This window comes from Amycolatopsis kentuckyensis (assembly GCF_002155975.1).
In the GTDB taxonomy this organism is placed as follows: Bacteria; Actinomycetota; Actinomycetes; order Mycobacteriales; family Pseudonocardiaceae; genus Amycolatopsis; species Amycolatopsis kentuckyensis.
The window spans coordinates 1-46,654 of record NZ_MUMI01000283.1 but is presented as its reverse complement, the minus strand read 5'-3'; the positions used below and the strand labels follow the sequence as shown (position 1 = coordinate 46,654).

The 46,654-nt window shown below is 71.7% G+C and carries 47 protein-coding genes and 1 tRNA gene; 18 read left to right on the top strand and 30 right to left on the bottom strand.

Annotated elements, in window-relative coordinates; all coding sequences use genetic code 11:
• A partial coding sequence (locus CCN39_RS26790; protein WP_086846501.1) for a UTP--glucose-1-phosphate uridylyltransferase occupies window positions 1-782 on the bottom strand: 782 nt, incomplete at its 3' end.
• Between the two features lie 24 nt (window positions 783-806).
• Here CCN39_RS26790 and CCN39_RS26785 point away from each other — a divergent pair.
• The 4 genes from CCN39_RS26785 (at window position 807) to mscL (ending at window position 3,013) form a co-directional block, all read left to right on the top strand.
• The gene (locus tag CCN39_RS26785) at window positions 807-1,397 is read left to right on the top strand and encodes a 5-formyltetrahydrofolate cyclo-ligase (protein ID WP_086846499.1); all 591 of its coding nucleotides are present in this window, start codon (window positions 807-809) and stop codon (window positions 1,395-1,397) included.
• Between the two features lie 86 nt (window positions 1,398-1,483).
• The gene (locus CCN39_RS26780) at window positions 1,484-1,783 is read left to right on the top strand and encodes an FmdB family zinc ribbon protein (protein ID WP_086846497.1); all 300 of its coding nucleotides are present in this window, start codon (window positions 1,484-1,486) and stop codon (window positions 1,781-1,783) included.
• Between the two features lie 130 nt (window positions 1,784-1,913).
• Window positions 1,914-2,531 carry an SAF domain-containing protein gene (locus CCN39_RS26775; RefSeq protein WP_086846494.1) on the top strand — a complete coding sequence of 206 codons (618 nt, stop codon included), beginning with the start codon at window positions 1,914-1,916 and terminating at the stop codon, window positions 2,529-2,531.
• A gap of 62 nt (window positions 2,532-2,593) precedes the next feature.
• On the top strand, window positions 2,594-3,013 hold the full coding sequence (mscL, locus tag CCN39_RS26770) for a large-conductance mechanosensitive channel protein MscL (RefSeq protein ID WP_086846492.1): 420 nt from the start codon (window positions 2,594-2,596) through the stop codon (window positions 3,011-3,013).
• 5 nt (window positions 3,014-3,018) lie between these two features.
• Here the strand turns inward: mscL and CCN39_RS26765 are convergent, their stop codons facing one another.
• Complete coding sequence (locus CCN39_RS26765; protein WP_086846490.1) at window positions 3,019-3,189, bottom strand: hypothetical protein; 171 nt, start codon at window positions 3,187-3,189, stop codon at window positions 3,019-3,021.
• Between the two features lie 190 nt (window positions 3,190-3,379).
• Window positions 3,380-3,880: a MogA/MoaB family molybdenum cofactor biosynthesis protein gene (locus CCN39_RS26760; protein ID WP_013230045.1), complete on the bottom strand. Its 501-nt coding sequence runs from the start codon at window positions 3,878-3,880 to the stop codon at window positions 3,380-3,382.
• A gap of 123 nt (window positions 3,881-4,003) precedes the next feature.
• Between CCN39_RS26760 and CCN39_RS26755 the strand changes: the two genes are divergently transcribed.
• Window positions 4,004-5,062 (top strand): NAD-dependent epimerase/dehydratase family protein, encoded by a 1,059-nt coding sequence (locus CCN39_RS26755; protein WP_167455187.1) that lies wholly within the window; start codon window positions 4,004-4,006, stop codon window positions 5,060-5,062.
• A gap of 24 nt (window positions 5,063-5,086) precedes the next feature.
• On the opposite strand, the gene CCN39_RS26750 is transcribed toward CCN39_RS26755, so the two are convergent.
• The 3 genes from CCN39_RS26750 to CCN39_RS26740 are packed head-to-tail and all read right to left on the bottom strand — an operon-like array spanning window position 5,087 to window position 8,239.
• Window positions 5,087-6,136, bottom strand: coding sequence for a sensor histidine kinase (locus CCN39_RS26750; RefSeq protein ID WP_086846487.1), 1,050 nt, complete (start codon window positions 6,134-6,136; stop codon window positions 5,087-5,089).
• On the bottom strand, window positions 6,133-6,834 hold the full coding sequence (locus CCN39_RS26745) for a response regulator transcription factor (RefSeq protein WP_086846485.1): 702 nt from the start codon (window positions 6,832-6,834) through the stop codon (window positions 6,133-6,135). The genes CCN39_RS26750 and CCN39_RS26745 overlap by 4 nt, the downstream gene beginning before the upstream one ends.
• A gap of 10 nt (window positions 6,835-6,844) precedes the next feature.
• Window positions 6,845-8,239: a hypothetical protein gene (locus CCN39_RS26740; RefSeq protein WP_086846483.1), complete on the bottom strand. Its 1,395-nt coding sequence runs from the start codon at window positions 8,237-8,239 to the stop codon at window positions 6,845-6,847.
• A gap of 159 nt (window positions 8,240-8,398) precedes the next feature.
• Between CCN39_RS26740 and CCN39_RS26735 the strand changes: the two genes are divergently transcribed.
• Genes CCN39_RS26735 through CCN39_RS26715 form a run of 5 tightly spaced genes read left to right on the top strand, consistent with a single transcriptional unit; the run spans window position 8,399 to window position 12,009 of the window.
• Entirely contained in the window at window positions 8,399-9,043 is a 645-nt protein-coding gene (locus tag CCN39_RS26735; RefSeq protein WP_086846481.1) for a glycosyltransferase family 2 protein, read from the top strand.
• Complete coding sequence (locus tag CCN39_RS26730) at window positions 9,040-9,723, top strand: TIGR04282 family arsenosugar biosynthesis glycosyltransferase (protein WP_086846479.1); 684 nt, start codon at window positions 9,040-9,042, stop codon at window positions 9,721-9,723. Before CCN39_RS26735 ends, CCN39_RS26730 begins: the two co-directional genes overlap by 4 nt.
• Window positions 9,723-10,355 carry a methyltransferase domain-containing protein gene (locus tag CCN39_RS26725; protein ID WP_086846477.1) on the top strand — a complete coding sequence of 211 codons (633 nt, stop codon included), beginning with the start codon at window positions 9,723-9,725 and terminating at the stop codon, window positions 10,353-10,355. Before CCN39_RS26730 ends, CCN39_RS26725 begins: the two co-directional genes overlap by 1 nt.
• Window positions 10,352-11,467: a molybdopterin-dependent oxidoreductase gene (locus CCN39_RS26720; RefSeq protein WP_086846475.1), complete on the top strand. Its 1,116-nt coding sequence runs from the start codon at window positions 10,352-10,354 to the stop codon at window positions 11,465-11,467. Before CCN39_RS26725 ends, CCN39_RS26720 begins: the two co-directional genes overlap by 4 nt.
• Window positions 11,464-12,009: a hypothetical protein gene (locus CCN39_RS26715; RefSeq protein WP_086846473.1), complete on the top strand. Its 546-nt coding sequence runs from the start codon at window positions 11,464-11,466 to the stop codon at window positions 12,007-12,009. Before CCN39_RS26720 ends, CCN39_RS26715 begins: the two co-directional genes overlap by 4 nt.
• 133 nt (window positions 12,010-12,142) lie before the next feature.
• Here the strand turns inward: CCN39_RS26715 and CCN39_RS26710 are convergent, their stop codons facing one another.
• From CCN39_RS26710 to CCN39_RS26675, 8 genes are all read right to left on the bottom strand, one after another.
• The gene (locus CCN39_RS26710) at window positions 12,143-13,561 is read right to left on the bottom strand and encodes a S1C family serine protease (RefSeq protein ID WP_086846471.1); all 1,419 of its coding nucleotides are present in this window, start codon (window positions 13,559-13,561) and stop codon (window positions 12,143-12,145) included.
• Between the two features lie 72 nt (window positions 13,562-13,633).
• Window positions 13,634-14,716, bottom strand: a complete 1,083-nt coding sequence (gene galT, locus CCN39_RS26705) for a galactose-1-phosphate uridylyltransferase (protein ID WP_086846469.1) — start codon at window positions 14,714-14,716, stop codon at window positions 13,634-13,636.
• The gene (locus CCN39_RS26700; protein ID WP_086846467.1) at window positions 14,713-15,513 is read right to left on the bottom strand and encodes a DeoR/GlpR family DNA-binding transcription regulator; all 801 of its coding nucleotides are present in this window, start codon (window positions 15,511-15,513) and stop codon (window positions 14,713-14,715) included. Before CCN39_RS26700 ends, galT begins: the two co-directional genes overlap by 4 nt.
• 97 nt (window positions 15,514-15,610) lie before the next feature.
• Window positions 15,611-16,042, bottom strand: a complete 432-nt coding sequence (locus CCN39_RS26695; RefSeq protein WP_086846465.1) for a hypothetical protein — start codon at window positions 16,040-16,042, stop codon at window positions 15,611-15,613.
• A gap of 44 nt (window positions 16,043-16,086) precedes the next feature.
• Window positions 16,087-17,496 carry a sensor histidine kinase gene (locus CCN39_RS26690; RefSeq protein ID WP_086846463.1) on the bottom strand — a complete coding sequence of 470 codons (1,410 nt, stop codon included), beginning with the start codon at window positions 17,494-17,496 and terminating at the stop codon, window positions 16,087-16,089.
• Window positions 17,493-18,185, bottom strand: coding sequence for a response regulator transcription factor (locus tag CCN39_RS26685; RefSeq protein ID WP_086846461.1), 693 nt, complete (start codon window positions 18,183-18,185; stop codon window positions 17,493-17,495). Before CCN39_RS26685 ends, CCN39_RS26690 begins: the two co-directional genes overlap by 4 nt.
• Window positions 18,186-18,251: 66 nt before the next feature.
• On the bottom strand, window positions 18,252-18,860 hold the full coding sequence (locus CCN39_RS26680; RefSeq protein WP_086846459.1) for a trimeric intracellular cation channel family protein: 609 nt from the start codon (window positions 18,858-18,860) through the stop codon (window positions 18,252-18,254).
• Complete coding sequence (locus CCN39_RS26675) at window positions 18,861-19,514, bottom strand: response regulator (protein ID WP_003087851.1); 654 nt, start codon at window positions 19,512-19,514, stop codon at window positions 18,861-18,863.
• 272 nt (window positions 19,515-19,786) lie between these two features.
• Here CCN39_RS26675 and CCN39_RS26670 point away from each other — a divergent pair.
• A tRNA-Arg gene (locus tag CCN39_RS26670) sits at window positions 19,787-19,859 on the top strand.
• Window positions 19,860-20,142: 283 nt separating this feature from the next.
• Window positions 20,143-22,242, top strand: coding sequence for an NACHT domain-containing protein (locus CCN39_RS26665; protein ID WP_086846457.1), 2,100 nt, complete (start codon window positions 20,143-20,145; stop codon window positions 22,240-22,242).
• 46 nt (window positions 22,243-22,288) lie between these two features.
• On the opposite strand, the gene CCN39_RS26660 is transcribed toward CCN39_RS26665, so the two are convergent.
• On the bottom strand, window positions 22,289-23,218 hold the full coding sequence (locus CCN39_RS26660) for a hypothetical protein (protein WP_086846455.1): 930 nt from the start codon (window positions 23,216-23,218) through the stop codon (window positions 22,289-22,291).
• A complete protein-coding gene (locus CCN39_RS26655; RefSeq protein WP_086846452.1) occupies window positions 23,205-23,855 on the bottom strand; it encodes a vWA domain-containing protein in 651 nt (216 codons plus the stop codon). Before CCN39_RS26655 ends, CCN39_RS26660 begins: the two co-directional genes overlap by 14 nt.
• 146 nt (window positions 23,856-24,001) lie before the next feature.
• Between CCN39_RS26655 and CCN39_RS26650 the strand changes: the two genes are divergently transcribed.
• The gene (locus CCN39_RS26650; protein ID WP_244211023.1) at window positions 24,002-26,914 is read left to right on the top strand and encodes an AfsR/SARP family transcriptional regulator; all 2,913 of its coding nucleotides are present in this window, start codon (window positions 24,002-24,004) and stop codon (window positions 26,912-26,914) included.
• A gap of 36 nt (window positions 26,915-26,950) precedes the next feature.
• Here CCN39_RS26650 and CCN39_RS50240 read toward each other — a convergent pair whose 3' ends face one another.
• Both CCN39_RS50240 and CCN39_RS26645 read right to left on the bottom strand, forming a co-directional pair.
• The gene (locus CCN39_RS50240) at window positions 26,951-27,124 is read right to left on the bottom strand and encodes a hypothetical protein (RefSeq protein WP_158104546.1); all 174 of its coding nucleotides are present in this window, start codon (window positions 27,122-27,124) and stop codon (window positions 26,951-26,953) included.
• An 85-nt stretch (window positions 27,125-27,209) separates the two neighbouring features.
• The gene (locus CCN39_RS26645) at window positions 27,210-28,484 is read right to left on the bottom strand and encodes an MFS transporter (protein ID WP_086846448.1); all 1,275 of its coding nucleotides are present in this window, start codon (window positions 28,482-28,484) and stop codon (window positions 27,210-27,212) included.
• A gap of 82 nt (window positions 28,485-28,566) precedes the next feature.
• Between CCN39_RS26645 and CCN39_RS26640 the strand changes: the two genes are divergently transcribed.
• Window positions 28,567-29,469 carry a LysR family transcriptional regulator gene (locus CCN39_RS26640; protein WP_086846446.1) on the top strand — a complete coding sequence of 301 codons (903 nt, stop codon included), beginning with the start codon at window positions 28,567-28,569 and terminating at the stop codon, window positions 29,467-29,469.
• Here the strand turns inward: CCN39_RS26640 and CCN39_RS26635 are convergent.
• Window positions 29,397-30,389 carry an aldo/keto reductase gene (locus tag CCN39_RS26635; RefSeq protein ID WP_244211022.1) on the bottom strand — a complete coding sequence of 331 codons (993 nt, stop codon included), beginning with the start codon at window positions 30,387-30,389 and terminating at the stop codon, window positions 29,397-29,399. The two genes, CCN39_RS26640 and CCN39_RS26635, sit on opposite strands and share 73 nt — an antisense overlap.
• Window positions 30,390-30,436: 47 nt before the next feature.
• Between CCN39_RS26635 and pdxR the strand changes: the two genes are divergently transcribed.
• Window positions 30,437-31,759: a MocR-like pyridoxine biosynthesis transcription factor PdxR gene (gene pdxR / locus CCN39_RS26630; RefSeq protein ID WP_244211021.1), complete on the top strand. Its 1,323-nt coding sequence runs from the start codon at window positions 30,437-30,439 to the stop codon at window positions 31,757-31,759.
• 92 nt (window positions 31,760-31,851) lie between these two features.
• Entirely contained in the window at window positions 31,852-35,082 is a 3,231-nt protein-coding gene (locus CCN39_RS26625) for a GH92 family glycosyl hydrolase (RefSeq protein WP_086846440.1), read from the top strand.
• Window positions 35,083-35,221: 139 nt separating this feature from the next.
• On the opposite strand, the gene CCN39_RS26620 is transcribed toward CCN39_RS26625, so the two are convergent.
• The 3 genes from CCN39_RS26620 to CCN39_RS26610 form a co-directional block, all read right to left on the bottom strand.
• Window positions 35,222-36,280, bottom strand: a complete 1,059-nt coding sequence (locus CCN39_RS26620) for a glycosyltransferase family 4 protein (RefSeq protein WP_086846438.1) — start codon at window positions 36,278-36,280, stop codon at window positions 35,222-35,224.
• 124 nt (window positions 36,281-36,404) lie between these two features.
• Window positions 36,405-37,880, bottom strand: a complete 1,476-nt coding sequence (locus CCN39_RS26615; protein ID WP_086846436.1) for a serine/threonine-protein kinase — start codon at window positions 37,878-37,880, stop codon at window positions 36,405-36,407.
• 138 nt (window positions 37,881-38,018) lie between these two features.
• Window positions 38,019-38,819, bottom strand: a complete 801-nt coding sequence (locus tag CCN39_RS26610; RefSeq protein ID WP_086846434.1) for an inositol monophosphatase family protein — start codon at window positions 38,817-38,819, stop codon at window positions 38,019-38,021.
• Between the two features lie 28 nt (window positions 38,820-38,847).
• Between CCN39_RS26610 and CCN39_RS26605 the strand changes: the two genes are divergently transcribed.
• Window positions 38,848-39,546, top strand: coding sequence for a creatininase family protein (locus CCN39_RS26605; RefSeq protein ID WP_086846432.1), 699 nt, complete (start codon window positions 38,848-38,850; stop codon window positions 39,544-39,546).
• Here the strand turns inward: CCN39_RS26605 and ribA are convergent.
• From ribA to CCN39_RS26575, 6 genes are read right to left on the bottom strand one after another with little or no spacing between them, the layout of a single operon-like run.
• Window positions 39,535-40,188 carry a GTP cyclohydrolase II gene (ribA, locus tag CCN39_RS26600; protein WP_167455186.1) on the bottom strand — a complete coding sequence of 218 codons (654 nt, stop codon included), beginning with the start codon at window positions 40,186-40,188 and terminating at the stop codon, window positions 39,535-39,537. The genes CCN39_RS26605 and ribA overlap by 12 nt on opposite strands.
• The gene (locus tag CCN39_RS26595) at window positions 40,185-41,201 is read right to left on the bottom strand and encodes a lysylphosphatidylglycerol synthase transmembrane domain-containing protein (RefSeq protein ID WP_086846430.1); all 1,017 of its coding nucleotides are present in this window, start codon (window positions 41,199-41,201) and stop codon (window positions 40,185-40,187) included. The genes ribA and CCN39_RS26595 overlap by 4 nt, the downstream gene beginning before the upstream one ends.
• Window positions 41,198-42,031 (bottom strand): methyltransferase domain-containing protein, encoded by an 834-nt coding sequence (locus tag CCN39_RS26590; RefSeq protein ID WP_086846428.1) that lies wholly within the window; start codon window positions 42,029-42,031, stop codon window positions 41,198-41,200. The genes CCN39_RS26595 and CCN39_RS26590 overlap by 4 nt, the downstream gene beginning before the upstream one ends.
• Window positions 42,028-43,095: a glycosyltransferase family 4 protein gene (locus CCN39_RS26585; protein WP_086846426.1), complete on the bottom strand. Its 1,068-nt coding sequence runs from the start codon at window positions 43,093-43,095 to the stop codon at window positions 42,028-42,030. Before CCN39_RS26585 ends, CCN39_RS26590 begins: the two co-directional genes overlap by 4 nt.
• Window positions 43,092-43,490, bottom strand: a complete 399-nt coding sequence (locus CCN39_RS26580) for a 6-pyruvoyl trahydropterin synthase family protein (RefSeq protein WP_086846503.1) — start codon at window positions 43,488-43,490, stop codon at window positions 43,092-43,094. The genes CCN39_RS26585 and CCN39_RS26580 overlap by 4 nt, the downstream gene beginning before the upstream one ends.
• Window positions 43,491-43,521: 31 nt before the next feature.
• Window positions 43,522-44,484 (bottom strand): zinc-dependent alcohol dehydrogenase, encoded by a 963-nt coding sequence (locus CCN39_RS26575; protein WP_086846424.1) that lies wholly within the window; start codon window positions 44,482-44,484, stop codon window positions 43,522-43,524.
• Window positions 44,485-44,551: 67 nt separating this feature from the next.
• Between CCN39_RS26575 and CCN39_RS26570 the strand changes: the two genes are divergently transcribed.
• Window positions 44,552-45,307 (top strand): CDP-alcohol phosphatidyltransferase family protein, encoded by a 756-nt coding sequence (locus tag CCN39_RS26570; RefSeq protein WP_086846422.1) that lies wholly within the window; start codon window positions 44,552-44,554, stop codon window positions 45,305-45,307.
• A gap of 30 nt (window positions 45,308-45,337) precedes the next feature.
• Here the strand turns inward: CCN39_RS26570 and CCN39_RS26565 are convergent, their stop codons facing one another.
• Window positions 45,338-46,297, bottom strand: a complete 960-nt coding sequence (locus CCN39_RS26565; protein WP_086846420.1) for a DNA polymerase domain-containing protein — start codon at window positions 46,295-46,297, stop codon at window positions 45,338-45,340.
• Window positions 46,298-46,328: 31 nt separating this feature from the next.
• A partial coding sequence (locus CCN39_RS26560) for an oxygenase MpaB family protein (protein ID WP_143264151.1) occupies window positions 46,329-46,654 on the bottom strand: 326 nt, incomplete at its 5' end.

Below are 46,654 nucleotides of genomic sequence, written 5' to 3'. Positions count from 1 at the left end.
CGTCCACCGCGGTGGACGACGACGTGCACCGGGTGTCCTTCGCTGATCAGCAGCGCGACCGCGTCGGTCAGCTGCAGCTCGCCGCCGCTGCCCGGGGTGATCCGCTTGAGTGCGTCGAAGATCGCCCGGTCGAGCAGGTACCGCCCGGCCGCGGCGTAGGTCGACGGCGCGTCCTCCGGCTTCGGCTTCTCCACCATCCCGTGCACGCGCTTGACGTCGTCGTCATCGGTGTCGGTGACGTCGAAGACGCCGTACGGGGAGATCTCGGCCTTCGGGATGTCGAACGCGCAGAGCACGCTGCCGCCGAACTGGGCGCGGACCGCGCTCATCCGCCCGAGCACGCCGGTGGGCAGCACCAGGTCGTCGGGCAGCAGCACGGCGACGGCCTCGTCGTCCGGGCGCAGGTTCGGCTCGGCCTGCGCGACGGCGTGGCCGAGGCCCAGGGCCTGCTCCTGGATGGCGGTTTCGACGGCGAGGAGGTCCGAGCCCCGGCGCACCTTCTCGAGCAGCTCGGTCTTGCCCTTGCTCTCGAGGTTCTGCTCGAGCTCGGGCTGCTTTTCGAAGTACCGGACCACGGCGTCCTTGCCCGGCGAGGTCACGATGACCAGGCGTTCCGCGCCGGCGGCGGCGGCCTCCGCGGCGACCAGCTCGATGCCGGGGGTGTCCACCACCGGCAGGAGCTCCTTGGGCACGGCCTTCGTCGCCGGGAGGAACCGTGTCCCGAGGCCGGCGGCAGGCACGATGGCGGTTCTGAACGTCTGGGTGGTTGCGGCGCCCGTCATGGGCGCAGAGCCTAACGTGAGGTCATGCACGCGCTGGGCAATGAGCACCTGAGCAAGACGGAGTGGCGTGACCGGGTGACACGGGCCCGGGCGGGGCAGGCAGCCGAATCGCACGCCAGGGAGGCGTCGGCGCTGGTCAGTGCGGTGTCGAAGGTCACAGCGGGCACCGTGTGCGCGTACCTGCCGTTCGGCACCGAGCCGGGCACGACGGCGTTCGTCGACGTGCTGGTGGCCGGCGGTGCGCGGGTGCTGCTGCCGGTCATCCGGTCGCGGGCGGAGCCGCTCGACTGGGCCGAGTACACGGGCGAGGCCGACCTGGTGCCCAGCCGGTTCCGCGGCATCCGCGAGCCGGGCGGGAAACGCCTGGGTACCGAGGCCGTGGGGGCGGCGGAGCTGGTGCTGGTGCCCGCGCTGGCCGTGGATCGGCAGGGTGTCCGGCTCGGGCGCGGAGCCGGACACTACGACCGCACGCTGGGTTTCGCCGCGGCCGGCGCCGCCTTGCTGGCCGTCGTCCGGGACGAGGAGCTGGTCGAACGGCTGCCCGGGGAGCCCCACGACATCCGCATGACCGGGGCCTTGACGCCGGGTCGAGGCGTGGTCGAGCTGCCGGTGTGAGCAACCTGGAATTGCTTTCGGGGAATGTTTTCCAGCACAATCGGGTTGGCACTCTGGTCGGATGAGTGCCAGCAAAGGAGCCGTCAGTGCCTACGTACCAGTACGCCTGCAAAGAATGCGACCACCGGTTCGAAGCCGTGCAGTCGTTCTCGGACCCCAGCCTGACCGTCTGCCCGCAGTGCTCCGGGGCGCTGCGCAAGGTCTTCAGCTCGGTCGGCGTCGTCTTCAAGGGGAGCGGGTTCTACCGCACGGACTCGCGTGACTCGAGCAAGTCGAGCACCGCGGCCGCCCCGGCGAAGACCGAGACCAAGACGGAGTCGAAGTCCGACACGAGCTCGGCATCCTCCTCTTCGACCACGACGAAGACGGCCGCCGCGGCGTCCTGACCGCGGAGTTATCCACAACACCCCGGTTGTCCACAGACGCCGGACGTGGCCCTTCCGGCGGCCCGTCCGGCTTCCCTAACGTCGATCTCGTGCGGCACACCGCCGCACCCGATCAGGCCGAGGGGGCCCCGTGGACGTCCTGCCGAAGCTCCGCGCACTTCATCCGATCCGGCTGCAGAGCCGGCGGACCCGGCTCATCCGCCGCTGGCTCGCCGTCGGCCTGCTCGTCCTGGGCGGGCTGTCGCTCGTCCACCCCGGTTCCGCGCGAGGCGCACCGACCGTCCTCGCGGCACACGACCTCCCTTCCGGCGCGGCGCTGACGGCTGCCGACGTCCGGCTGGCCGACCTGCCCGGCGAAGCACGCCCGATGGGCGTGTTGAGCACCTTCGAGGCCGTCGACGGACGCCTGCTGGCGGGCGCCGTCCGGGCCGGTGAGCCGCTGACCGACGTCCGGCTGGCCACGGTCCCCGCCCCAGGCGTCCCCGGCACGGCGACCGTGCCGGTCCGGCTGGCCGACGAGGCGGTCGCCGAACTGCTCCAGCCCGGCCAACGCGTCGACGTCGTCGCGGCGCCTGAGCAGGGAGCGCCCGCTTCCGTACTGACCGCCGGGGCGACGGTCGTGACGGTCGGGAGCGGGAAGCCGGCCACGCCGAAGGGGCCGCTGGTGCTGCTTCGGCTCCCGGAAGCAGCCGCGACGAGAGTGGCGGCGATTTCACTGGAGCGTCCGGTAACGGTTACTCTCCGCTAGCCCACGCCCGCCGACGCGGGCGGGGCGTCCCCTTCCGGTTCGTGGCTCGTGAGGAGAGCAAGGTGTTCAAAGGCTTCAAGGACTTCCTGATGCGCGGAAACGTCGTCGACCTCGCCGTGGCGGTGGTCATCGGCTCGGCGTTCACGGCGATCGTCACGGCGTTCACCAACGGCCTGATCAAACCCCTGATCAGCACGATCGGCGGCACCGACGCCGCCAACGGCCTCGGATACCAGATCTTCGACAACAACAAGGCGACGTTCCTGGACTTCGGCGGCGTGATCAACGCGGCGATCAACTTCGTGCTGGTCGCGGCGGTGGTCTACTTCGTCATCGTGATGCCGGTCAAGAAGGTGCAGGAGCGCCGCAAGCGCGGCCAGGAGCCGGGTCCCTCGGAGCCGACGGACGTGGAGCTGCTGACCGAGATCCGCGACCTGCTGCGCGCCCAGCAGACCCACCAGCGCGGCACCGACCGCGACTGACGAGGTCAGCGGTCGTGGTGCGGTGGCCGGTTCTCCCGGTACCAGTCATCCGGGAGGCCGGTGCGCCGCTCGGGGTCGCGCTCGTCCGAGGTCGTCTCGGGCAGAACGTCCCCGAAGATCTCATCGACCCGGCGGCGCTGCTCGCCGGTCCGCGGCTTCCGCTGTTCACCCGCCATCCACCCAGTCTCCCACGACGCGGTGTTTGACAACTCCAGAGTGCAAAGCCCGGCCGCCGCCCAGCCCGGCGCCGTCGGAGAGCCGCCCGCTCGGCACTACCCGACGAGAAGCCCAGCCGCGATCACGCCCGTCAGCCCCGGTTTCGGCCAGCAGATCCCATCACCCCGCCACCGATCCGGAAACCGGCAATCACACCTCTTCGAGCCCCGAGAGCTCGTCGATCACGTGCGGAACGAGCGAGGTCAACGTCGCCATCCCATCCCGCACCGCGGACCGCGACCCGGCCAGGTTGACCACGAGCGTGCTGCCGGAAACCCCGGCGAGCCCGCGCGAGATCCCGGCGTCGACCGCACCGGCGGCCAGCCCGGACGCGCGGATGGCCTCGCTGATGCCCGGGATCGGCCGGTCGAGCACACCGGCGGTGGCGTCCGGGGTCCGGTCACGCGGCAGCACACCGGTGCCGCCGACGGTGATCACCAGGTCGGCGCCACCGATCACGGCGGTGTTGAGCGCGTTGCGGATACCCGCGGTCTCGGCCTCCACGACCACGACACCGTCGACGATGAAGCCGGCTTCTTCGAGCAGCTCCGTGACCAGCGGGCCAGTGGTGTCCTCGTGCTCGCCGTGCGCCACGCGATCGTCCACGATGACCACGAGGGCCCGGCCCAGCCGTTGTGCACTCCGTTCCATGGCGCCCACCGTAGCCGGTTTCGGCGGCCGGGCGCCGGGAGGTTCCGGGTGAGTTCTGACGATTCGGTGACGTGCCGCGGTGAGCGTCGGCGGGCTCCGCCGAAGACCCCTAGCGTGGCCGGTGTGCGCGTACTGGTCACCGGCGGAGCCGGGTTCATCGGGTCCCACATCGCCGACCTCCTGGCCGAAGACGGCGACGAGGTCGTGGTGCTGGACAACCTCCTCCCCACGGCCCACGGTTCCCGCACCCCACCGCCGTACACGGGCAGGCACCGGTTCCTGCGCGGCGACGTCACGGACGCGGAGATCGTCGCGGAGCTGCTGGACGGCGTCGACGCGGTCTGCCACCAGGCGGCGGTGGTGGGCCACGGCATCGACCCGTCCGACGCGCCGTCGTACGCCCTGCACAACGACTACGGCACGGCGGTGCTCCTGGCCGGCATGCACGCCGCCGGCGTCCGGAAGCTGGTCCTGGCCTCGTCGATGGTCGTCTACGGCGAAGGCCGCTACGCCTGCCCAGACCACGGCGTGGTGGCACCCTCGCCCCGCCGCCGGTCCGATGTGGACGCGAGCCGGTTCGAGCCGCGCTGCCCGTCGTGCGGAACGGAGCTGAGCTGGCAACTGGTCCCCGAGGACGCGCCGTTGAACCCCCGCAGCACGTACGCGGCGACGAAGCTGGCCCAGGAACACCTGGCGGGCGCGTGGGCCCGCCAGACGGGCGGCACGGTGTGGGCCATGCGCTACCACAACGTCTACGGCCCTCGAATGCCCCAGAACACGCCGTACGCGGGAGTCGCGTCCCTCTTCCGGTCGGCGCTGGCCCGCGGCGAGGCCCCCGAGGTCCTGGAGGACGGCCGCCAGCAGCGCGACTTCGTTCACGTCCACGACGTGGCCAGGGCGAACGTCCTGGCCCTCAGGACAGCTGGCCCAGGCGACCTGACGCCGGTCAACGTCTGCTCTGGCACCCCGCACACGGTGGGCGAACTGGCGGAGGAGCTGGCCCGCGCCTGCAACGGCCCGGCACCGAAGATCGTCGGCGGCGCCCGTCCGGCCGACGTCCGCCACGTGGTGGCCGACCCGGCCCGCGCCCGCGAGCTGCTCGGCTTCACCGCGGAAGTCGGCTTCGCGGAGGGCATCGCCGACTTTGCCACGGCCGAACTCCGGGAACCGGTTTCCCCTTGATCGCGGGAAGACGCCCCAAGCCGCCTAAGGCATCGCGAGCGGCAGGCGCACCTCGAACCGGCACCCCGGCCCGTGGTTCTGCACCCCGATCCGCCCGCGATGAGCCTCGACCAGCCCCTTGGCGATGGCCAGGCCGAGCCCGCCCCCGCTGGTCGTCCCCCCGCGCTCGGGCGTCCGCGCCTGCGTCCCGCGGAAGGCCACGTCGAACACCCGGGTGATCTCGTCGTCCGGGATGCCGCCGCAGGAGTCGTCGACCGCGAGCAGCGCCTCGTTGCCGTCGACGCCGATCTGCACCGCCACCGTCCCGTCGGGCGGGGTGTGCCGGATCGCGTTGGAGACCAGGTTCCGCACGATCCGGGCCAGTTCCGGGTCGCTGCCGGTCACCACCGGCCAGGTCGAGGCGTTCGCGAGCACCCGCACCCGCTTCCGCTGGGCGACTGGCGACTGGGCGGCGACAGCGTCGCTCACGACGTCCCGCAGCGGCACCGCGGACATCGTGAGCTCCAGGGCGCCCGCAGTGATCCGCGAGAGCTCGAACAGGTCGCCGACCATCGCGGAGAGCCGCCGGGTTTCGCCGCCGATCCGCTGGGCGTAGTCGGCGACCTCGTTGCGTTCGGACACCACGCCGTCCGCCAGCGCTTCGGCCATCGCCTGGATGCCGGCCAGCGGGCTGCGCAGGTCGTGGCTGATCCAGGCGACCAGTTCGCGCCGCGACGCCTCGGCGGCGCGTTCCCGCTCGCGCGCCTCGCGTTCCCACACACTGCGGCGCGCGATCGCCCGGCCGAGGATGATCGCCGCGGGCACGGTGACCAGCGCGACGAGCAGGCAAACCAGGAGCATCGTGGTCAGGGCCGGGGTGAACATGAACCCGCTGATCCCCAGGACGCCGACCAGCGTGGCGAGCACCGGGATCAGCACCAGCACCGAGAGCGTGGTGGTCAGCGAACCGCGGCGCAGGACGTACAGCGCCACCCCGCCCAGCGCCGCGACCGGCAGCGAGAACAGCAGCGCGAACGGCAGGATGTGCCAGAGGTGCGTCAGCATCTCCGGGAAGGATTCGCCCGAGCCGATCACGGCTGCTCCCGGTCGTAGCGGTAGCCGACGCCCCACACGGTCGCCACCCGGGTCGGCTTGGCCGGGTCGCGCTCGATCTTCTCGCGCAACCGTCGCACGTGGACGGTCACTGTGGACTGATCGCCGAAGTCCCAGCTCCACACCTTCTCGAGCAGGTCCGCGCGCGAGTAGGCGACACCCGGGTGGGCGAGGAAGAACGCCAGCAGGTCGAACTCGCGGGTGGTGAGCGGCAGTTCGCGGCCGCCGCGGGTCGCGGTCCGTGCCTTCATCTGCAGGCGCAGGTCGCCGTCCACGAGCTCGGCGGCGGCCGGCTCCGGGCGTGGCATCCGGGCGCGGCGCAGCACCGAGGCGACGCGGAGGGCGAGTTCCTTGGGGCTGAACGGTTTGGTCACGTAGTCGTCGGCGCCGAGCTGGAGCCCGGCAATGCGGTTCTCCTCCTCGCCGAGGGCGGTGAGCATGACGATCGGCACCTGGCTCACCTGACGCAGCCGCCGGCACACCTCGAGGCCGTTGATCCCGGGCATCATGACGTCGAGGACGACCAGGTCGGGCTCGTGGGCGGCGAACCGGGCCAGGCCCTCGGCGCCGTCGCCGGCCATGTCGACGGTGAACCCGGCCACCTCGAGGTAGCGGCGGACGACGTCGCGGACCGTCTCGTCGTCGTCGACCACGAGCACGTGCCCGGTCTGATCGCTCATCACGTCTCCCTCACCAGCCCGTCAGCAGCAGGTGGTTGAGCGCCAGCGCCGTCGCCGCCTGGGCGGCCAGCCACCACTGGCGGCCCGGCCGCGGCAGCAACGCCGTCATCGGCAGCAACCACACCCCGAACGGTAGCCAGATCCGCTCGGTCTCGGCTTTCGACAGGCCCGAGACGTCGGCGAAGAGGATGGCGGTCAGGGCGGCGAGGCCGAGCAGGAGCACCGGATCGGTGAGCAGGGTCCGGCGCGGGGACGCGAGACCGCGCCGGACGGCGGCCACGACCGCGGGCCCGAGCGCGACCACGACCGCGGCGAGGTCGGCCCACACCCAGTACGAATAGGGCCGGACCAGCGCAACGCCCTGGTAGTAGCGCTCGACGACCAGGTGGTAGCCGTCGAGCCACCAGAAGCCGGCCCACGCGAAGACGCCCACGACGGCGAGGGCCGCGACGATGGCCAGTGCCGCCGCCCGCCACTGCCGGCCGAGAACGGCGACCGCCACCGCGAGCACGCCGAGCAGCACCAGGCCGTACGACAGGAAGATCCCGAAGCCGAGCAGAACGCCGGCGGCGAGCCCGGCCGGCACGGCGTACCGGCGGCCGTGGGTGAACCCCGTCGCGGACAGCGCGAGCAGCGCGAGGCCGGTGGCGGTCACCCCGGCGAACAGGCCGTCCGCCGACACGCCGATCCACACCGCGCCGGGGGTGAGGACGGCGAACGGCAGCACCGTGCGGGCCGCCTCGGGCCGGCCGAGCAGGGCGACCGTGGCCGGCACGGCCACCGCGACCAGGCTGCCGGCGAGCACCACGGCCGTGGCCGCCCACACGCCGCCGTGCAGGCCGAGCCGGTCCAGCCAGACGAAGACGAGCGTCGCGCCCGGCGGGTGCCCGGAGACGTGCGTCGTCCACGAGTGCGGCTGGAAATCGAGGATGCGTGAGGAGAACTCGCGCAGCATCCGCGGGATGTCGGTGATCCCCGGCACCTCGTGGAGGTACTCCTGCGGGATGGTGAGGTGCCCGGCGAACCCGCGGGACCAGCCGTCGACCATGGCCAGCGAGAAGATCCAGGCGAGCGAGGCGAGGTAGCCGGCGGCGAGGGCGCGACGCCACGGCAGGCGAGCGGCCAGCGCCGGGCCGTGGAGCACCACCGCGACCGCGACGAGCACGGCGAACACCGAACCCGGGCCGACGTGCGGCAGCCAGTCGGCGAACAACGGTGGCGCCGACACGAAGATGATCACACCGGAGTGCGGCCGGTTGTAGTACAGGCCGACCGCGGTGGCCGCGGCGACGAGCACCACCGCCGCGGCGACGGCGAGGAGGTCGGCGCGGCGGCCGGTGACCGGGGCTTCGGGTTCGCGGGCAGGCGGCTCGGCGAGCCGGGCTGCCGGGTTCGGCTCGCTCATCGCCGCCCACCCTAGGGCCGCGGCGGACGATCCGCGCTCCCGGAACGGGAGCCGTAACGACGCGGTAAGAACTCGCCGGACGTCATGATTCGGTAAGCGCCACAAGGGTTCTACCCCACTCGGGACGGACTTACGGTCGGGCCCGTGACTGACTTGGAAGTGGACGTCGTCCTCCCCTGCCTCGACGAAGCGGCCGCGCTGCCCGGCGTGCTGGCCGGCCTGCCGCCGGGCTACCGCGCGATCGTGGTCGACAACGGTTCGTCCGACGGCTCACCCGAAGTGGCGGCCTCGCTCGGCGCGAAGGTCGTCCACGAACCGCGGCGTGGCTACGGCGCGGCCGTGCACGCGGGCCTGGAAGCCGCCACCGCGGACATCGTGTGCTTCGCCGACGCCGACGGGTCCCTGGACCTCGCCGACTTGCCGCACCTGGTGAGCGCGGTCGAGCACGGCACGGACCTGGCTGTCGGACGCCGGGTGCCGACCGGTCCCGGGGTGTGGCCGTGGCATGCGCGGGCGGGCAACGTCGTGCTGGCGTCGCTGTTGCGCAGCCGGGGGCTGCCGGTGCGGGACATCGCGCCCCTGCGCGCCGCGGACCGGCGGGCGCTGCTCGGCCTGGGCGTGGCCGACCGGGCGTTCGGCTATCCCCTGGAGCTGCTGATCAAGGCCGGGCGTGCCGGGTGGCGGGTCCGCGAGTTCGACGTCCGGTACGGCGAGCGCGCCAAGGGCACGAAGTCGAAGGTGTCCGGGTCGGCGCGGGGCACGCTGCGCGCGGTCCGCGACTTCGGGCGGGTGCTGGCCCGATGACGCGTCCGTTCGTCCTGCTGGTCGTGGCGAAGGCGCCGGTGCCCGGCCTCGCGAAGACCCGGCTCTGCCCGCCCGCGACGCCGGCGCAGGCGGCCGAGATCGCCGCGGCCGCGCTGCTCGACACGCTCGACGCCGTCTGCGCGGTGCCCGGCGCCTTGCCCGTCGTCGCGATGACCGGCGACCTCGGCGCCGCGGCCCGGTCCGCCGAGATCGGTGGGGCGCTGCGGCGCTCGACCGTCATCCCGCAGCGTGGCCGGGATTTCGGTATCCGGCTGGCGAACGCCCACGCCGACGCCGCGGCGGTGCACGCCGGACTGCCCGTTCTCCAGATCGGCATGGACACGCCGCAGGTCACGCCGGAGTCCCTCGCCGCGGCGGCCGCACCGGTCCGGCACGGCAGCCACGACTCGGTGCTCGGGCCGGCCGCGGACGGTGGCTGGTGGGCGCTGGGACTCGCCGACCCACGGCATGCGCAGGTCCTCGCGGACGTCCCGATGTCCCGCGACGACACCGGCGAGCGCACGCTACGCGCCCTCGCCGCGCGCGGGCTGCAGACACGGCAGGCGTTCCAACTGTCCGATGTGGACACCATGGTGGACGCCCGGTCGGTGGCGGCGGCGTGTCCGCACGGCCGGTTCGCCCGAGCCGTGGCGGCCGTCGGCGGACAGGCGGTGGCGTGATGACGGCCCCGGCAAGCGCCGGCCACGAGTTCGACCTCGGCCTGCTCGGCCACCGGTGCTGGCTCGAGCTGGCCAGTGGCGAGCGGATCGAGCTGGCGGTGGAACGCTGGGCGGAACCGTCCGAGGGCGACGACGTCCTGCTCGACGCGTGTTCCGGTCCCACCATCGATCTCGGGTGCGGGCCCGGCAGGCTGACCGCGGCGCTGGCCGCGCGCGGGGTCGTCGTGCTGGGCGTGGACAGCTCGCGCACGGCCGTCGGGCTGACCCGGCGACGCGGCGGAAGTGCGTTGCAGCGCAACCTCTTCGACCGCCTGCCCGGCGAGGGGCGGTGGCGGCACGCCTTGCTCGCGGACGGCAACATCGGCATCGGCGGCGACCCGGCCACCCTCCTGCGGCGCACGGCGCGGCTGATCGCTCCCGACGGCGACATCCTCGTCGAGCTCGAGCCGCCCGGCCGGGGGCTGCGGCACGAGCGCGTCCGGCTCCGGCCCGGCCACGCCGACGTCGCCTGGTTCACCTGGGCCTGGGTCGGGGTCGACGCAATCGCCGAAGTCGCCGCGCGCGCCGGGTTGCGCGTCGACCGGACCACCCGGCGCGGGCACCGCTGGTTCGCACGATTGGAGCGATCGTGAAACTCCCGATCCCGGCGGAAGAGCAGTTCCGGGCCGCGGCGCACCACGAGCGCGTGACGTCGAAGATCGGCTTGGCCCTCGCCATCACGTTCACGACGTGCTTCGTGACGGGCTTGCTCAGCCACCTCATCCAGCACCCGCCGAGCTGGTTCTTCTGGCCCAGCCGGCCGGTCGGCCTCTACCGCGTCACGCAGGGGCTGCACGTGGTCTCGGGCGTCGCGTCGATCCCGTTGCTGCTGGCGAAGCTGTGGAGCGTCTACCCGAAACTGTTCGGCCGGCCGCTCGTCCGCTCGCTGCCGCACGCCCTGGAGCGGCTGTCGATCCTGGTGCTGTCCGGCGCGGCGTTCTTCGAGCTGACCACCGGGCTGCTGAACGTGGCGCAGAACTACCCGTGGGGCTTCTACTTCCCGCAAGTGCACTACGCGGTCGCGTGGCTGGCCATCGGCTCGATCCTGGTGCACGTCGCGGTGAAGCTGCCGATCATCCGCCGCGGCCTGAGCCGGGCCACCGTCGAGGAGCCGCCGGCCGAAGGGCTGTCGCGACGGGAGTTCCTGGTGACCACCGGGCTGGCGACCGGCGTCGCGGTCGTGGCCACCGCGGGCGCGACGGTTCCGTTCCTGCGCGGTGTCTCCGCCCTCTCCTGGAAGACCGGCAACGGCACGCAGGGCCTCCCGGTGAACCGCACGGCGGCGGCCGCGGGCATCACGTGGTCGCCGGCCTGGCGCCTCTCGGTGGTGACCCCGCGCGGCACGACGAAGTTCTCGCTCGACGAGCTGCGCGCCCTGCCGCAGACGACGGCCGAGCTCCCGATCGCGTGCGTGGAGGGCTGGAGCCAGTCGGCCACCTGGCGCGGGATTTCCCTGCCCGCGCTGCTGAAAGCCGTCGGCGCGGCACCGGGCACGGCGGTCCGGGTGTCCTCTTTGGAGCGCTCCGGGCTGTACGGCGTCAGCGTCCTGCCCGGCGAGCACACGGCCGACGAACTGACGTTGCTGGCTTTGGAGTTGAACGGCGAGGTCCTCGCCCCCGACCACGGCTTCCCCTGCCGGATCATCGCCCCGAACCGGCCCGGCGTGCTGCAGACGAAGTGGGTCACGAAACTGGAGGTGCTGTGAAGACCGCCCGCGCGCTCCTCGCGCTGCCCGGCCTCGCCGCACTGGTGTGGGGCGTGGTGCTGTTCGCCGAGTACGCGCTCCCCCTGCGTCCCGACGTCTTCGGCACCCTGGCCTGGGTCGTCGGTGGCCCGATCCTCAACGACGCGGTCATCGCCCCGCTGACGGCACTGCTCGGCTTCGCCCTGTCCCGACTCCTCCCGCCCCGCTGGCGAACCCCCGTCATCGCGGGCGCGGTCATCACCGCCGCGCTGGCCATCCTGGCGTTCCCGCTGCTCTGGCGCCCGTACGGAACCCCACCCATGCCAGGCCTCCACGACACCAACCCGGTCCCGGCCCTGGCCGTCACCCTGGCAGCAGTCTGGCTCACGGTGGTCCTGACCGCCCTCCGCCGCCGTGTCGTCCCCCCAATCACGCGAGATACACCTCCAATCACGCGAGATACGCCCCCAATCACGCCAGACACGTCCCCAATCACGCGAGATACGCCTCCAGACACGCAAGATTCCGGTTCCCACCCACCAGCCGACCGCCCCCGCACCTGACCCGGGCACAAATGCGGCCACGCGCGACCGGCATCGAGTGCCTGGTCGCGCGTGGCCTTGTGGGTCCGGCCCCGGAAAACGGGGGTCGAGCCGAAGTTGGTCTCGGCCGCGCCAGGGCGGCCGAGCGTCTGGATCAGTTGGGCTGGACGGGCTGGCCGCCGAAGGTCACCTCGACCGTGCGGCCGCCGGCGAGCGTGAAGGTCGCCTTCTCGTCCGGGGCGCGGGTGCGGACCGCCGCGACCAGGGTGTCGGCCGAGTCGATCGGGCGGTCGTCGATCTTGGTGACGACGTCGCCCGCCTTCAGGCCGGCCTTCTCCGCCGGGCTGCCGGCCTTGATCGCGCCGAGCTCGGCGCCGCCCTGCGGGGCGTCCTTGACCTCCGCGCCGATGTAGGTCTGCACCGCCTGGCCGGTCTTGATGATCGTGTCCGCGGTGCGGCGGGCCTGGTCGATCGGGATGGCGAAGCCGATGCCGACGTTGCCGCCTTCGGACGCGCCCTGGCCCTGGCCGCCCGACGCCGACTGCGGGCTGTAGATCGCCGAGTTGATGCCGATGACCTGGCCGGACATGTTCGCCAGCGGGCCACCCGAGTTGCCCGGGTTGATCGCCGCGTCGGTCTGGACCGCGTCCATCACCGTCGTCTGGTCGCCGCTGCTGCCGCCCGCACGCACCGGCCGGTGCAGCGAGCTGACGATGCCGGACGTCACCGTGCCGGCCAGCTCGAACGGCGAGCCGATGGCCACCACCGACTGGCCGACGCGCAGGTCGTCGGACCGGCCGAGCTCCACCGGGGTCAGGTTGCCGACGCCGGTGACCTTGACGACCGCGATGTCGGTCGTCGGGTCGCGGCCGACGACCTTGGCGGCGGCCTTCTTGCCGTCCTGGAACACCGCCTGGATCTGACCGCCGTTCGCGCCGACCTCGACGACGTGGTTGTTCGTCAGGATGTAGCCGTCGGTGCTGATCACGAACCCGGAGCCTTCGCCGGCCCCCTGCTGGCCGCTGACCTGCAGCTCGACCACGCTCGGCGACAGCTTCTGCGCGACGGCCTCGATCGAGCCGGCGGGCGCGTTGCCCGTCTGCTGGGCCGGCTTCGGCGCGTCGAGCGCGTTGCTGGCCGGGCCGGACGACCCGCCGGTGAAGTACCCGACCGTCCCGCCCGCGACGCCGCCGACCAGCAGCGCGACCAGCGCGACGCCGGCGAGCAGCTTCCCGCCGGACCGCTTGGGCTCCGGCGCGGCGGCCACCGGGTAGCCGCCCGTGGGGGGCTGCCCGTACGGGTTCGGCGGCGGGTAGACGCTCTGCTGCGTCTGGCCGGAGGGCAGCTGCGCGCCCGGGGCCGACCACGGGTTCGCGGACTGGCCGCCGTACGCCGGATCGGCCCCGGTCACCGCGTGGTAGGACGGCTCCGAATACTGCGGCGCACCGCCGGACTCGGGCTGGGCCTGCTCACCGTACGGGTTTCCCGCCCAACCGCCCTGGGCCGGCTGCTGGCCGGTCTCGGGGTGCCTCGGCGCCGCGGGTTCGTGTGCGCTGGGGTCGTTCTCGGTCATGTCCTCACCTTGCGCGATGGTCCTGAGAGGTTCCTGAGCCGAACCTGTGCATCGGAGATGAGTATGGCCGCCTCAGCCCGCCGCGCGGAGCCGTTCCGCGATCTGCTCCGGCGTCGCGTCGTTGATCCACACCGCCATCCCCGACTCGGACCCCGCCAGATACTTCAGCTTGTCCTTCGCGCGCAGCACGGAGAACAGTTCCAGGTGGAGCCAGCCGAGCTCGCGGTCCCGGCGCACCGGCGCCTGGTGCCACGCCGCGATGTAGGGCAGCGGCCGGTCGTACAGCGCGTCGCAGCGACGCAGCACGTCGAGGTAGACGTCGGCGAAGTCGTCGCGCTCGGCGTCGGTCAGTGCGGGGATGTCCGGGACCTGCCGGTGCGGCACGATCTGGACCTGGACCGGCCAGCGCGCCGCCGGCGGCACGTACGCCGTCCAGTACTCGCCGGAGGTCACCACGCGCGCGCCGGACTTGCGTTCGGCGGCGAGCACGTCGCCGAGCACGGGGCGGCCGTGTTCGGCCTGGTAGGCGCGGGCGACGTCGAGCATCCGCTCGGTCTTCGGGGTGACGAACGGGTAGCCGTAGATCTGCCCGTGCGGGTGCGACAGCGTGACGCCGATTTCCTCACCGCGGTTCTCGAACGGGAAGACCTGCTCGACGCCGGGCACCGCGGACAGCCCGGCCGTGCGATCAGCCCAGGCGTCCACCACGGCCCGCACCTGCTTCGCGCTCAACTGCGCGAAGGAACCGTCGTGGTTGCTGGTGAAGCAGACGACCTCGCAGCGGCCACGCCCGGGCCGCACCGGCACCAGCCCGAGACCATCCACAGTGGACGGCTCACCGATCACGTCCTCGGCGAAGGACGGGAACCGGTTCTCGAAGACGACGACGTCGTAATCGCTTTCCGGGATCTCGCTCGGCTTGCCGGGCTTGCTCGGGCACAGCGGGCAGAGGTCGGCCGGCGGCTTGTAGGTCCGCGTCTGGCGGTGCGCCGCCATCGCGACCCACTCACCGGTCAGCGGGTCCAGCCGGATCTCCGACGCGGCCGAAACCGGCGGCAGGTCGCGGGTGTCCTCCGCGACGCGGTCGGGCGCCCCGGGCTGGTCGAAGTAGATGATCTCCCGGCCGTCGGCCAGGTGTCGTACAGTGCGCTTCACGCTTCTCGGGCCTCGTCCGTCTCCGCCGTCTCGGCGATCATCAGTTCTCCCGCCCGTTCGGCGAGAATTTCCTTGGCCTCGTCGGGAATCCCATCATCGGTGACGACGACGTCGGCCTCGTCCAGGTCGGCGATCGTCGAGATCCCGACGGTGCCCCACTTCGTGTGGTCGGCGAGCACGACCAGCTTGCGCCCGGCCTCGACCAGCGCGCGGTCGGTCTCGCTCTCGGTGAGGTTCGGGGTCGTGAACCCCGGCCCGTCGGCCATCCCGTGCACGCCGAGGAAGACGGCGTCCAGGTGCAGCGACCGCAGGCTGTGCACGGCGACCGGCCCGACCAGCGCGTCCGACGGCGTCCGCACCCCGCCGGTGAGCACGACGGTGCGGTCCGGCTGCGTCGACCCGCGGAGCACGTCGGCGACCTGGATCGAGTTGGTGACGATGGTGAGCCCGGGGATGGCGTCGAGCGCCCGCGCCAGCGTCCACGTCGTGGTGCCGGCGGAGATGCCGATCGCGGTGCCGGGCCGGACGAGCGTCGCAGCGAGCTCGGCGATGGCTTCCTTCTGCGCCCGCTGGCGCACGGACTTGGCCTCGAAGCCGGGTTCGTCGGTGCTCTTGCCGACGACCGAAGTGGCGCCGCCGTAGACCTTCTCCACGAGCCCGCGCCCGGCGAGGACGTCGAGGTCGCGGCGCACCGTCATGTCGGACACGCCCAGCCTGGTCACGAGGTCGCTCACGCGGACCGCGCCGGTCCGGCGTGCCTCTTCCAGGATCACCGCCTGTCGCTGACGCGCCAGCACCGTTCACTCCGTCCGTCGGGCCCCAACCACACAAAATCCTACACGATTCAACACGAGATCCGCAGAGCCGACGCGGGTGAACTTTCGAACGACCAGGTCACAGCACGATCGGCAGCACCACTCCCCAGCCGAACAACACCACCACGGGCGAGACGAGCGCAATGCGCCACGCGAGCGGCAATGCGTCCGTGGCGACGAGCACCGCGAACGCGTAACAGCCGGCGACCACCACGCAGAACAGCGGGAAGGGGCAAGCCACGACGTCGAGCACGGTGGTGACCAGCGAGAGCACGACGAGCGGCCCGCCCAGCGCGACGGGCCACGCCGGGCGGACGCGGGCCAGCGCCAGCAGGACGTACGCGATCAGCGCCACACCCATCACCGCGAGCGGCACGACGAACATCGCGATGACGAGGCACGCCGGGCCGGTGCACAGCTCCCGGTACGGCAACGCCCACAAGACGAGCGTCGCGACCAGCCCGCTCACCGCCGCGACGAGGCAACGGCGGACCAGCTCACGGCAGGGCATCCGCCGATACTGGCCGATTCCGCCGCCGGCGTCTCGCGAACGGGTCAGCCGGGCGCCCCCGGCAGCCGGATCGTCATCAACGCGCCGCCCTCGGGCGCCTGGGCGGCGTACACCGCCCCGCCGTGCCGCTCGGCCGCGTGCTTCACGATCGCCAGCCCGAGGCCCGAGCCCGGCAGCGTCCGCGCCTCCGACGAGCGGTAGAAGCGGTCGAACACCTTGGGCAGGTCCTCTTCGGCGATGCCCGGCCCGGCGTCGGCGACCTCGACCACGGCGGTGCCGTCGCCGAGCGGGTACAGCCGCACCCAGACCGTCGCGCCGGGCGGCGAGAACTTCACCGCGTTGTCGAGCAGGTTCAGCACCGCCCGCTCGAGCGAGCTGTTGTCGCCGGTGAGCACCCACGGCTGCAGCGAGACGTCGAAGTTGATCTCGCCCGCCCGGCGCCGCGCCCGGTCGAGCGCCCGCTCGACGACCTCCAGCAGCTCGACGCGCTCGAAGCGCTCGCGCGGCTCGTCCTGGCGCGCGAGCTCGACCAGGTCGCCGATCAGCTGCGTCAGCTCGTCGAGCTGGCCGCTGATGTCCGCGACGATTTCGATGCGGTCCTCGTCCGGCAGCGGCGGCGCGCCCGGCTTGCTCGCGGCGAGCAGCAGCTCGAGGTTGGTGCGCAGCGACGTCAGCGGCGTCCGGAGCTCGTGGCCGGCGTCCGCGACCAGCTGGCGCTGGCGTTCCTGCGAGTCCGCCACCGTGCCGAGCATCGTGTTGAACGTCTGGGTGAGGCGCGCGAGCTCGTCGTCGCCGCTGACCGGGATGGGCCGCAGGTCGCCGGTCCTGGCGACGCGTTCCGCGGCCGACGTCAGCCGGTCGACCGGGCGCAGGCCGGTGCGCGCCACCGCGGTGCCCGCCGCGGCGGCGACCAGGATGCCGGCACCGCCGATCAGGAAGAGCACCAGCGCGAGCTCGTTCAGCGTGCGCTTGGTCGGGGCCATCGACTGGGCCAGCACGATGGCCTCGCCGTGCCCGGTCGGCAGGGCGACGACGCGACTGTCGGAGCGGAAGTCCGTCCGCAGCGACTCCGCCGAATCGCCGTTCGCGACGGCCAGCTCGTCCTGCCCGAACGGCGGCGGCGAGCTCGACAGCGGGTAGGTCATCACCGCGTGCTGGACGTCGGGCGCCGCGTTGAGCTGCCCGATCTGGAGGTCGGCGCTGGCCAGGAACGCGCCGGGGACCTGCCGCAGCTCGGTCTGCACCTGCGGCGAGTTGGCGGCCGCCTGCGCGCGGGCCAGCAGGCTGTCGTCGAGCTGCTGGTAGAGGTTGCTGCGCACGACCATGTACGCGCCGATGGACACCAGCGCGACGGCGCCGGCCACACAGGCGGCGGCGAGCAGCGTCACCCGGCCGCGCAGGGAGAACCGGCGGGCTCCCCAGCGCGTGCCGCGGGGATCGCCGGGTTCGGTCACGGCGGGGTTTCCCTCAGGACGTACCCCACCCCCCGCACCGTGTGGATCAGCCTCGGCTCCCCCTCCGCCTCCGTCTTGCGGCGCAAGTAACCGACGTAGACCTCCAGCGCGTTGCCCGACGTCGGGAAGTCGTAACCCCATACTTCCTCCAGGATCCGGCCACGCGTGAGGACGTGCTTCGGGTAGGAAAGGAACAGTTCCAGCAGGGCGAATTCGGTCCGGGTCAGGCTGATCTCGCGGCCACCGCGGCGGACCTCCCGCGTGCCGGGGTCGAGGGTCAGGTCCGCGAAGGACAGGGCCTCCGAAGCCTGGCCGTTCTGCCCCTCCGGCATGGCCCGGCGCAGCAGCGCCCGCAGCCGGGCGAGCAGCTCCTCGAGCGCGAAGGGCTTCGGCAGGTAGTCGTCGGCGCCGGCGTCCAGCCCGGACACCCGGTCGGAGACGGTGTCGCGCGCGGTCAGCACGAGGATCGGCAGGTCGTCACCGGTGCTGCGCAGGCGGCGGGCGACCTCCAGGCCGTCGAGCCGGGGCATCATGACGTCCAGGACCATCGCGTCCGGCCGGTCGGCGATGATCGCCTCCAGGGCCTGCGCACCGTCACTGGCCAGCTGGACCTGGTAGCCGTTGAACTCCAGGGACCGCCGGAGCGACTCACGGACGGCGCGGTCGTCGTCCACCACAAGGATGCGCATGGCGCTAGTTTTACGCAGCGTGCTGAGACCCGCCTAAGAACACACACAGAACTAACAAAGGATTTCTCACTCCGGACCACGCGCGACCGGCGCGTTCCAGTGCCGCCAGAGCGCAACCATCCTGACGGAAACGACGACGGCGGCCGCGACGACGGTCACCGGACCTTCGGGCAGTCGCGCAGCGTGACCGACGGCGACGAGCGCCGAGCCGGCCAGCGCGGCCACGGCGTAGATCTCCTTCCGCAGGACGAGCGGGATTTCCCGGAGCAGCAGATCCCGCACGGCCCCGCCGCCGATGCCGGTGGTCATCCCGATCAGACACGCGGCGTAGACGGTGGCGCCGGCGTTGAGCGCGGTGGTCGTCCCGGCGGTGGCGAAGACGCCGAGCCCGAGCGCGTCCGCCAGGAGAACGCCACGCCGCAGCCGCGCGACCTGCGGGTGGAAGACGAAGACACCCAGGGCGGTCCCGGCACAGACGGCGAGGTAGGGCCAGTTCCGCAGGGTCGTGGGCGGGTGGATGCCGAGCAGGACGTCCCGGATGACCCCACCGCCGAGAGCGGTGGTGAGCCCGACCACGACGACGCCGAAGACATCGAGCCGCGCCCGCACCGCGGCGAGCGCGCCGGACGCGGCGAAGGCGACGAGCCCGACGAACTCCAGCGCCGTGAGCAGCATCTACTGGTCGAGCAGCCCACCGCGGTAGGCCAGCAGAGCGGCCTGCACCCGGTTCGCGGCCCCGATCTTCGAGAGCACGGCGGAGACGTACCCCTTGACGGTGGCCTCGGAGAGGTGCAGCCGCCCCCCGATCTCGGCGTTGGACAGGCCCTGCCCGATGAGCGCGACGACCTCGCGTTCCCGTTCGGACAGAGAGGCGAGCAGCTTCCGGGCGGGCTGAGCGGCGCGTTGTTCGTCCCGGTGCGACTGCACCATCCGCGCGGCGACACCCGGATCCAGCACGGCGCCCCCGCGCGCAAGGTCCCGGACGGCCCTGAGCAGCGCGGCGGGATCGATGTCCTTGAGGAGGAACCCGTTGGCCCCGAGCCGGAGCGCGAGGCTGACGTATTCATCGATGTCGAAGGTGGTCAGCATGGCCACGGTGGGCGGATCGGGCAGGGCGAGGATGGCCCGGAGCGCGCGAATGCCGTCGTCAGGGGCTCGCATCTTGATGTCGAGCAGGGCAACATCGGGGTGGTAGCGCCGGGCAACCTCCACGGCGGATCTGCCATCGCTCGCCTCGCCCACGATCTCGATGTCCTGGGCCCCGGACATCATCGCGCGCAACCCCGAGCGCACCAGTTCCTCGTCGTCGGCGAACATGAGCTTGATCAACGAAGCCCTCCGCAACAGCCGGTGGGAGCGGCTCCCCGCGTCCCGTTAACGAAGGTTACCTACTGTTGTTCAGCAGTTCGAAACCAGACACGACCAGGTGAGGCACTGGTCCGTCCAGGTCAGGTCGGGTGGGCGGCACCGCGGGGTGTATCCACACGGTCAGCGGCGAGCGAGAACCACTCACCTGGGTGACGACGACCGTCGGGTTGCTCCATCCGTGCCCCAGCTGCTGCGAACGGTCCCGGCAGGCTAAGCTGACCCGGCAGTAGCAGGCCCTCGTAGCTCAGGGGATAGAGCACCGCTCTCCTAAAGCGGGTGTCGCAGGTTCGAATCCTGCCGGGGGCACAACACACTCGGCAGCCAGGAGCGGGCGCCGCGCCGAATTCGAGAGGCGTGGGCGTCGCCTTCGGAGGGACCGCTGGGCCGAAGCTCGGTCACCAGGCTCACCATCGTCTCGATCGGCCGGCACCAATGCCGGTTCACGGATCGATGTGCCGGCTAATCACACCGGGCCGGCTCGTTGCCCCAATAGCTCGCCACCGCCTCACGATGTCGACTAGACCTATCGGGTTTCGATGAACCGAATCCTATTCACGATACAGTCGTCTGTGGTAGATACTGAACCGTCATGGCGTCGAGGATCGGCGTTGCGCACGAAGTCAGAGGCGGGGGCCGGGAGTTGCATTCATCCAGTCGAAGGTTTTTGCGAAAAGCGAAGCTCGGCGGCCGGATTCTGGCCATCATCGGCCTCAGCGTCCCTGCGGTCACGATCCCCACCTCCGCGTGGTTGAACAAGAGTGATGAATCTGCGTTCAATCAATATGTCGGCTGGGCGAACATTCTGGCCCTGACCGTCGGCGTGATCGGCGTCGTCGTGGTGATCGCCGAGAAAATGGGCACGTTTCGCAGCTATTCACGCACGGAGCTGGCTGAAATAGCCGAACAATTGGTCGTCGAAGTGCGACGCCAGGAAAACCGGACGCTGGCCCGATTGCTCAGCACGGACAGCCTCGATTCCCGGCCGGCCGATTTCCGGATTTCCCTGCAAGGAAGAGCGGCGAAGTCCAAGAAGTCCGCCACGCGCCGAGTCGATCCGAGCAAGCTCGCAGACTTCTTCCTCGACGAAGCAAAAGGCAGGATGGTCCTGCTCGGCGGGCCCGGCTCGGGCAAAACGGTACTCGCCATTCAATTGCTTCTTCAACTGGTCTCGCGCCGAACCACGGAAAACGTCTCGGTTCCCGTAATATTCGCCCTGGCGTCCTGGAACCCGACTAAAAGCGACCTCGAAGAGTGGCTCACATCGCAGTTGTCGATCAGATTTGCCCTGGAGGAAAAAGTTGCCCGAAAACTAGTGGAACACGGCTTGATAGTACCCATACTCGACGGCCTCGACGAGATGGACCAGCAGGACGCAGCAAAACATCGATCGACGCGCGCCGTGGAGCGCATCAACGACTTCACGGCTTCGACAGCGGACTGTCGGATACTGGTCATATCGAGATCCGGACCGCAGTACTACGAACGCGTTGCCCGCAAAGTGCGAGCAACGCAGACCGTCGTCATCCAGCAGCTCACCGCGACACAGATCATCGATCACATTCGCACCCACTGCGCCGAAGAGCACGAACTGGATGCCTGGCAATGCGTTTTCGAAGGACTACGTGGAGCAGGCTCCAGGACAGTCGTATCGGCACTGGGAACGCCGTGGCGACTGTCGGCCGCCGTGATATTCCACAAATACGGCGGAGAACCAGCCGATCTTCTACCCACCAGCGCAGAGAAGAAGGGCAGGTCGGATGCCTACCTGGAGCGAGTACACACACTTCTGATGGAGTATTTCCTGGAATCCAGGGTCAGGATATTCCAAACAAAAAGACTGCGACCAGCCAAAACCATATCCTGGTTGCATCTCATCGCCAAGCGAATGTCAGCCCACGGGGGTCAGTCGAACGAGATCGTCCTTCACGATTGGTGGCGACTGCTGGACGAACGCAAGGTTCGAGTAGGGCATCTCTTTTTCACCTTCACCGTCCTGCACCTGCCGTTCGCCATCAACGGATCTTTCGGCATTTCCACACCTTCAGGTGAAGAGCACGGCTTTCTTACCTACATAGCCATCATGTCCAACTACTTGACGATCATGTTCATCTCCATGTGGCGGTGCGTTCGAGATCGCGAGCCGACGCGGCTGACGTTCAACCCCTTCAAAGACATAAGAATACTTGCCATGTCAGCACTGTTCACGGCAATCACCGGCGGCATCATCGGAATAACGTACGGCTTGGCTTATGGGCCCGTTTTCGGCGCCCTGTCGGGATTGACCGCCGCCATCACCACCGTGTTTGCGGTAGCCTCGGCCCAACCTCACCCGAGCCAGGCAAGCAGCCCCCTGGAGATGCTGCAGAACGACCGGCGAGTCGCCTTGCTCAGCGGTTTCCTGATCGGCGCGTGCGCCGGGCTGTACTACCTCAAACTGTACGGTATTTCCATCGCGTTGATCTACGCCGAGATGTGCGTCTTGGGACGCTTTTGCTGCTCGGCATACGCTCGGTACTTCATCGCGACCGTGTACGGGTGGGCTCGATATGGATTACCGCTGGTTCTTCCACGCTTCCTGGAATGGGGCCGGCAGTCCGGCGTCTTTCGCACCTCGGGAGCGGGGTTCCAGTTCCGTCACCAGGAGCTGCAGGACTACCTGCAGTCAAGCGGGAGTTCGTCGAGGCAGTGATCGGCGAGGCGCACGGACTTGCGCTGCCTCCGGCACCGACGGGGGCCTACCACTTCCTGGTGTTCGATGAGCTCGAACGATCGTCGGCGTTCCGGTCGACCCACCTGAGTCCATAGGCCAAGCCGGACGTGAGGTGCTGGAACCGCAGGTGCACTTCCCCCGCCGCATCCACTGGCTGTGGCCGGCCGCGGTAGGCCGGGTCCGCGATGTCCTTCTCGAACGCCCCGTCGAGGGTGAGCACCTCCTCCGGTCCCGCCTTGCCGAACCGCACTCTCAGGTCGAACGCCTCGCACCGGTGCTGCGGGACGCACACCAGGTGCGGGCTCACGACCGAGCCCACGTCGAACAGCACCGCGTACTCCCACGACTCGCCGCGGGACAGTGCGCGCGGCAGTTCCATTACGAAGCCGCCGCCGTCGGGCGGGTCCGTCAGCGTCCCCCCGTACAGCACCGACCCGTCAAGCGCGGCGGAAAGGGGAAGCGGGAGTTCCAGCGAACGCAGCCCGTCCTCGTCGGCGACCACCCGGCGTTGCTCGAACACGCGCGACTCCCCGATCACCAGGGCCACTACCAGCGCCGCCGTGTGCCAGTTGCCGGGCAATGCGCCGGCCGACGGGGCCAGCGCCAGCTCCGCCAGCAGATCGATGGCCTCGTCCACGCGACGCCGGACCGTGCGGGGATCGCGGTCGACGCGGAGGGCCGCCCACTTGACCCGGTCCTGGTACAGCGGCAGGCGGGCCTCCGCGGTGATCGCGAAGGCCGCCAAGACCGCCGCCCGCAAGTCGTCCGGGAGGTGGGCGGACAGCTCCGACAGCCGGCCGGACACCTTCGCGCGGATCACCACCATTCCGTCCGACTCCGACACCCCGCACGCCGAACGCAGCGAAGGGCCGACCCGGTCCGAAAGCCTGCTCGCCTGCAGGCCGCGGCCCTTTCGCAACGCCTTCAGCTCCGCTACCAGCTCAGCGCGCTCCACCGGCTTCTCCTTCAGTGAGTCTCCATGGCAACCCCCTTTTGGACAGGGTGCGGTCGGCCGGTGGACGGGAAGTGGACAGAACGTGCATCACCGAGGCGATCAACGCCGTCCCCATGCGGACGCCGTCGCGGCTCAAGTACCTGCGGAACGTTCCGATGCGGCCCAGTGCCTCCTCGTCCGCGTCGCCCAGGCCGAACGTCACCACCCGGGGACAGCGCGGCCACGCGGGGTCCGTCAGCGTCGCGAACGCCGAAGGCCAGGTCACCGGGTCCGTCGGCTGGCCGTCGGACAGGAAGAACACCAGTGGGCGGTGGACCCGCAGGCGGTGGCGCTGCAGGATCGCGACGTCCCGATCGATCACCGCGCGCAGGAACGTGAACAGCGGGCCGAAGTTCGTTCCCGCGCAGGGGCCCGGCTCGGGGAGCTCGGCGAGGTCGTCCATCGGGAGGAGGGACTGGACCTCCTGCGGCCGCTCGCCGAAGCCCACCACGCTGCAGAACACGCGGCCGGCCAGCGAGGCGTCCGCGTGGACGGCGCCGCGGAACTCGCGCAGCCCCCGCTTCAGCTCGTCGATGTGGTCGGTCATCGACAGCGAAACATCGCAGGCCACGTAACACGGCAACACGTCGGTCCCCATACCGGTTTCTCCTTCACCCCTGATCGACCGGCGGAGTGTGCCAACGCCGTGTGCACCGAACGTGGAAGAAATGCGGATTTCCGAAACCCGGACGGCCGATTGCGCGACATCAAAAGAGGACAGCAAGCTGACGCCGGGGAGGCCGCGTGGAGTTTCGGATGCTCGGCCCGCTGGAGGCCTGGCACGACGGCGTGCCGGTGCCGCTGGGCGACCAGCAGCAGCGGTTCGTCCTCGTCGTGCTGCTCCTGCACGCCAACAAGCCGGTGACGCCCGCCCGGCTCGCCGAAATCGTCTGGGCCGACCGCGAAGCCAAGCCCACCCTGGTGCGCAGCTACATCAAGCGGCTGCGGGACGTCGTCGGGGACGCCACCATCGAAACCACCCCGACCGGCTACCTGCTGCGGATCGGCGAGGACCAGCTGGACACCATGCGCTTCACCCGGCTGCGCGCCGAGGCCGCGGACGTCCGCGCCGAGGACCCGCGCCGGGCGATCGCGCTGCTGCGGGAGGCCGCCGGGTTGTGGCGCGGGAAGTTCCTCGAAGACATCGACATCGACCGCGTCGGCGGGCCCGAGGTGATCTCGCCGGACGAGAGCTACCCCGACCTCGTCGGTGACCTGGCCGAACTCGAGCTCGAGACCGGCGACCACCGCTCGGCGCGCGACCGGCTGCGGCCGCTCGTCCAGGCCGACCCGGCCAGCCAGAAGCACGCCGAACTGCTGATCCGCGCGCTGCTCGCCGGCGGCGACCGGGTGGCTGCCCTGCGCGTCTTCCACGGCACCCGCGACGCCCTCGGCGCGCTGCGGATGGCGCCCGGGCCGGTGTTGCGCAAGCTCGCCGCGCGCGCCGAACAGGGCGATCCGCCCAGTTCGCTGCCGTCGCGGCCCGGCGGGTTCACCGGCCGGGCCGGGGAAATCGCCGTGATCGAGGCGGCCGCCGCGGCCGGACGGCGCGCGGTCTGGGTCAGCGGTGCGCCCGGCGTCGGCAAGACCGGACTGGTCGTCGAGGCGGCCCACCGGCTCCGCGGCCGGTTCCCCGACGGCCAGCTGCTCGCCCGGCTGAACGGGTTCACGCCCGGCGTCGAGCCGGCCGACGTCGGCGACGCCCTCACCGAGCTGCTGGTCGAACTCGGCGTGCCCGCCGAGCAGATCCCGGCCACCGTCGGCCGCAAAGTCACGCTCTACCAGGCGACGCTCTGGGGCACGCGCACGCTCGTCGTGCTGGACAACGCCGCCTCGCCGGAGCAGATCCGGCCGCTGCTGCCCGAAGCGGACGGCTGCCTGGCCGTCATCACCAGCCGGCGGATGGGCGACGCCGACACCGGCGAGCCCCTCCGGCTCTCCCCGCTGCCGCCCGAGGAGGCGGCCGAGCTGTTCCGGGTGCTCGCCGGGCCGGCGCGGCTGCGCGGCCGGGCCGCCGACGTCGACGCGGTGGTCCGGCGGTGCGGCCACCTGCCGATGCCGATCCGGGTGGCGGCCGCGCTGTTCCGGCGGCACGACCGGTGGCCGCTGGAGCACCTGCTGCGCCTGCTCGAAGAGAACGGGCCGTGGGGCGAGGACGACGGCGGCGCCGCGGTCCGGGTGTCCTACCGGCAGCTCGGGGAGCCGCAGCGCGCCCTGTTCCGGCTGCTCGGCAGCCTGCCCGGCCCGGACGTCGACGTCGTCGGCGGGGCGGCCCTGGCCGGCTGCGACATCGCCGAGGCCCGGGAGCTGCTCGACGACCTCCACGAGGTGAGCCTGCTGGAGGAGGCCGCGCCCGAGCGGTACCAGATGCTCGACCCGCTCAAGGAGTTCGCCGCGAGCGAGCCGGCGCCCGAACCCGCGCTGGTGCGGCTGCTCGACTACTACCTGGTCACGCTGGCCAACGCGGTCCGCGCCGCGTACCCCTTCGACCGGGCCCAGCTGCCGTCGACGACGGACCGGTCCTGCGCGGTGACGCCGCGCTTCGCCGACGCCGACGCCGGGCTGCGGTGGATCGTCGCCGAACGCGACAACCTCGTGGCCGCCATCCGCTACGCCGCCTCGCACGCGCTGCCCGAGCACACCTGGCGCCTCGCCGTGCTGCTTTGGCGCTACTTCAACACGACCAACCAGTTCGAGGACTGGATCGGCACGCTCGAGCTCGCCTGGCGGATCGTCGCCGCGGACGCGGGCAACGACTACGGCCAGGCACACGTGCTGCTGCGGCTGGCCACCGCGCACGACCGGCGCGGGCAGCTCGCCGAGGCACTGGAACTCGCCGCCCGGGCGCTGCCCAAGTGGCGCCGCCTCGGCGACCCGCGCGGCGAAGCGGCGACGCTGTGCGCGCTCGCCATCCCCACCATGGAACTGGGCCGGCACGACCAGGCGATCGCCCACCTCGAGGCCGCGCTGGCCAAGTACGAGCAGACCGAGGACCGCCGGGGCGAGGCCCACGCGCTGGGCATGCTCGGCTACCTCAACGAACTCCACGGCAACCTCCAGGTCGCGTTGCGGCAGCACGATTCCGCCGCGCGGATGCTGCGGGAGATCGGCCACGTCCAAGGCCTGGCGCACACGCTCAACAACCTCGGCTCCGTGCAGGAGCGGCTCGGCTTGCTCACCGAAGCGCTGGCCAGCTACACGGAGGCGCACGGGCACGCCGCCGAAGTCGGCGATCGCTGCGTCGAGGCCTACGCGCTGAACAACCTCGGGAACGTGCACCGGCAACGCGGCCGGTACGCCGAAGCCGTCCGCTACCACGACAAAGCCCGGGAAGTGGCGGCGAACGTGCCGGACGCGGACCTGCGCACCCAGCTGTACCTCGACCGCGGCGCGACGGCGCTGGCCCGGGGCGCCCGCCAGGAAGCGCTCACCGCCGGCAAGTCCGCCCTGGACCTGGCCGACGGCAGCGGCAACCGCGCCTACCGGGCCCGCGCCCACCTCGGCGTCGCCGAGACGCTGCACGCGATGGGCGACCACAAAAGCGCTGTCCCGCACTGGACCGCGGCCGAGGACGAGTTCACCGAGCTCGAACTGCCGGAAGCCGGCGAAGTGCGCGAAGCACGTTCAGCGCTGAGCTGCGCCTGCGGCCCGCGGTGAGCCGTGAGTGGCGGCGCCACTCACGGCCCGGATCCCTCAACCGTGCCAGGGGTTGCCGTCGGTGGTGGGCGTCGGGGTCGGCGTGACGACCGCGGCGGCCGGCGCCCCGCCGTCGTCCGCGGACGCGGTGGTGGAGCCGATCACCGGCAGCGCGGCCAGCGCGCAGATCGCGAACACCGGACCACCGATTTTGGCCAGCTTCTTGAACATGGCGAATCCCTCCTCGGGAATGGTGATTTGATCCAGGCGCTTCGGATAATTCGGCGCCCACCACCGAGGATTCGCGTCACTGCATTCAGCGACAAGGGGTTTCCTGTTTCATAAACGAATAGGAAACAGTCAGCGCTCCGGCCAGGAGCACGCCCGCGGCCGTGCCCAGCGCGATCGAGGTCGTCGTCGCGGTCAGCAGGGCACCCAGGATGGCCACCCCGAGGGCCGCACCCGCCTGGCGGGACGCGTTCAACGCGCCGCCCGCGACGCCGGTCAGCTCCGGGGGAGCCGCGGCGACCACCATCGCCAGCAGCGACGGGATGGCCAGCGAAACTCCGAAACCCAGCACGGCCAGCGCGACCACCGACAGGGCCGCCGGCGTCGTGCACGCCTGGAGCAGGGTGCCCCCGGACATCAGCGCGAAGCCCGAAACCGCCGGAATTCGCGGGCCGGTACGAGCCACCAGCCGGCCGGTGAAAATCGGGTTGAACGCCGTCGGGATCGTCAGCGGCAGGAATGCCAGGCCGGTCGCCGACGGCGGATAACCGCGGCTTTCCTGGAAATACAGCGACAGCACGAACAGCACCCCGGACAACCCGAAGTTCACCATCGCGCCGGCCGCCAGCCCGAGCGGGAACGCGCGGCCGCGGAACAGGCGCGCCGGGAGCATCGCCTCCGGGTGCCGCTGGGACCGCACGAACACCGCGGCCGCGGCGACGGCGAGCAGCAGGGCAGCCCAGGACCGCTCGATCAGCGCGTACGTCAGTGTCGACAAAGCGACCACGGCCGACGCCTGGCCCACGAGGTCGAACCGGCCCGGCCTCGCCGGGGTCGACGGCGCCGAGCGGGACAGGACCAGCGCGACCAGGGCCACCGGGACGTTGACCAGGAAGATCGCCCGCCAGCCGAACGCCTCGGTCAGGAGGCCGCCCAGCACCGGGCCCGCCACCAGGCCGGTCCCGCTCACCGCGGCCCACACGCCCATCGCCTTCGCCCGCGCGGACGGCACCGGGCAGGCCGCCGCGATCAGCGACAACGACGAAGGGACCAGCAGCGCACCGGCCACGCCGAGCAAAGCCCGGAGTGCGATCAGCATCGGCGTCGAGACCGACAGCGCCGACAAACCGGACAGCACCGCGAACGCGGTGAGACCGACGGTGAACACCCGACGGGCGCCGAAGCGGTCCGACCACGCCCCCGCGGTGAGGAGGAACGCCGCGAACGTCAGCGTGTAGCCGTTCGAAATCCATTGCTGTGCCGACAAAGACGGCGAAAGGGCCGGAAGCGCGACCGTCACGATCGTCGTGTCCAGCATGACCAGGAAGTAGCCAAGGGAAAGGCCGGTGAGAAGTCTTGCCACACCGGAAGCCTGGACGCTCGGTGACACCGGCGGAAGCAGGGAGTTACGATGGCGGGTATCGGGAAGACCGATGGGGGATGCCATGGAACTGCGCCACCTGCGCACCTTCCGCGTCGTCGCGCGGACGCTCAACTTCACCCGCGCCGCGGCCGAGCTGCACTACGCGCAGTCCAGTGTCACCGAGCAGATCCAGGCCCTGGAAGCGGAGCTCGGCTCGAAGCTGTTCGAACGCGGGCGGCGGCTGCGGCTCACCGGCGCCGGGGAACGGCTCGTCGGCTACGCGGACCAAGTGCTCGAGCTCGTCGAGGAAGCCCGGGCCGCGGTCGACGAGGAGCGCGGCGAACCCGAAGGCGACCTGACCATCGGCGCGCTGGAAACCCTGTGTGCGCACCGGATTCCGGCCCTCTTCGGCGAATACCGGACGCGGTGGCCGCGCGTGCGGGTCACGCTCCGGGAGGGCAGCCGAGGGGAGCTCTACCAGGCCGTGCAACGGTCCGAAATGGACGTTTGCTTCACCTTCGGCGACGCGCCCGCCGACCCGGCGCTCGCCAGTGCGTCGCTGGGCACCGAGCCACTCGTCGTCATCGTCCCGCCGGGGCATTCCCTGGCCCGGAAGGAAGAACTCCGGCCCGGCGACCTCGACGACGTCGGCTTCCTCGCGACGCCGCAAGGCTGCGGCTTCCGGGAGATGCTGGACCGGATCGACGGTCCCGTCGTCGAGGCGGAGGTCGGCAGCCTCGCCGCCCTCGTGCGGTGCGTGGCCGCCGGCCTGGGGTGCGGGCTCGTGCCCGCCCTCGTCGCCGGCGATGGAGTGAGCGCCGTTCCCCTGGCCGGGGCGGCCACCGACGTCACCATGACGTGGCGGCGGCGCGACGAGCACAAGCCGAGCGTCGCCGCGCTGCTCGCCACCGCCTACGCGTTGTCCAGCACGGAAAGCAGCTCGTCCGGCAGCTCCAGGGTGAAGGCCGGGGCAATCGACTCGTAGTGCTCCCACGTGCGCGGGCCGATCAGCGGGATGACGCCGTGGTGCAGCAGCCACGCCAACGCCACCTGGTTGCCCGACGCACCCAGCGACGACGCCACCTTCGCGACCGCGGCCAGGCGCGCTTCCGAGTCCGGGCCCGCGTAGGACTGCCAGACCGGAGTGGACTCCCGGTACGCGGCGTCGTCGTAGATTCCGCGCAGCAGCGAGGAATACGCGGCCAGTGAGACGTCCGGGTGCAGCGACAGCCAGTCCAGCAGCTCGGCGCCCGCGATCGAGGGGACGTCGGCGCCGGTGGGACGCAGGTACGAGTGCTGGACCTGGACTGCCACCGGGGACGCCCAGCCGTTGGCCAGCGCCAGGGACCGGATGCGCTCCAGGCGCCACGTCCGGACGTTGCTCCAGCCGATGTACCGCACCTTGCCCGCCCGGACCAGGGAGTCCAATGCGGACAGTGTCTCTTCCAGCGGCACGCGGCGGTCGTCGACGTGGACGTAGTAGAGGTCGATGTGGTCGGTGCCCAGCCGCCGCAGGCTGAGCTCCACCTCGCGCTCGATCACCGTCGCGCCCGCGCCCTCGAACGTCCGCTCCACCCCGGCCCAGTCCACCGTGCCGTCCGGATGCCGGCCGGCGCGCGCCGCCGGGAGGTCGGTGATGCCCGCCGACACCTTCGTCGCCAGGAAGACCCGGTCACGGCGGCCCTTCAGCAGGCGGCCGAGCAAGGACTCGCTTTCGCCGCCGGTGGCGTCCGGCGCCCACCACGCGTAGCAGTTCGCCGTGTCCAGGAAGTCGCCGCCCGCGTCGAGGTAGGCGTCCAGGATCCGCTTCGACGTCGGTTCGTCCGTCGACGTGCCCATCGTCATGCAGCCCAGCGACACCTGGCTCACGTACTGGCCGGTCACGCCCAGTTCCACCTTCTTCATACCGATCACGCTAAGCCCGGATCGGTCCGGCACTACAGTCCAATACCGTGGCAGGATCACAGACCGATTGGGGCGTGCTGCTCGAACTGACCGGGCCGGGCCCGAAGCACGAACAGCTGGCCAGGGCCTTGCGCAAGACGATCCGCGCCGGCGTCCTGACCGGCACCGTCCCCCCGAGCCGCCGGCTCGCCACCGACCTCGGGTGCTCGCGGTGGGTCGTCACGCAGGCCTACGCGCAGCTCGTCGCCGAGGGGTACCTGGCCGGGCGCACCGGGTCGGCCACCCGGGTCCGGCCGGTGGGTGACGCGGTGGCGGCGAACGAGCCGGCGCGGGCGGCGGCACCGCGGTACGACCTCGCTCCGGGCCTGCCCGACCTGCGGAACTTTCCCCGCCGGCCGTGGGCGGAAGCGGTCCGCGAGGTGCTCGCGAACACGCCGCACACGGACTTCGGGCTGCCCGAGCCGGGCGGCCACCCCCGGTTGCGGCGGGTTCTGGGCGAGTACCTCCGGCGCGTCCGCGGCGCCGCGCCCGGCACCGTGCTGGTCTGCGGCGGCGTCACCGACGGGGTGGCCGGCGTCTGCCGCGCCCTGGTCGAGCGCGGACAGACCAAGCTCGCCGTCGAGGATCCCGGGTGGACGCGGTTGCGGCGGACGGCCGAAGGCGCCGGGATGACCGTCCACCCGGTGCCGGTCGACGGCGAAGGCCTCGACGTCGGGCGGATTCCGGCGGGCGTCCGCGCCGTGCTCGTCTCGCCCGCGCACCAGTTCCCCACCGGCTCGGTCCTCTCGCCGCGGCGGCGCGCCGAGCTGCTGGCCTGGGCGCGGGACGTCGACGGCCTGGTCCTCGAGGACGACTACGACGCCGAGTTCCGCTACGACCGGCGGCCCGTCGGCACCGTCCAGGGCACCGACCCGGGGCGGGTCGTGCTCTTCGGGTCGGTCAGCAAGACGCTCAGTCCCGCACTCGGGCTCGGCTGGGTCGTCCTGCCTCCACAGTGGACAGTGCAGGCGCACCCGCCGCCCGTGCTCGACCAGCTCGCGCTGGCGGGCTTCATCACGAGCGGCGGCTACGACCGGCACCTGCGGGCGGCGCGGCTGCGCTACCGCGCGCGGCGCGACAAGCTCGTCGAGGCGCTCGGGCCGGCGCCGCTCTCCGGGGTCGCGGCCGGGCTGCACCTGGTGCTCCACCTCGACCAGGACGCCGCGGCCGTCGTCCGGAAGGCGAGGGCGCTCGGGGTCAAGGTGACCGACCTCGACGGCTACCGGACGACGCCGGGCGACCCCGCGCTCGTCCTCGGCTACGGCAACCTGGCCGACACCGGCGTCGAAGCCGCCGCCCGGCTGCTCCGGCAGGCGATGACAACGGCTTGACCTGGTTGCCGCCTTCTCAAATGCCCGCCGATGTGAAAAGCTGCTGGACAGTCCGCTTCTGACAACGTTGTCACCTGGGAGGTGCGCGCCCCATGGGGTCGCCAAGCAGACAACTGATCGCCGCGGCGGTCGTGGGACTCGTGGCCGCCGCCACGACCCAGGCCACCGCACACGCCGCCGCGGAAGTCGATCCGGTGAGCCTGGTCAACCCGTTCGTCGGCACGCAGAACTTCGGGAACACCTTCCCCGGCGCCAGCGCGCCGTTCGGGATGGTGCAGGTCAGCCCGGACACTGGCGGCCAGGGTGGCTACGACTACCTGCAGAACGCGATCTACGGCTTCAGCCAGACACACCTGTCCGGCGTCGGCTGCGGCGTGATGGGCGAGCTGCCGATCATGCCGACGACCGGGGCGGTGGACAACGTTGACAAGAACGCCTACCGGTCCGAGTACAGCCACGACGACGAGCACGCCGAGCCGGGCTACTACCGCGTCGGCCTCAAGAAGTACGGGATCAACGCCGAACTGACGGCGACCGCGCGCACCGGCTGGCAGCGCTACACGTTCCCGTCGACCGGGCAGGCGAACGTCCTGTTCAACACCGGTCAGGCCAACCAGTCCGTCAAGGATTCGGAGATCCACGTCGTCGGTGACCGGACGCTCGAAGGGCGGGTCAAGGCCGGCGGGTTCTGCGCCGGCCACGACGAGCACACCGTCTACTTCACCGCGACCTTCGACCGGCCGTTCAGCTCGTTCGGCACCTGGCGCGGTTCGACACGCAGCGAGGGCAGCCGCGACGCCGCGGGCACCGGGAGCAACGGCGCCTGGGCGAGTTTCGACGCGACCACCGACCACGACGTCGTGCTCAAGGTCGGCCTGTCCTACACCGGGCTCGAGGGCGCGCGGAAGAACCTCGCGGCGGAGACGTCGAACCACGACTTCGACGCGACGCGCGCCGCGCTGCACCAGCAGTGGGCCGACCGGCTGGGCGCGATCAAGATCGCCGGCGGCACGACCGAGCGGCAGACGGCGTTCTACACCGCGCTCTACCACGCGCAGCTGCACCCGAACCTGGCCGGCGACACCGACGGCGCGTACACCGGCTTCGACGGCAAGGTGCACACCGCGAGCGGCTACACGCCGTACCAGAACTTCTCGCTGTGGGACACCTACCGGCCGCAGAACCAGCTGCTCGAAATGCTGGAACCGCAGGTCGCGCGGGACGTCGCGCTGTCGGTCGTCGCCATCGGACGGGACGGCGGGTGGCTGCCGCGCTGGGCGCTGGCCGAGAGCGAAACGAACATCATGACCGGCGACCCGGTGACGCCGTTCCTCGTCGAAGCGTGGTCGAAGGGCCTGCTCGCCGGGCACGAAGAAGAGGCGTACGCGCTGCTCAAGAAGAACGCGACGAGCACGCCGCCCGCCGACTCGCCGTACAACGGCCGCTCCGGCGTCGACTACTACAACGAGCGCGGGTACGTCCCGAGCGGACTGGAACTCGGCAAGGACTGCGCGGCCAAGGGCGGCGACAACGACTGCGAGCACCCGGCGTCGGCGACCATGGAGTACGCCGCCGCGGACGCGTCGCTCGCGCTGATGGCCCGCGGCCTCGGCCACCAGGCGGACGCGCGGATGTTCGCCGACCGCGGCCAGTGGTACCGCAACCTGTGGGACTCCTCGATCGGCCAGTTCCGCCCGCGCACCGCCGAGGGCACGTTCCTCACGCCGTACAATCCGGTCGACGCCGCCCACCAGTTCCACGAAGGCGGCGCCTACCAGTACCAGTGGCTCGTGCCGCAGGACCCGGCCGGGCTCGTCTCGCTGATGGGCGGCCGGACCTCGACCGAGAAGCGCCTGGACTCCTTCTTCTCCTACGGCAATCTTCTGAAGGACCCGGCGGGCACCGCGCGGAAGGACTGGATCGCCAGCCCGTACGACTACTACGGCAAGGCGACCTACAACCCGAACAACGAGCCCGACCTGCTCGCGCCCTACATGTACAACTGGGTCGGCGCGCCGGCGAAGACCGCGACCGTCGTCCGCGCGGCGATGACGCTGTTCACCACCGGCCCCGACGGCATGACCGGCAACGACGACCTCGGCACCATGTCGGCCTGGTACGTCTTCTCGTCGCTCGGCCTGTACCCGACGATGAGCGGCGCGAACTTCCTCGCGCTGTCGAGCCCGCAGTTCGAGTCGGCGACCGTCCGCATCGGACAGTACGGCTCCGCGCAGGGCGGGACGCTCACGGTGTCGGCGCCGGGTGCGAGCGACGCGAACCGGTACATCCAGAGCGTGTCGCTCAACGGCCGGGACGTCCGGAAGACGTCCCTGGACTGGGCCGCGCTGGCCCACGGCGGGACGCTGTCGCACAAGCTCGGCTCGCGGCCGTCCTCGTGGGGAACGTCGCCGTCCGCGGCGCCGCCGTCGGTGAACAACGCCGCGGGCGACCAGCGGCGGCACGTCGACGCGTCGCTGCGGCAGACGTCGGTGGTGATCCCGTCCGGCGCGGCGCAGCAGGTGCACCTCGACCTGGACGTGGTGGCCCAGAACCCGGGCCTGCAGCCGGTGACGGTTTCGGTCACCTCGCCGTGGAAGACGCGGTCCCAGCCGTTGCTCCTGGTCTGGTCCGGACGGCTGCCGGTGCAGCAGACGGTGCCGATCACGGTGAACGTGCCGTCGGGCGCGGCCGTCGGGACGTACCCGGTGCAGGTCAGGGTGTCGGGGCCGAACACGGTGACCCGCTCGGCGACGATCGAGGTCCGGACACCGTCGGCGTGCGTTTCTTCCGGCCCGCAGTGCGCGGTCGACCTGACCCGCGACCGCAACCACGACGGCACGGCCACGGTGTCGGCGTCGACCGAAGGCAACTTCGACGGCGGCGGCTGGAGCTACGACGCTGCGCTGCTTCCCGCGGCGGGCCCGGTGGCCTGGGACGGCGTCACGTACGCGGCGCCGGACGCTTCGGGGACTGCGCCGAACTTCGTGGAGGCCCGCGGGCAGTCGCTGCTGCTCCCGGCCGGTCAGCACGCGGCGCTTCGCATTGTCGGGGCGTCGCACAACGGCCCGGTGTCGACGACGGTGACGGCGCACTACACCGACGGGACCAGCGCGGATCTGGCGTTGACCTTCGGTGACTGGGCGGGGTCCGGGAGCCCGGTGGTGCTGGAGATGCCGCACCGGATCAAGGCGGGCAGCGGGGTCGACGGGCCACCGGTTCGGCTGTTCGGGCTTTCGGCGGGACTGGACGGCGGGAAGACCGTGCAGTCGGTGAGCCTGCCGAACGATCCGCGGGTGGAGATCTACGCGCTCACCCTGGCGTGAGGAGTCCGGTTCGCCGGGGAGCCCGCTTCCCGGCGAACCGTTCCGCCAGGTCAGGAGTCAGGTACGGAGCTCCGGTGGCGGCCGGCCCAGCCCCAGCGCGAGCTCCAGGTGAAGAACGTCTCCACCCCGCCGAGCACCGTCAAGCGACGATCCGGGGCTCGGACGCCAGCCGCGACAGCACGTGGGTCAGCCGCCTCGCCGCTACGTCCCACTCCTCCAGCGCGCTTCCCCGGCCCAGGGCCGCCGTGCGCAACGAGCGGCGCAGCTCCGGGTCCGCGTACCAGCGGTGCAACGCGTCCGCCAGCGCGAACGGGTCGTCCGGTGCCACCAGCAGGCCTGGCATCTCGCCGTCGGCGTCGACGCCCAGTGCGTCGTACACCCCGCCCACCTCGGTGGCCAGGACCGGGATGCCCCGGGCCAGCGCCTGGGCCACGAACATGCCGGACGTCGCCGCGCGGGCCGGGATGACCAGCAGGTCCGCCGCGTTGTAGGCCGCGCCGAGGTCTACCTCGTCGCCGGCGAGGGTGATGCGGTTGCCGAGGCCGAGGCGCTCGATCGTCCAGCCGAGCTCGTCGACGTACGCCGGGTCCGCCGTCAGCGAGCCGGCGAACACGCACGACAGCGCCAGGTGGTCGACCTCGCCGAGGGCCTGGATCAGCACGTCGTGGCCGTTGCGGCGGCTCACGTCCCCCACACAGAGCAGCCGGGACACGCCGTCCGCGCCTGCCGCGAGCGGGGCCGCGTCGGTGCCTGGCTTGGCCACGTAGACGCGGCCGGGGTCCAGGTCGTGGCGGTCGATCAGCAGGCGGGCGAGCCACGGGCTGGTCGCGACGACCATGCCGGCCATCCGCAGCGTCTCGCGTTCGCAGGCGTCCAGCTCCGCGGCGTGCGCCGGGGCGAGGCCCGGCTCGTCGGCGAGGGCCTGGTGCACCAGTACGGCCAGGCGCAGCCGCCGGGCGTGCGGGACGACGATCTCCGGCACGCCGGAGGCGATCATGCCGTCGAGCAGCACGACCGTCCGGTCCGGCAGCGCGGCGAGGGACCGCGCCAATCTCCGTCTCGACGTCGCGTCCGGCTCCGGCCAGTCACCGGCGATCGGCAGCTCCAGCACCGGCTGCCCGACGGCGGGCAGGTTCTGGCACATCCGCTTGTCGTAGGTGTCGCTGCCCGGCGGCGCGGCCGGGAGGATGAACACCATCGGGTCGGCGGGCCTCATCGCGCGCGCCGGAGCAGGTCGGGTTCGGAAACAGACACGGCTACCTCCAGCGTGGGTCGACGGCGGTGACGGCTCATACGTCACACGCACCCCAAGCCGGGAAGGTTCAGTTCTGCGCGTCAATCTTCCAGACGCCGTCCACCTGGACCATGGTGAAGGTGTCGTTCTCGCCCTTGGCCCCGTCGTAGGTGACGAACGCCGTGACCCGGTTGTTCCCGACCTCCTTGACGTTGGCCGCGTTCACCACCCGGTATTGGCTCCAGAAGTTCTTGTACTTCTCGTAGGTCTGGTTGCGCGAGGCTCTGAACTTGTCCGTGAGCAGGTTCCACGCCGCCTGCGGATTGCCCGGGAGCAGCAGGTAGTAGTCCTGCAGTGCCTGGGCCGCCGTCTTCGACGAGGACACCGTCGAGACGGTCGGCGAAGTCGGCGCAGTCGAGGTCGCGGAGGTCGGCGGCGAAGAGGGAGCAGGCGTCGACGACTGCGCCGTGGGCGTCGCGGACGCCGAGGTGGACGGTGTCGGCGACGGCGGCGGGGCGGCGACATTGCCGTCCGGCGCCTTCTGCCGCACGACCAGCAGAATCGCCACGACGACGGCCACGCACAGCAGCGCCGCGCCCGCCCCGACGGCGATCAGGCCCTTCCGCGCGCCCGGCGACACCGCGGTGACCTCGCCCGCGGGCACGGCGACCGCGGCGGGCACGGTCGGGACCGCGGGCGGTTCGGTCTCGGGCACCGTCGCCGCGAGCACCGACTCGCCGGGCTCCGGATCCGGCAGCAGCGCCAGCAGCTCCTGCTCGACCTCGTCCATCGAGGGACGCTCGGCCGGCTCGGAGGCGAGCATCCGCAGCAGCAGCGGGGTCAGCCGGCCCGCCTTTTCCGGCGGCACGATCTCGCCGCTGGAGGCCTTGTAGAGCAAAGCGATCGGGTTGTCGGCGGTGCCGTAGGGTGACTGCCCCTCGACGGCGGCGTACAGCGTGGCGCCGAGCGAGAAGACGTCGGCGGCGAAGTCCGCGTCCTCGCCGCGGGCCACTTCGGGCGCGAGGTACGCGGGCGTGCCGGCGATCTCCCCCGTCGCCGTCAGCTTGACGTCACCGATCGCGCGCGAGATGCCGAAGTCGGTGATCTTCGCCGTGCCGTCCTCGGAGACCAGGATGTTGGCCGGCTTCACGTCGCGGTGCACGACCCCGGCGCGGTGCGCGCCGGCCAGCGCCGAGCTGATCTGCACGCCGACGCGGATGGCGTCGTCCACCGTGGCCGGCTCCTCGCCGAGCACGAGGGCCAAGCTCTTCGACGGCAGGTACTCCATCACCAGCCACGGCCGGTCCTCCTCCTCGAGGACGGCGAACACGGTGATCGCGTGGGAATGCTGCAACCGGGCGGCGATCCGCGCCTCGCGCATCGCGCGGTTCTTCGCCTCCTGGGTGCGTTGCTCGTCGTGGTCGTGCGGCAGCAGGAGTTCCTTGATCGCCACGGTGCGGTCGAGCTTTTCGTCCTGGGCCCGCCACACCGTGCCCATCGCGCCGCCGCCGATCGGCTCGAGCAGCCGGTACCGATCGCGGATCCGGCGACTTTCCACGAGCATCCACCATTCTCCGAAGTGGCCGACGAGATCCGGTCAGCATGCCAGGCTGGGCGGCCGACCGGTACCAACGTAACCGAAAACCTTGCGCGGACAGCGCAAACGAGCGCTGTGGCGCCGCCCACGGTGTACCCGGGAATCCTAACGAACAACCCCGTACGCACGATCAAGTGCGTCCACGATCTCCTTGCGCAGCCCGGCGCCGACGGCGATCGTCGCCTCGGAACCGACCGTGTGCTCGCGGCCGTCGCGGTCGACGACGACCCCGCCGGCCTCGCGCACGAGCAGCACGCCCGCCATGGTGTCCCACGGGTTGTTGGACAGGATCAGTGCGGCGTCGAGCTTTCCGTCCGCCACCCAGGCGAGGTCGATGGCCGCCGTGCCGAGCATCCGGATCTTCTGCGCCCGCGCACCGAGGTCCGAAAGGAGCAGCAGCCGCGCGCGGTTCTTCTCGTCGGCGAGCTCGCCGATCGCGAAGTCCCCGACGGCGATCATCGCATCGGACATTTCCGTGGCGGTGGAAGCACCGACGCGCTCTCCGTTCGCGAAGGCACCTTCGCCGCGCGCGGCGGTGTACGTGACGCCGAGGTACGGCAGCGTGATCGCGGCGACCGTGCTGTGTTGCCCGTCCACCAGGGCCAGGGAAATCCCGCAGAGCGGAATTCCGCGGGCGAAGTTGGCGGTCCCGTCGATGGGGTCGAGCGCCCACCAGCGGCCGCCGCCGTCCCCGCTGCGGCCACGCTCCTCGCCGAGGATCCCGATCTCCGGCGTCTCGGCGGCGAGGAACTCCCGCAGCGCGTCCTCGACCGCGGTGTCGACGTCGGTCACCAGGTCGCGATCGCCTTTCGCGGAAACGGAAAAACTCGGGCGCGACCTGACGATCTCCGTCGCCTTCGCCACGGCCTCGCGCGCGACGTCCAGTAGTGCGGCATGCTCGGTCATGCCACCAATCTAGAGAAGGGCCGCGGAGATGACCGATCTGTTCCCGCTCGCCACCACCGCCGACGAGCAGGAGCGGCGGGCATCGGTCGCGGTGCTGCCGGTCGGCAGCTTCGAGCAGCACGGCGCGCACCTGCCGCTGGCGACCGACACGGTGATCGCGGCCACTCTCGCCCGTGCGGTCGCCGAGGCGTACCCGGTCCTCCACCTGCCACCGATCACGATCTCGTGCTCGCACGAGCACGCGGGGTGGGCGGGCACGGTGAGCATTTCGGCGCGCACGCTGCACGCGGTGGTCACCGACGTCGCCGCGTCACTGCACGCGTCCGGGGTGGACCGGCTCGTGCTGGTCAACGGGCACGGCGGCAACTACGTACTGTCCAATGTGGTCCAGGAGGCGGCCGGCGCGATGGCGCTGTTCCCCGGCGTCGCGGACTGGCAGGCGGCGCACACCGCGGCCGGCCTGCGGACGTCCCTGGACGACGACATGCACGCGGGCGAACTGGAGACGTCGATCCTGCTGCACGCCCACCCGCACCTGGTCCGCCCGGGACACGAATCGGCCGACCACGTCACCGACCGGGAACACCTGCTGACGCTGGGCCTGCGGGCGTACACGGAATCGGGCGTGGTCGGCCGTCCTTCGCTGGCGAGTGCGGCCAAGGGGCACGTCGTGCTGGACACGCTGGTCCGGCGGTTCGCCGCGGTGCTCGAGGTGCTAGGCGCCTGAGAAGGCCTGATCCAGGTGCGGCAGCAGGTGGGCCATCCGCTCGGCCTTCGTCCGGAGGTAGCGCAGGTTCTCCGGATTCGGCGGAACCAGCAACGGAACCTGCTCACTGATCCGGATTCCGTAGCGCGTGAGCTGTTCGACCTTCTGCGGGTTGTTCGACAGCAGCCGCACCGAGCGGATGCCGAGGTCGGTCAGGATGCCCGCCGCCGCGTGGTAGTCGCGGGCGTCGACCGGCAGGCCCTGCGCCACGTTCGCGTCGACCGTGTCGAGGCCCTCGTCCTGCTGCAGCCGCATCGCCTCGAGCTTCGCGAGCAGGCCGATCCCGCGGCCCTCGTGGCCCTGGACGTAGACCAGCACGCCCGAGCCCTCTTCGACGATCCGGTCCAGCGCCGCCGCCAGCTGGTCGCCGCACTCGCAGTGCGTCGAGCCGAAGACGTCGCCGGTCAGGCACTCGCTGTGCACCCGGGTCAGGGCGCCGAGCGGGGACACGTCGCCGAAGACCAGCGCGACCTGTTCGGTGCCGGTGCGGTCGAGGTACCCGACCGCGCGGAACGTCCCGTGCCGGGTCGGCAGCCGGGTCTCGACCACCCGCTCGACCACGGCCCGGCGCGGCAGATCCCCGACGACCTCACTTGCGGTCATGACAACCCCACTTCCGTTTCGATCCCGGAGCCGGCCGCAACGCGCGGAGCGGGCACGGCACCGGTGTGCGGAGCGCGGGTCACGCGGAACCCGGCGACGCTCCGGACGAGCAGGACACCGGCGCCGGGCAGGCTCGCGACCAGCGAGAGCACGCCGTAGACGACAGCGACGGTGACACCTTGGGCGGCCCCCAGACCGGCCGCGCCGAAGAGCAGGGCGCAGACGCCCTCGCGCGGGCCGAAGCCGCCGACGTTGAGGGGAAGGCCCATCGCGAGCAGCGCGAGGACCATCAGGGGCACGAGCTGCCACACCGGCGCGGCCACCCCGGCGACGCGGGCGGCGACGACGAACAGCGCCAGGTGTCCGGCCAGGGTCGCGACCGACAGGAAGCCCACGCTGGGCCACGTCTCCCGGGTCAGCAGGCCGAGCCGGACGTCGGCGAGGGTGACGGCGAAGCCGCGACGCCACTTCGACGCGCTGTGGATCCAGCGCCCGCCCAGCAGGCGGCCCACGACCAGCGCGGTGACGGCGGCCAGCACGACGACCACCCCGGCCACCACGACGACCTCGCGGAACGCCGCGGGCACCACCCCCGGTGACGCGAGCACCACAGTGACCGCGGAGGCGATCAGCACGACCTGGCCCGCGGTGCGTTCCAGGACGACGGCCCGCACGCCGCGCGGCACGTCACCGCTGTCGCGGCCGTGCTGCACCGCGCGGTGGACGTCACCGAGGACGCCGGCGGGCAGCACACCGTTGAGGAACAGCGCGCGGTAGTAGTCGCCGACCGCGGCGCGCAGCGAAAGCCGCAGGCCGAGCCGGGTGGCGACGATCTGCCAGCGGCCCGCGCTGAACACCGTCGTCGCGAAGCCGATGACCAGCGCGGCCAGCACGCCGGGCACGCTGATCCGGCCGAGCCCGTCGAGGAAGGCGGCGCTGCCGAGCTGCCAGACGAGGACGGCGAGGATGCCGACCGCGCCGAGGATCCGCAGCCAGGCCAGTGCGCGCTTCACGCCGCCACCTCCAGGCTCGGCGGCAGGACCAGCAGGTCGGCGTGGTGGATCACCGCGCGCAGTTCCCCGTGGCGAGCCTGCTCGAGCCGCCGCTCCAGGTAGACGTCGGCGACCGGGCGCAGTTCCGGCAGCTGCTCGACGGCGGCGCCGACCCAGCCTTCGAGCCACTGCCGCTGCAGTTCCGCCTGGTCCGGGCCGAGCCGCCAGGCGGTGTCGGCGCGGCGGACCGTGGCGCCGAGCCGGCGGAACGCGGTCGCGGCGACGTCCACCGCGTTCGGGCCGAGCAGCCGCCGGCCGTCGTCGGTGACCCGGCGCTGGTGGGCATTGAACGCTGTGGCCATCGCCGGGTCGAGCGGGTCGGCGGGCGAGAGCTCCACCCGGCCGGTGACCGAAAGCATCAGCAGCGCCGCGCAGCCGGCCTCGACGATCGCGGTGGCCAGCGCCGTGATCTCGGCCCTGGTCAGCAGGTCGAGCAGGGCGGACGCGGTGACCAGCGACGTCCCGGCGAGGTCGTCGGCCCGCAGCGCGGTGATGTCGCGCTGCTCGGCGACGACGGTGACCGGGCTGCCGTCGAGCGCGGCCTCCGGGAGGCTCTCCTGCGCGCGGGTGAGCAGCTCGGTGTCGTGGTCGTGCAGGATCCAGCGCTGGGTGCCGGGCAGGCGGGCGGCCAGCCAGCGGCCGAGCGAGCCGGTGCCGCAGCCGAGGTCGCGGATGACGACCTCCTCGCCGGTCGGCAGGTGGTCCTGCAGCGGGTCGAGGAGTCCGGTGGCGCGGGCCGCGGCGTCCGCGGGCTCGCGCAGGTAGAGCCAGTCCGGTGCGAACGCGGTCATGCCGCCGCCTCCTGCCGCAGGAGGATGTCGGCGATCCGGCGGGCGGTGTCGTCCCAGCCGGTCAGGGTCTCGCGGCGCAGCCGCGCCGAAGTACGCAGCCGCGTCCGCAGCGCCGGCTCGGTGAGCCAGCGGCGCAGGGCGGCACCGAGCGCCGCGACGTCGTCGCCGGGGACGAGCATCCCGGGCACCGAGCCGTCCGGCGCGACGCCGACCGTGTCCGGCAGCGCGTCGACGTCGGTGGTCAGCACCGGCACGCCGCGGGCGAGGGCCTCGGTGACGACCATGCCGAAGGTCTCGGCGCGCGAGGGCAGCACGAGCAGGTCGGCGGTGTGGTAGGTCGCCTCGAGCGCCGCGCCGGTGCGGGGACCGGTGAGGGTGAAGCGGGCGCCGAGCCGGTGCTCGCGCAGCCGCTCGACGTACTTGGTCTCGCGCCGGATCCCGCCCACGCATTCGCAGGTCCAGCGCAGGTCGGCGACGGTTTCGAGGGCCTGGGCGAGCACGCCCTGGCCCTTGCGCGGGGTCACGTTGGCCACGCAGACCAGCCGCGACACGCCGTCCGTGCCGACGGCCAGCGGTGCCGGGTCGACCCCCGGCGTCACCGAGTGCACGCGGTGCGGGGCCAGGCCGTGGTGGTTGATCAGCCGGCGCGCGGCCCACTCGCTGGTCGCGACGACCGAGCCGACCGCCCGCAACGTCTCGCGCTCCAGCGCGTCGAGCTCGGCGGCGAGCGCGGGCGGCAGGCCCGTCTCGTCGGCCAGCGGCAGGTGCACCAGCACCGACACCGACAGCCGGCGCGCCTGCGGGACGACGACCTCGGGCACGCCGCAGGCGACCAGGCCGTCGAGCAGCACCGCCGAGCCGGTCGGCAGCGCGGAGAGGAGGTGGCCGAGGACCGCGCGGGCCTCGGTGTCCGGCCGCGGCCAGCTGCCGGAGACGGCGATCTCGTGCACGTCGAAGCCGGCGTCGGCGAGCCGGTCGCACATCCGCCGGTCGTAGGTGTTGCCGCCACTGGGGACGGACGCGTCGTCGACGTCCCCCGGGAGGATCACGTAGAGGGAGTTCACAGTGCACGCTCGTAACTCGCCCACGCGACGTGCGACTCGTGGAGCGAGACGGTGATCCCTTCGAGCCCACGCGCGCCTTCGCCGAGGCGTCCGGCGTGGACGGCGTCGGCCAGGCGGTCGGCGATGACCTTCGCGAGGAACTCGGTCGAGGTGTTGGTCCCCTTGAACTCCGGCTCGTCGTCGAGGTTGCGGTAGTTCAGGTCGCTCAGCACCGCCTTGAGCTCTTCCGTGGCCTTGCCGATGTCGACGACGATGTTGTCCTCGTCGAGGTCGGTGCGGCGGAAAGTGGCATCCACCAGGAAAGTCGCGCCGTGCAGGCGTTGCGCGGGTCCGAAGACTTCCCCGCGGAAGCTGTGGGCGACCATCACGTGGTCACGGACGGTGATGCTGAACACCAAGACCTCCGATGCGTTCGGGTGGACGTGGTCACTGCGGCTGATACATGACACGGAGGCACAGGGCGGAAAGTTCATTTGCCGCGAGCCGGGGTAGCACGGAAGGAAGATCTTCAAACATGCACTCGCCACTGACCAGCGCTTCGAACACCGGATCGGCCAGCAGATCCAGCGCGACGGCGAGGCGCTGGGCGTAGCTGCGGTCCGGCCGCGCGACCGTCCCGACCTGGCTGCTGCGGATCACCAGGCGCCGCGAATGGAAGTTCTCGCCGAGCGGGACGCTGATCCGGCGGTCGCCGTACCACGACAGCTCGACGACTTCCCCCTCCGGCGCGAGCAGTTCCAGGGCTTTGGCGAGGCCTTCTTCGGACGCGCTCGCGTGCACGACGAGGTCGCAGTCGCCGAGCGCCTTCTCGGGGGTCGCGAAGTCGACGCCGAGCGCGGCGGCGATGTCCGCTTTGGCCGGATCGACGTCGACCAGCTGCACCCGGGTCGCCGGGAAGTCCGTGAGCAGCTTGGCGACGCTCGCGCCGACCATCCCGGCACCGATGACGGCGATCCGGTCGCCGAGGCGCGGGCGCGCGTCCCACACGGCGTTCACGGCGGTCTCGACCGTGCCGGCGAGGATCGCGCGTCCGGGTGGGACGGAGTCCGGCACCGGCGTCACCGCCGTCGCCGGGACGACGTACGCGGTCTGGTGCGGGTAGAGGCAGAAGACTGTCTTGCCCGTGAGGTGTGCGGGGCCTTGTTCGACGACGCCGACGTTGAGGTAGCCGTACTTGACCGGACCGGGGAACGCACCTTCCTGGAAGGGGGCGCGCATGACGTCGTGCTGGCTCGCCGGGACCCCGCCGCGGAAGACGAGGGTTTCGGTGCCGCGGCTGACGCCGGAGCACAGCGTGCGGACGAGCACGTCGTCCGGTCCGGGCTCCGGCAGCCGCTCCTCGCGCAGCTGTCCCGAGCCGGGACTTTGAACCCAGAAAGCCTGTTCCACGTGTTTCTCCTCAGCAGGCGACCGGAGGCTGGTGTCGCCACCCTATGAGCAATTCGCGGAGTCGACGATGATCAAACAGGACCTTCTCCTGCGTGCGGTGATCCCGGCGCCGGTGCTCGCCGCGGGGGTCTTCGCGGGCGGTTTCACCCCGCTGGCCTGGGCGACCGGAGTCGTCTACGGCCTGGCGCTGGTGCTGCTCACCGAGTGGGGGCTGCGCCGCAGCGGCCGGCCCGCCTTCGGGCCGGCGGACTGGATCACGTTCGCCCGCGCGCTGCTCGTCGGCTGCGCCGCGGAGCTGGTCGCCGAGGGTGATTTTTCCCTCGGCTGGCTGGTCGCCCTGGTCGGCGTCGCGTTGCTGCTGGACGGCCTCGACGGCCAGGTGGCCCGGCGCACCGGGACGGCGTCCGAGTTCGGCGCGCGCTTCGACATGGAGGTCGACGCGTTCTTGATCTTGCTGCTGTGCATCCAGGTGTCCCGCACGCTCGGGCTGTGGGTGCTGGCGATCGGCCTGATGCGGTACGTGTTCGTCGCCGCCTCGTGGACCGTCTCCTGGCTGACCGCGCCGCTGTACCCGAGCATGGCGCGCAAGACGGTCGCGGCCGTCCAGGGTGTCGTCCTGGTGGTCGCGGTCTCGAGCCTGCTGCCGGCCTCGGTGACGTTCGCGGCGGTCGCGCTCGCCCTCGCGTCACTGGCGTGGTCGTTCGGCCGCGACGTCGTCTGGCTGGCCCGGCACCGCGTCGAGCGCCGGCCGGCCAAGATCGTCGCGCTCACCCGCGCGTCCCTGCGCCGCCCCCTCGGCTACGGCCACAACCAGGCCGCCTGAGGCGCAACTTTCCCTCTGGAAGTGGCGGGGTCAGGAGCCGGCCTCGCGGGCCGCGCGGGCCCGGCGTTTGCCCTCGTGCATCGCGACCACCCGGGCGATCGGGATCGTGTGCCCCTCCTCGACCAGGTCCGCCGGCAGCACGAACGGCTCCGGCATCTCCTCCGTCCACGGGTCGCCGCCGTCCAGCAGGTCCGGGACCGTGTGCACGGTGAAGTCGGCCGGCTCGACGCCGTCGACGTCGGCCCAGCGGACCGGGAACGAGACCGGCGCGCCCGGGCGGTGGCGCGGGCTGTAGACCGAGACGACCGTGGCGCCACCGGCCCGCGTCGAGTCCAGGAACACCTTGCCTTCGCGGCGTTCGACCACGAACTCCGTCGTGCCCAGCGCCGGGTCGATGCGCTCGGCGCGGGCCGCCACCGCGCGGGTCGCCGCGGCGATGTCCTCCGTCGGCTGCCCGGGCGCGAGCGGCACGAAGACGTGGACACCCTTGGAACCGCTGGTCTTCACCGCGCCGTCGAGACCGTCCTTGCGCAACGCCTCCCGCACCAGCTTCGCGGCGCCCACGGCCAGCGAGAACGGCGCGTCCGCGGGCGGGTCGAGGTCGAGGATCAGGTGCGTCGGCCCGCTCGCGGGCTCGCCGCGGAACAACGACGTGTGGTACTCGATCGCGCGCTGGTTGCCGAACCACAGCAGCGTGCGCAGGTCGTTGCAGAGCGCGTAGGTGACTTCGCGCCGCGAGCGGTCGGCCCACAAGGCTCGCCGCTCCACCCACTCCGGCGTGTACTTCGGCAGGTTCTTCTGCATGAACGGCCCTTGGCCACGCAGCACCCGCACCACGCTCAGCAGCCGGTCGTGCAGCTCCGGCAGCATCCGGCCGGACACCGCTTCGAGGTAGTCGAGCAGTTCGCGCTTGGTGACCCCCGCCTCCGGGAAGACCTCCTGGTCGAGACTGCTCAGCTTGACGCCGTGCCGCACCTCATCACCGCTCATCCGCCCACCCTCGCGTCCCCGCGGGAGGCGGTCAACTCCCGATCAGTGCACGCCCGGTCCGCAGCCGCCACCGCAGATCCCGGAGGCAGAGGTTGAACGGGAACCGCCGCAGCGGCCCGGGCAGGACGCGGACGACCCGGCCGAGCGCGGCGAGGAGCGCGTCGAAGCGGCGCTGGTCGGCGGCGGTCCAGGGCAGCCGCATCTCGTCGCGGAAGCGCTGCGGGAGGAACCCGGTGGTCACGAACCGGTGGAACCGGCGGCCGGGCACGGCGAAGACCGGCGGCAGGAACTCGAGGTCGACGATCCGGGTCAGGTAGCGGCGGACGGTGTCGTCGATGCCGACCTCGGCCAGCCCGC

Coding starts and splice junctions, on each gene's coding strand:
- ribA (WP_167455186.1), bottom strand. CDS start 40,188: ATGACCGCAAGTGAGGTCGTCGGGGATCTGCCGCGCCGGGCCGTGGTC.
- CCN39_RS26605 (WP_086846432.1), top strand. CDS start 38,848: ATGACCGATCTGTTCCCGCTCGCCACCACCGCCGACGAGCAGGAGCGG.
- CCN39_RS26620 (WP_086846438.1), bottom strand. CDS start 36,280: ATGGTGTTCATCCTCCCGGCCGCGCCGCCGGGCAGCGACACCTACGAC.
- CCN39_RS26625 (WP_086846440.1), top strand. CDS start 31,852: ATGGGGTCGCCAAGCAGACAACTGATCGCCGCGGCGGTCGTGGGACTC.
- CCN39_RS26655 (WP_086846452.1), bottom strand. CDS start 23,855: ATGGGGACCGACGTGTTGCCGTGTTACGTGGCCTGCGATGTTTCGCTG.
- CCN39_RS26695 (WP_086846465.1), bottom strand. CDS start 16,042: ATGCCCTGCCGTGAGCTGGTCCGCCGTTGCCTCGTCGCGGCGGTGAGC.
- CCN39_RS26665 (WP_086846457.1), top strand. CDS start 20,143: ATGGCGTCGAGGATCGGCGTTGCGCACGAAGTCAGAGGCGGGGGCCGG.
- CCN39_RS26745 (WP_086846485.1), bottom strand. CDS start 6,834: ATGAGCGATCAGACCGGGCACGTGCTCGTGGTCGACGACGACGAGACG.
- CCN39_RS26710 (WP_086846471.1), bottom strand. CDS start 13,561: ATGACCGAGAACGACCCCAGCGCACACGAACCCGCGGCGCCGAGGCAC.
- CCN39_RS26730 (WP_086846479.1), top strand. CDS start 9,040: ATGACGCGTCCGTTCGTCCTGCTGGTCGTGGCGAAGGCGCCGGTGCCC.
- CCN39_RS26635 (WP_244211022.1), bottom strand. CDS start 30,389: ATGAAGAAGGTGGAACTGGGCGTGACCGGCCAGTACGTGAGCCAGGTG.
- CCN39_RS26610 (WP_086846434.1), bottom strand. CDS start 38,819: ATGACCGAGCATGCCGCACTACTGGACGTCGCGCGCGAGGCCGTGGCG.
- CCN39_RS26565 (WP_086846420.1), bottom strand. CDS start 46,297: ATGAGCGGTGATGAGGTGCGGCACGGCGTCAAGCTGAGCAGTCTCGAC.
- CCN39_RS26785 (WP_086846499.1), top strand. CDS start 807: ATGCACGCGCTGGGCAATGAGCACCTGAGCAAGACGGAGTGGCGTGAC.
- CCN39_RS26615 (WP_086846436.1), bottom strand. CDS start 37,880: ATGCTCGTGGAAAGTCGCCGGATCCGCGATCGGTACCGGCTGCTCGAG.
- CCN39_RS26740 (WP_086846483.1), bottom strand. CDS start 8,239: ATGAGCGAGCCGAACCCGGCAGCCCGGCTCGCCGAGCCGCCTGCCCGC.
- CCN39_RS26680 (WP_086846459.1), bottom strand. CDS start 18,860: ATGCTGCTCACGGCGCTGGAGTTCGTCGGGCTCGTCGCCTTCGCCGCG.
- CCN39_RS26725 (WP_086846477.1), top strand. CDS start 9,723: ATGACGGCCCCGGCAAGCGCCGGCCACGAGTTCGACCTCGGCCTGCTC.
- CCN39_RS26765 (WP_086846490.1), bottom strand. CDS start 3,189: ATGGCGGGTGAACAGCGGAAGCCGCGGACCGGCGAGCAGCGCCGCCGG.
- CCN39_RS26590 (WP_086846428.1), bottom strand. CDS start 42,031: ATGACCGCGTTCGCACCGGACTGGCTCTACCTGCGCGAGCCCGCGGAC.
- CCN39_RS26685 (WP_086846461.1), bottom strand. CDS start 18,185: ATGCGCATCCTTGTGGTGGACGACGACCGCGCCGTCCGTGAGTCGCTC.
- CCN39_RS50240 (WP_158104546.1), bottom strand. CDS start 27,124: ATGTTCAAGAAGCTGGCCAAAATCGGTGGTCCGGTGTTCGCGATCTGC.
- CCN39_RS26760 (WP_013230045.1), bottom strand. CDS start 3,880: ATGGAACGGAGTGCACAACGGCTGGGCCGGGCCCTCGTGGTCATCGTG.
- CCN39_RS26640 (WP_086846446.1), top strand. CDS start 28,567: ATGGAACTGCGCCACCTGCGCACCTTCCGCGTCGTCGCGCGGACGCTC.
- CCN39_RS26570 (WP_086846422.1), top strand. CDS start 44,552: ATGATCAAACAGGACCTTCTCCTGCGTGCGGTGATCCCGGCGCCGGTG.